This is a genomic window from Streptomyces sp. MA5143a (assembly GCF_900290235.1).
Classification (GTDB): Bacteria; Actinomycetota; Actinomycetes; order Streptomycetales; family Streptomycetaceae; genus Streptomyces.
The window spans coordinates 1-55890 of record NZ_OLMK01000007.1; the positions used below are offsets into that span (position 1 = coordinate 1).

General features: G+C 72.1%; 52 protein-coding genes and 3 pseudogenes (1 of these 55 only partly in view). 17 read left to right on the forward strand and 38 right to left on the reverse strand.

The window, feature by feature from the left end; all coding sequences use genetic code 11:
* The 3 genes and pseudogenes from SMA5143A_RS01705 to SMA5143A_RS01715 form a co-directional block, all read left to right on the forward strand.
* Nucleotides 1-295, forward strand: a pseudogene (locus SMA5143A_RS01705) (hypothetical protein); the annotation flags it as partial.
* Between the two features lie 9 nt (nucleotides 296-304).
* Nucleotides 305-1498: a glycosyltransferase gene (locus SMA5143A_RS01710; RefSeq protein WP_107461033.1), complete on the forward strand. Its 1194-nt coding sequence runs from the start codon at nucleotides 305-307 to the stop codon at nucleotides 1496-1498.
* A gap of 245 nt (nucleotides 1499-1743) precedes the next feature.
* Entirely contained in the window at nucleotides 1744-2700 is a 957-nt protein-coding gene (locus SMA5143A_RS01715; RefSeq protein WP_107461034.1) for a CDP-alcohol phosphatidyltransferase family protein, read from the forward strand.
* A 72-nt stretch (nucleotides 2701-2772) separates the two neighbouring features.
* Here SMA5143A_RS01715 and SMA5143A_RS01720 read toward each other — a convergent pair whose 3' ends face one another.
* A complete protein-coding gene (locus tag SMA5143A_RS01720; protein WP_107461035.1) occupies nucleotides 2773-5034 on the reverse strand; it encodes an MMPL family transporter in 2262 nt (753 codons plus the stop codon).
* 259 nt (nucleotides 5035-5293) lie between these two features.
* Between SMA5143A_RS01720 and SMA5143A_RS01725 the strand changes: the two genes are divergently transcribed.
* The 4 genes from SMA5143A_RS01725 (at nucleotide 5294) to SMA5143A_RS01740 (ending at nucleotide 8798) form a co-directional block, all read left to right on the forward strand.
* Complete coding sequence (locus SMA5143A_RS01725) at nucleotides 5294-5845, forward strand: DUF1697 domain-containing protein (protein WP_107461036.1); 552 nt, start codon at nucleotides 5294-5296, stop codon at nucleotides 5843-5845.
* 3 nt (nucleotides 5846-5848) lie between these two features.
* The gene (locus SMA5143A_RS01730) at nucleotides 5849-6880 is read left to right on the forward strand and encodes a ketopantoate reductase family protein (protein ID WP_107461037.1); all 1032 of its coding nucleotides are present in this window, start codon (nucleotides 5849-5851) and stop codon (nucleotides 6878-6880) included.
* Nucleotides 6881-7040: 160 nt separating this feature from the next.
* Nucleotides 7041-7706 (forward strand): TIGR03086 family metal-binding protein, encoded by a 666-nt coding sequence (locus tag SMA5143A_RS01735; protein WP_107461038.1) that lies wholly within the window; start codon nucleotides 7041-7043, stop codon nucleotides 7704-7706.
* Between the two features lie 129 nt (nucleotides 7707-7835).
* Nucleotides 7836-8798: a GNAT family N-acetyltransferase gene (locus tag SMA5143A_RS01740; RefSeq protein ID WP_107461039.1), complete on the forward strand. Its 963-nt coding sequence runs from the start codon at nucleotides 7836-7838 to the stop codon at nucleotides 8796-8798.
* Nucleotides 8799-8832: 34 nt separating this feature from the next.
* Here SMA5143A_RS01740 and SMA5143A_RS01745 read toward each other — a convergent pair whose 3' ends face one another.
* From SMA5143A_RS01745 to SMA5143A_RS01855, 23 genes are all read right to left on the reverse strand, one after another.
* A complete protein-coding gene (locus tag SMA5143A_RS01745) occupies nucleotides 8833-9054 on the reverse strand; it encodes a helix-turn-helix domain-containing protein (protein ID WP_055521670.1) in 222 nt (73 codons plus the stop codon).
* Entirely contained in the window at nucleotides 9054-9545 is a 492-nt protein-coding gene (locus SMA5143A_RS01750; protein ID WP_107461040.1) for a DUF2975 domain-containing protein, read from the reverse strand. The genes SMA5143A_RS01745 and SMA5143A_RS01750 overlap by 1 nt, the downstream gene beginning before the upstream one ends.
* A 72-nt stretch (nucleotides 9546-9617) precedes the next feature.
* A complete protein-coding gene (locus SMA5143A_RS01755) occupies nucleotides 9618-10358 on the reverse strand; it encodes a sirohydrochlorin chelatase (RefSeq protein ID WP_107461041.1) in 741 nt (246 codons plus the stop codon).
* Nucleotides 10359-10439: 81 nt separating this feature from the next.
* Nucleotides 10440-11354 (reverse strand): ABC transporter permease, encoded by a 915-nt coding sequence (locus SMA5143A_RS01760; RefSeq protein WP_107461042.1) that lies wholly within the window; start codon nucleotides 11352-11354, stop codon nucleotides 10440-10442.
* Complete coding sequence (locus tag SMA5143A_RS01765; RefSeq protein WP_107461043.1) at nucleotides 11341-12129, reverse strand: ABC transporter ATP-binding protein; 789 nt, start codon at nucleotides 12127-12129, stop codon at nucleotides 11341-11343. Before SMA5143A_RS01765 ends, SMA5143A_RS01760 begins: the two co-directional genes overlap by 14 nt.
* A gap of 34 nt (nucleotides 12130-12163) precedes the next feature.
* On the reverse strand, nucleotides 12164-13273 hold the full coding sequence (locus SMA5143A_RS01770; protein ID WP_107461044.1) for an aliphatic sulfonate ABC transporter substrate-binding protein: 1110 nt from the start codon (nucleotides 13271-13273) through the stop codon (nucleotides 12164-12166).
* Nucleotides 13274-13508: 235 nt separating this feature from the next.
* Entirely contained in the window at nucleotides 13509-14837 is a 1329-nt protein-coding gene (locus SMA5143A_RS01780) for a sulfate adenylyltransferase subunit 1 (RefSeq protein ID WP_107461046.1), read from the reverse strand.
* 2 nt (nucleotides 14838-14839) lie between these two features.
* Nucleotides 14840-15778 (reverse strand): sulfate adenylyltransferase subunit CysD, encoded by a 939-nt coding sequence (gene cysD, locus SMA5143A_RS01785; RefSeq protein ID WP_107461047.1) that lies wholly within the window; start codon nucleotides 15776-15778, stop codon nucleotides 14840-14842.
* Nucleotides 15775-16311 (reverse strand): adenylyl-sulfate kinase, encoded by a 537-nt coding sequence (gene cysC / locus SMA5143A_RS01790; protein WP_107461132.1) that lies wholly within the window; start codon nucleotides 16309-16311, stop codon nucleotides 15775-15777. Before cysC ends, cysD begins: the two co-directional genes overlap by 4 nt.
* A gap of 35 nt (nucleotides 16312-16346) precedes the next feature.
* On the reverse strand, nucleotides 16347-17147 hold the full coding sequence (locus SMA5143A_RS01795; RefSeq protein ID WP_107461048.1) for a phosphoadenylyl-sulfate reductase: 801 nt from the start codon (nucleotides 17145-17147) through the stop codon (nucleotides 16347-16349).
* The gene (locus SMA5143A_RS01800) at nucleotides 17144-17323 is read right to left on the reverse strand and encodes a hypothetical protein (protein WP_107461049.1); all 180 of its coding nucleotides are present in this window, start codon (nucleotides 17321-17323) and stop codon (nucleotides 17144-17146) included. The genes SMA5143A_RS01795 and SMA5143A_RS01800 overlap by 4 nt, the downstream gene beginning before the upstream one ends.
* Nucleotides 17320-19011, reverse strand: coding sequence for a nitrite/sulfite reductase (locus SMA5143A_RS01805; protein ID WP_099967895.1), 1692 nt, complete (start codon nucleotides 19009-19011; stop codon nucleotides 17320-17322). The genes SMA5143A_RS01800 and SMA5143A_RS01805 overlap by 4 nt, the downstream gene beginning before the upstream one ends.
* Before the next feature lie 171 nt (nucleotides 19012-19182).
* Nucleotides 19183-19266 carry a putative leader peptide gene (locus tag SMA5143A_RS44665; protein ID WP_309474722.1) on the reverse strand — a complete coding sequence of 28 codons (84 nt, stop codon included), beginning with the start codon at nucleotides 19264-19266 and terminating at the stop codon, nucleotides 19183-19185.
* Nucleotides 19267-19358: 92 nt separating this feature from the next.
* Nucleotides 19359-19943 carry a GNAT family N-acetyltransferase gene (locus tag SMA5143A_RS01810; protein WP_107461050.1) on the reverse strand — a complete coding sequence of 195 codons (585 nt, stop codon included), beginning with the start codon at nucleotides 19941-19943 and terminating at the stop codon, nucleotides 19359-19361.
* Between the two features lie 191 nt (nucleotides 19944-20134).
* Complete coding sequence (locus SMA5143A_RS01815; protein WP_107461051.1) at nucleotides 20135-21475, reverse strand: hypothetical protein; 1341 nt, start codon at nucleotides 21473-21475, stop codon at nucleotides 20135-20137.
* Between the two features lie 207 nt (nucleotides 21476-21682).
* On the reverse strand, nucleotides 21683-22618 hold the full coding sequence (locus SMA5143A_RS01820) for a wHTH domain-containing protein (RefSeq protein ID WP_107461052.1): 936 nt from the start codon (nucleotides 22616-22618) through the stop codon (nucleotides 21683-21685).
* Between the two features lie 69 nt (nucleotides 22619-22687).
* On the reverse strand, nucleotides 22688-23977 hold the full coding sequence (locus SMA5143A_RS01825) for a helix-turn-helix domain-containing protein (protein WP_107461053.1): 1290 nt from the start codon (nucleotides 23975-23977) through the stop codon (nucleotides 22688-22690).
* A 324-nt stretch (nucleotides 23978-24301) separates the two neighbouring features.
* Complete coding sequence (locus SMA5143A_RS01830; RefSeq protein WP_181361677.1) at nucleotides 24302-25948, reverse strand: acyl-CoA dehydrogenase family protein; 1647 nt, start codon at nucleotides 25946-25948, stop codon at nucleotides 24302-24304.
* A gap of 133 nt (nucleotides 25949-26081) precedes the next feature.
* Complete coding sequence (sbnA, locus tag SMA5143A_RS01835; RefSeq protein WP_107461055.1) at nucleotides 26082-27077, reverse strand: 2,3-diaminopropionate biosynthesis protein SbnA; 996 nt, start codon at nucleotides 27075-27077, stop codon at nucleotides 26082-26084.
* Nucleotides 27078-27120: 43 nt separating this feature from the next.
* Complete coding sequence (gene sbnB, locus SMA5143A_RS01840; protein WP_107461056.1) at nucleotides 27121-28161, reverse strand: 2,3-diaminopropionate biosynthesis protein SbnB; 1041 nt, start codon at nucleotides 28159-28161, stop codon at nucleotides 27121-27123.
* A complete protein-coding gene (locus tag SMA5143A_RS01845) occupies nucleotides 28158-29216 on the reverse strand; it encodes a TauD/TfdA family dioxygenase (protein WP_107461133.1) in 1059 nt (352 codons plus the stop codon). The genes sbnB and SMA5143A_RS01845 overlap by 4 nt, the downstream gene beginning before the upstream one ends.
* Complete coding sequence (locus SMA5143A_RS01850) at nucleotides 29213-31705, reverse strand: non-ribosomal peptide synthetase (protein ID WP_107461057.1); 2493 nt, start codon at nucleotides 31703-31705, stop codon at nucleotides 29213-29215. The genes SMA5143A_RS01845 and SMA5143A_RS01850 overlap by 4 nt, the downstream gene beginning before the upstream one ends.
* A gap of 19 nt (nucleotides 31706-31724) precedes the next feature.
* Entirely contained in the window at nucleotides 31725-34283 is a 2559-nt protein-coding gene (locus tag SMA5143A_RS01855; RefSeq protein ID WP_181361678.1) for a Pls/PosA family non-ribosomal peptide synthetase, read from the reverse strand.
* Nucleotides 34284-34836: 553 nt separating this feature from the next.
* Here SMA5143A_RS01855 and SMA5143A_RS01860 point away from each other — a divergent pair.
* Nucleotides 34837-35961 carry a YihY/virulence factor BrkB family protein gene (locus SMA5143A_RS01860; protein WP_181361679.1) on the forward strand — a complete coding sequence of 375 codons (1125 nt, stop codon included), beginning with the start codon at nucleotides 34837-34839 and terminating at the stop codon, nucleotides 35959-35961.
* A 68-nt stretch (nucleotides 35962-36029) separates the two neighbouring features.
* Here SMA5143A_RS01860 and SMA5143A_RS01865 read toward each other — a convergent pair whose 3' ends face one another.
* Nucleotides 36030-36326 carry a hypothetical protein gene (locus tag SMA5143A_RS01865; protein ID WP_107461059.1) on the reverse strand — a complete coding sequence of 99 codons (297 nt, stop codon included), beginning with the start codon at nucleotides 36324-36326 and terminating at the stop codon, nucleotides 36030-36032.
* 251 nt (nucleotides 36327-36577) lie between these two features.
* Between SMA5143A_RS01865 and SMA5143A_RS01870 the strand changes: the two genes are divergently transcribed.
* On the forward strand, nucleotides 36578-37273 hold the full coding sequence (locus SMA5143A_RS01870) for a DUF6597 domain-containing transcriptional factor (protein ID WP_107461060.1): 696 nt from the start codon (nucleotides 36578-36580) through the stop codon (nucleotides 37271-37273).
* Between the two features lie 273 nt (nucleotides 37274-37546).
* Here the strand turns inward: SMA5143A_RS01870 and SMA5143A_RS01880 are convergent.
* Nucleotides 37547-37944 (reverse strand): annotated as a pseudogene (locus tag SMA5143A_RS01880) (VOC family protein).
* 169 nt (nucleotides 37945-38113) lie between these two features.
* Between SMA5143A_RS01880 and SMA5143A_RS01885 the strand changes: the two are divergent.
* On the forward strand, nucleotides 38114-38788 hold the full coding sequence (locus SMA5143A_RS01885; protein ID WP_107461062.1) for a hypothetical protein: 675 nt from the start codon (nucleotides 38114-38116) through the stop codon (nucleotides 38786-38788).
* Between the two features lie 144 nt (nucleotides 38789-38932).
* On the opposite strand, the gene SMA5143A_RS01890 is transcribed toward SMA5143A_RS01885, so the two are convergent.
* The 5 genes from SMA5143A_RS01890 to SMA5143A_RS01910 form a co-directional block, all read right to left on the reverse strand.
* Nucleotides 38933-41068 carry a sulfatase gene (locus SMA5143A_RS01890; RefSeq protein ID WP_107461063.1) on the reverse strand — a complete coding sequence of 712 codons (2136 nt, stop codon included), beginning with the start codon at nucleotides 41066-41068 and terminating at the stop codon, nucleotides 38933-38935.
* 189 nt (nucleotides 41069-41257) lie between these two features.
* Nucleotides 41258-42298: a LacI family DNA-binding transcriptional regulator gene (locus SMA5143A_RS01895; protein ID WP_107461064.1), complete on the reverse strand. Its 1041-nt coding sequence runs from the start codon at nucleotides 42296-42298 to the stop codon at nucleotides 41258-41260.
* Between the two features lie 266 nt (nucleotides 42299-42564).
* Nucleotides 42565-44610, reverse strand: a complete 2046-nt coding sequence (locus SMA5143A_RS01900) for an NAD(+) synthase (protein WP_107461065.1) — start codon at nucleotides 44608-44610, stop codon at nucleotides 42565-42567.
* Nucleotides 44607-44849, reverse strand: coding sequence for an Arc family DNA-binding protein (locus tag SMA5143A_RS44670; RefSeq protein WP_107461066.1), 243 nt, complete (start codon nucleotides 44847-44849; stop codon nucleotides 44607-44609). The genes SMA5143A_RS01900 and SMA5143A_RS44670 overlap by 4 nt, the downstream gene beginning before the upstream one ends.
* Nucleotides 44850-44923: 74 nt before the next feature.
* The gene (locus SMA5143A_RS01910; RefSeq protein ID WP_107461067.1) at nucleotides 44924-45523 is read right to left on the reverse strand and encodes a hypothetical protein; all 600 of its coding nucleotides are present in this window, start codon (nucleotides 45521-45523) and stop codon (nucleotides 44924-44926) included.
* Between the two features lie 167 nt (nucleotides 45524-45690).
* Here SMA5143A_RS01910 and SMA5143A_RS01915 point away from each other — a divergent pair, with 167 nt between their 5' ends.
* Nucleotides 45691-46215 carry a hypothetical protein gene (locus SMA5143A_RS01915; protein ID WP_258193219.1) on the forward strand — a complete coding sequence of 175 codons (525 nt, stop codon included), beginning with the start codon at nucleotides 45691-45693 and terminating at the stop codon, nucleotides 46213-46215.
* A gap of 72 nt (nucleotides 46216-46287) precedes the next feature.
* Here SMA5143A_RS01915 and SMA5143A_RS01920 read toward each other — a convergent pair.
* Nucleotides 46288-46607, reverse strand: a pseudogene (locus SMA5143A_RS01920) (NAD(P)-dependent oxidoreductase); the annotation flags it as partial.
* Nucleotides 46608-46741: 134 nt separating this feature from the next.
* On the opposite strand from SMA5143A_RS01920, the gene SMA5143A_RS01930 reads away from it, so the two are divergent.
* Both SMA5143A_RS01930 and SMA5143A_RS01935 read left to right on the forward strand, forming a co-directional pair.
* Entirely contained in the window at nucleotides 46742-48325 is a 1584-nt protein-coding gene (locus SMA5143A_RS01930; protein ID WP_107461069.1) for a carboxylesterase/lipase family protein, read from the forward strand.
* Nucleotides 48326-48560: 235 nt separating this feature from the next.
* The gene (locus SMA5143A_RS01935) at nucleotides 48561-49403 is read left to right on the forward strand and encodes a class I SAM-dependent methyltransferase (protein ID WP_107461070.1); all 843 of its coding nucleotides are present in this window, start codon (nucleotides 48561-48563) and stop codon (nucleotides 49401-49403) included.
* Nucleotides 49404-49439: 36 nt separating this feature from the next.
* Here the strand turns inward: SMA5143A_RS01935 and SMA5143A_RS01940 are convergent, their stop codons facing one another.
* The 4 genes from SMA5143A_RS01940 to SMA5143A_RS01950 are packed head-to-tail and all read right to left on the reverse strand — an operon-like array spanning nucleotide 49440 to nucleotide 51952.
* Nucleotides 49440-50243 (reverse strand): anti-sigma factor, encoded by an 804-nt coding sequence (locus SMA5143A_RS01940; protein WP_107461071.1) that lies wholly within the window; start codon nucleotides 50241-50243, stop codon nucleotides 49440-49442.
* Nucleotides 50213-50407 (reverse strand): hypothetical protein, encoded by a 195-nt coding sequence (locus SMA5143A_RS42510; RefSeq protein ID WP_146193873.1) that lies wholly within the window; start codon nucleotides 50405-50407, stop codon nucleotides 50213-50215. The genes SMA5143A_RS01940 and SMA5143A_RS42510 overlap by 31 nt, the downstream gene beginning before the upstream one ends.
* A gap of 41 nt (nucleotides 50408-50448) precedes the next feature.
* Nucleotides 50449-51093 carry a class F sortase gene (locus SMA5143A_RS01945; RefSeq protein WP_258193220.1) on the reverse strand — a complete coding sequence of 215 codons (645 nt, stop codon included), beginning with the start codon at nucleotides 51091-51093 and terminating at the stop codon, nucleotides 50449-50451.
* A 43-nt stretch (nucleotides 51094-51136) separates the two neighbouring features.
* The gene (locus SMA5143A_RS01950) at nucleotides 51137-51952 is read right to left on the reverse strand and encodes a DUF4397 domain-containing protein (RefSeq protein WP_107461073.1); all 816 of its coding nucleotides are present in this window, start codon (nucleotides 51950-51952) and stop codon (nucleotides 51137-51139) included.
* A 243-nt stretch (nucleotides 51953-52195) separates the two neighbouring features.
* On the opposite strand from SMA5143A_RS01950, the gene SMA5143A_RS01955 reads away from it, so the two are divergent.
* The 3 genes from SMA5143A_RS01955 to SMA5143A_RS01965 all read left to right on the forward strand — a co-directional run bounded on the left by SMA5143A_RS01955 (nucleotide 52196) and on the right by SMA5143A_RS01965 (nucleotide 54563).
* Entirely contained in the window at nucleotides 52196-52846 is a 651-nt protein-coding gene (locus tag SMA5143A_RS01955; protein WP_258193221.1) for an RNA polymerase sigma factor, read from the forward strand.
* 161 nt (nucleotides 52847-53007) lie between these two features.
* Nucleotides 53008-54171 carry a MerR family transcriptional regulator gene (locus SMA5143A_RS01960; RefSeq protein ID WP_107461074.1) on the forward strand — a complete coding sequence of 388 codons (1164 nt, stop codon included), beginning with the start codon at nucleotides 53008-53010 and terminating at the stop codon, nucleotides 54169-54171.
* A gap of 182 nt (nucleotides 54172-54353) precedes the next feature.
* A complete protein-coding gene (locus SMA5143A_RS01965) occupies nucleotides 54354-54563 on the forward strand; it encodes a DUF6480 family protein (RefSeq protein WP_107461137.1) in 210 nt (69 codons plus the stop codon).
* 166 nt (nucleotides 54564-54729) lie between these two features.
* Here the strand turns inward: SMA5143A_RS01965 and SMA5143A_RS01970 are convergent, their stop codons facing one another.
* A complete protein-coding gene (locus SMA5143A_RS01970) occupies nucleotides 54730-55071 on the reverse strand; it encodes a hypothetical protein (RefSeq protein ID WP_258193222.1) in 342 nt (113 codons plus the stop codon).
* 32 nt (nucleotides 55072-55103) lie between these two features.
* Nucleotides 55104-55670: a DUF4383 domain-containing protein gene (locus SMA5143A_RS01975; protein ID WP_107461075.1), complete on the reverse strand. Its 567-nt coding sequence runs from the start codon at nucleotides 55668-55670 to the stop codon at nucleotides 55104-55106.
* A gap of 156 nt (nucleotides 55671-55826) precedes the next feature.
* Between SMA5143A_RS01975 and SMA5143A_RS01980 the strand changes: the two genes are divergently transcribed.
* Nucleotides 55827-55890: the start of a cryptochrome/photolyase family protein gene (locus tag SMA5143A_RS01980; RefSeq protein ID WP_107461076.1), read on the forward strand. The gene runs 1436 nt beyond the window's last position; 64 of the gene's 1500 nt are visible here — the first part of the coding sequence; its start codon is at nucleotides 55827-55829; its stop codon lies off the right edge, out of view.

Consider the following 55890-nt stretch of genomic DNA (forward strand, 5'->3'; position numbering starts at 1 on the left):
GGCAGACGACGCTACTTTCGCAACGCGCCCTAGTGCCGTGGCGGCCGGCACGGCCCTCGCCGCGCATCTGCGTTCCGCCCCGGCCCCGTCGGTGCGCGGGTACCCGGAGTGGAAGGACAAGGTGGCCACGCCCGCCTTCCAGGAGTACTACAGCGGTGCCATCGACCTGGACGAACCGCGCTCCCGCCTGGAGGAGGACGGAAACCTGGTCCTGGCCCGCTACCAGCGCCGAGAGCCGAGCGCCGAGAGCCGAGCGCCGATAATAAAGTTGCACGAGACGTATCGTCTCGCTTAGGTTCCTCGTATGACCTCCCACATCGCCATGTTCTCCATCGCCGCCCACGGCCACGTGAACCCGAGCCTCGACGTGATCCGCGAGCTGGTCGCGCGCGGCCACCGCGTCACCTACGCGATCCCGCCGGCGTTCGCCGACAAGGTGGCCGCCACCGGTGCCGAGCCCCGGCTGTGGCACTCGACGCTGCCGGGCCCCGACGACGACCCCTCGGCCTGGGGGAGCGAACTGCTCGACCACGTGGAGCCCTTTCTCGACGACGCGATCCAGGCCCTGCCGCAGCTCGCCGCGGCGTACGAGGGCGACGAACCCGACCTCGTCCTGCACGACATCACCGCCTACCCGGCACCCGTCCTCGCCCACCGCTGGGGCGTCGAGGCGATCTCGCTCTCCCCGAACCTGGTCGCCTGGGACGGCTACGAGGAGGAGGTCGCCGAACCGATGTGGGCCGAGCCGAAGAAGACCGAGCGCGGCCAGGCGTACTACGCCCGCTTCCGTGCCTGGCTGGAGGAGAACGGGGTCACCGCACACCCGGACGACTTCGTCGGCCGCCCCGCCCGCTCCCTCGTCCTCATCCCGAAGGCGCTCCAGCCGCACGCGGATCGGGTCGACGAGAGCCGCTACACCTTCGTCGGCGCCTGTCAGGGCGACCGCTCCGGGCAGGGCGACTGGCAGCGACCCGCCGGTGCCGAGAAGGTGCTCCTCGTGTCGCTCGGGTCGGCCTTCACCAAGCAGCCCGACTTCTACCGCGCGTGCGTCCGGGCCTTCGGCGACCTGCCGGGCTGGCACCTGGTGCTCCAGGTCGGGCGCCAGGTCGACCCGGCCGAACTGGGAGAGATCCCGGCCAATGTCGAGGTCCGGGACTGGGTGCCGCAACTGGCGGTCCTGGAGCAGGCCGACGCCTTCATCACCCACGCGGGCGCGGGCGGCAGCCAGGAGGGGCTCGCCACCGCCACGCCCATGGTCGCCGTACCGCAGGCCGTCGACCAGTTCGGCAACGCCGACATGCTCCAGTCCCTCGGTGTCGCCCGCCACCTCCCCATGGAGGAGGCGACGGCCGAGACCCTGCGCGAGGCGGTGCTCGCCCTCGTCGACGACCCCGACGTGGCGCGCCGGCTCAAGGAGATACGGGAGGAGATGGCGCGGGAGGGCGGCACCCGGCGGGCCGCCGACCTCGTCGAGGCCGCGCTCAGGGCCCGGCCATAGTGAGACGATGCAGGAAAAAGCAGGACGGTTGCGTCCCTACCATGACGTCTCGGAGCAATTCAGGTAACGATCCGATTGCTTCATAACGCTCGGGTAACGCCCGTCCTGTGAGGTGAGCGCACTGATCCTGTTGCCGAGTACGACCGTTACCCCGTCCGAAAGGTTGCACTCGGCACTTCTTGTACCTCGGATGACCAGCTCCCAAGCTGAAGGTGAACTCACTTCGAACGCCAGGAAGTTGACCCATGAGCCGAGACATACCCGACCTCGCAGAGGTGCGCCGCGTCACGCAGAAGAAGCGTGACGCCTGGTGGACCGTGCTCCTCGTCGACCCGGTCGCCACACCGCTCGTGCGGCTCACCGCGAAGTACACGAGGATCACGCCCAACCAGCTGACCTGGGGCGCCTTCCTGCTCGGTCTGGTGTCCGCGGCCTTCTTCGCGCTGGGCGACTGGCGCTGGCTGATCGCCGGCGCCGTCCTCTACCACCTGAGCTTCATCCTCGACTGCATGGACGGCAAGGTCGCCCGGCTCACCGGCCAGGGCTCCGTGTTCGGCGCCTGGCTCGACTTCGTCTTCGACCGCATCCGGGTGGCGGCGTGCGCGGTCGCCCTGATGGCGGGGCAGTACCACCGCACCGGTGACACCCTCTACATCTGGCTCGCCGCCGCCGTCATCGGCTGCGACGCGCTGCGCTACATCAACTCCCTGGAGACCTTCAAGGTCCGCCACACGATGCGCAAGCAGATCAAGGTGCGGCTCCGCGAGGCCCGCCGCGCCGAGAACGAGCGCGAGCTCGCCTTCATGGAGGACCTGCTCCGCGAGAACCCCGAGGCCGACATCGAGCAGGACCTGCGCACGGTGACCGCCGAGGCCGTCCAGACCGCCCCGCAGGCCCAGGTCGTCGACCTCCACCAGGAGTTCCGCCGCCGCTTCCCCGCCTATCTGCGCGTCCGTTCCTTCCTGCTGCGCCACCGGGTCCGTCCCCATCTGATCAGCGGCATCGAGTTCCAGATGGGTGTCTTCATGATCGGCCCCCTGGTCGACTCGGTGCTGCCGGCGACCATCGTCTCGGGTGTGCTGCTCCTCGTCTTCGAACTGGCCATCATCTACAAACTGCTGCTGTCGACCAGGGACTTCACCCGCACCCTCGACTCCTTCGACCGCGAGACGGTCACCGAGACGATCACCCGGGCGGCCTGACCGTCCACACGGCACGGCACGGGGGCCGGGGTGCGCGACGCACCCCGGCCCCCGTTTCCACGGGACAGCCCGTCAGACCCGTACCGCGTCGTCCTTCCGGGACTCCGGGACCGGTCCCGGCTCCGGCGACTCGTCGTGGGTGAGGTCGGGCAGCCGGTGAAGCCACTTCGGCAGGTACCAGTTGCGCTCGCCGAGCAGGGCCATCACCGCCGGGAGGAGCACACCCCGGATGACGGTCGCGTCGATGAGCACGGCGGCCGCGAGGCCCACGCCCATCTGCTTCATGGACTGCATGGACAGCGTCCCGAAGATCGCGAAGACGGCGACCATGATGACGGCGGCACTGGTGACGACGCCCGCCGTGGTCACCACACCGTGCTGGATCGCGTCCTTCGTCGTACGGCCCCGCAACCGCGCCTCACGGATCCGCGAGACCACGAACACGTGGTAGTCCATCGACAGACCGAACAGGATCACGAAGAGGAACAGCGGCAGCCAGGTGATGATGGCGCCCACGCCCTCCGCGCCCACCAGCGAGGCACCCCAGCCGTGCTGGAAGACCGCGACGAGGATGCCGTACGCGGCGCCCACCGACAGCAGGTTCAGCACGATCGACGTCACCGCGACGGTCAGCGAGCGGAACGACAGCAGCATCAGACCGAACGCGAAGACCACCACGAACGCGAAGACCGGAACGACCGCTCCGCCCAGCTCGTCGTTGAAGTCCTTCGAACCGGCGACCTGCCCGGTGATCGGCGCCTCGACGCCGTCCACCTTCCCGAGCGTCGCCGGGCGCACCTCGTCCCGCAGCTTGTCCAGGCTCTCGCCCGCCCTGTCGAGGTCGGAGCCGCCCACCAGCGGGACGTAGACGAAGGCGAGGTTCTGCGCGTCGTGCACCTTGATCTCGACCGGGCCCCGCGAGGCACCGGAACTGATCGCCCGCTCACGGAAGTCGGCCAGTGCCGCCTTCACGTCGGCGGAGTTGATGTCCTTCGCCTTGACGACCACCTCGGCCGGCTCGGAGCCGCCCGGGAACGCCTCGTTGAGCCGGTTGTACGTCTGCACGATGGGCAGCGAGTCGCCGAACTCCTTGTCCAGGGTGAGCTGCTCGGTCTTCATGCCGAGCGCGGGAGCCGCGATGGCGAGCAGCGCGCCGCCGGCGACGGCGACCGAGACGACCGGCCGGGCGAGCACGCCCTTCAGTACGGCCGTCCAGAACCGGCTCTCACGGTTGGCGCCGCCCCGGTCGCGGCGGAGCTTGCTCTGCGGGTGCAGGAAGGGGATCTTGCCCTTCTCGACGCGCTCGCCCAGCAGCGACAGCAGCGCGGGCAGGACGGTCACCGACCCGACCATGGCGACCGCCACGACCATCAGCGAGGCCAGGCCCATCGCCTCGAACTCGGCGAGACCGGTGAACAGCATGCCCGCCATCGCCACGCACACCGTGACACCGGAGACGATGATCGCGCGGCCGCTGGTGGCGGCGGCGACCCTGAGGGCCGTCTGCGCGTCCCGGCCGGCCTCGCGCTCCTCGCGCTCGCGCCGCAGATAGAACAGGCAGTAGTCGACACCGACGGCCAGACCCACCAGCAGCATCACCGAGTTGGCGGTGTCGCTCATCGGCATGGCGTGGCTGACGATGGCCATCAGACCCATCGTCGCCATGATCGCGGTGATCGCCAGCGCGACCGGCAGCAGGGCCGCCACGACCGCGCCGAACGCGATCAGCAGGATGCCGAGGGCGACGGGCACGGCGGAATACTCGGCCTTCTGGAAGTCGTCCCCGAACGCGTCGTCGAACGTCTTCATCATGCTGGCGCCGCCGATCTCCGCGATCCGCACCTGCCCGTGCTCCTTCTGCACCCCCTCGACGGCCTTCAGCACCGGCTCGATGCGCTCACCGGCGGTCTCCGAGTCGCCCTTCACATCGAACTGCACGAGCGCGCTGCGCTCGTCCTTCGAGATCGTCCGGGTGTCGTACGGCGAGGTGACGCCGCTGGCCTCACCGGTGCCGTCGACGGCCTTGATCACCGCCTCCACGGCGGCCCGGAACTCCGCGTCCGTGGCCTTGAGTCCCTTGGCCTTCGCCTGGATCAGGACCGACTCGCTCGCCGGCTCCTCGATCCCCGCCTCCTCGATGATGTGGGCGGCCGTACTGGTCTCGCCCTTGAGCTGGTCGCTGTCCCGCACGTCGACCCGGCCCGCCGCCGAGCCGATCCCCATCGCCAGGACGACGAACAGCACCCAGATCCCCACGGCCGCCCATCGGTGCCGGGCGCTCCAGCCACCGGCCCGGGCGGCGATCCCCCGCACCCGTATGTCTCCGTTCCCCATGACGGGCAAGCCCCCTTGTGAGCGGTGGCGACCCCCTGCCGCCACCTTCCGTATCGAAGGTATGGGCCGGATAAAGCCATCTCGTCGTGCTGTCCGGTGAACCCGCGATCCGGCACCTCCACCCCTCGGACGCCGACGCCTCCCCACCAGGGAGGACAGCGGCCCCTTACACCTATCCCGGACTCTCGGGGCCCCGCCTCAGGGACGCGCCCGCCCCGACCGGGCGTACGACCGGCGCCGACGTGCCTATCGTGAGCCCATGACGACGTACGCCGCGCTGCTGCGCGGAATCAACGTGGGCGGCAGCAGGAAGGTCCCGATGGGCGACCTCCGTACGCTGCTGACGGGCCTCGGGTACGACGCGGTGGCCACCTACCTCCAGAGCGGCAACGCGGTCTTCGCCAGCGACCACGGCGACGAGGACTCCCTCGCCGCCGAGATCACCGCCGCCCTCCAGAAGCACTTCGGCTTCACCGTGGACGTCCTGGTGCGCGACCACGCCTACCTGGAGGCGGTACGGGCCGACTGCCCGTTCCCGGCCGCCGAACTGGAGGGCAAGCAGCTGCACGTCACCTACTTCTCGGAGCGGGTGGAGGAGGACCGCTTCGCCGGAATCGACCGAGCGGCCTTCCTGCCCGAGGAGTTCCGGCTCGGCGACCGGGCGCTCTACCTGTACGTCCCCGACGGCCTCGGCCGCTCCAGACTGGCGGACGCGCTGGCGAAGCCGCGCCTGGTGAAGAGCCTGATCGCCACCACCCGCAACTGGAACACCGTCGTGAAGATGGCCGAGCTGACCTCGACCGGAGGCTGACCCATGCGCTACCTGGTCATCGGAGCCGGCGCGGTCGGCGGAACCATGGGCGGGCGGCTGGCCGAAGCGGGCCACGAGGTCGTCCTCGTCGCCCGCGGCGCCCAGTACACCGCCCTGCGCGACCACGGCCTGCGCCTCAGGACCCCGGACGGCGACCGCACCCATCCCCTGTGCACCGTGGACGGCCCCGCCGCGCTCGGCGAGCTCCGCCCCGACGACGTCCTCCTCCTCTCCGTGAAGACCCAGGACACCGAGGCGGCCCTCGCGGCCTGGGGCCCCGCCCCGGTGGCCGGCGGCGGCACGGCCGCCGAGCGCCTCCCGCTGGTCTGCGCCCAGAACGGTGTGGAGAGCGCACGGCTCGCCCTCCGCCGCTTCCGGCGCGTGTACGGCGTCTGCGTATGGCTGCCCTCCACCTTCGTGGAACCCGGCGTCGTCTCGGCGGCCGGCACCCCGCTCACCGGCATGCTCCACCTCGGCCGCCACCCCCACGGCACCGACGAGACGGCCCACCGCATCGCCGCCGACCTGGAGAAGTCCCGGTTCGAGGCGCCCGTCGTACCGGACGTCCAGCGCTGGCAGTACGCCAAACTGCTGGGGAACCTCGGCAACGCCCTCGAAGCGCTGAGCGGCCCCGTCGACGGAGAGGAGGCCGAGGCGCTGTACGCCCGCGTGCGCGCCGAGGGCGAGCGGGTGCTCGACGCGGCGGGGATCGCGTACGCGAGCGCCGAGGAGCAGCGGAGGGTCAGGGGCGACAAGATCACCCTGGTACCGCTGGACGGTGCCCCGCGCGGCGGCGGCTCCTCCTGGCAGTCCCTCACCCGCGGCACCGGCACCATCGAGGCCGACCACCTCAACGGCGAGATCGTCCTGCTCGGCCGGCTGCACGGCGTACGGACCCCGCTGAACGAGCTGCTGCAACACCTCGCGAACACCTTCGCCCGCGAGCGCAGGCCCGCCGGTTCGATGCCGGTCGCGGAACTGGTACGGCGGGCGGACGAGGCGGAGCGGGCGGCGCGGGCGGACGCGGGGGAGTAGGCGGACGCGGGGGAGTAGGCGGACGCGGGGGAGTGGGCGGCGCGGGGGAGTGGGCGGCGCGGGCCGCCGCGAGGTCGAGGGTCGGCCGGGACAGGTCGTGGCGGCGACGGTGTCGCGTTTGTTCAAGAGCCGTGCGCGCGCCGTCCCTAGCGTGGAACGCATGAACAGCCACGACTCGTATCCGCACATGGTCGAATGCGCCGCCGAGGCGGCCCGCGTCGCACGGGGTGTCACGGAGGCGCAGCTCGCCCTCCCCACCCACTGCCCCGACTGGGACGTCCGCGCCCTGGTGAACCACTGGGTCCTCTACACCTCGCACGGCCTGGAACACCGCGCCCTGCGCACCCCGCTCCCCGAGGAGCTGACGAAACGCGACTTCGCCGCCGACCCGGACTGGGCCGACGCGTACGCCGCACAGCTGGACCGGGCGGTCGCGGCCTGGGCCGACCCGGCGCTGTGGGAGGGCGACATCGACCTCGGCATGGGCCCGCTGCCGGCCGCCGACCTCGCCGGCATGATCATCAAGGAGACGGCCGTCCACGGCTGGGACGTCGCCACGGCCACCGGCCAGGAGTTCCACGTCTCGGAGGGGGCCGCCCGCTTCGTCCTCGACGTCGTCGAGACCCACGGCGAGCTCTACCGGAAGTACGACGGCTTCGCGGCCCCGGTGCCCGTGCCGTCGGACGCCCCGGCCTTCGACCGGGCGCTGGCGTCGAGCGGCCGTGACCCGAGGGGCGGTTCACCGGTCGACACCGGCCAGGGAGCCGACGGAAAACCGATGGACGGGCCGGCCGGGGACGACGTACTGTCGGCCTCCACGCCCTGAGACCGACGGAAGGAGGCGAGTGCCGTGCGGTTCACACCCTTCCCGCGCTCCCTTCCCCGCTGTCCCGGCGTGTTCGACGAGGTCTGACCGGGAGCGCTGCCAGCAGCTCGTATCCCGGAGGAACCCCTCATGACCGATACGGTCATCCGCGCGCTCACCGCGAGCGACGCCTCTCTCTTCGACGCACACCCCGACCCGCTGGGTGCCCGTGAGGGCCACCGGCGCACCCGGTTCCGCCCCGACTGGAAGCGTGTCGCCCTGCGCGACGGCGAGGTCGTCGCGCGCGGCGCGTGGTGGGGCGGGCCCGACGACCCGGAGCCCGTCAACATCAACTGGTTCGACGTCGCCGAGGGCGAGGAGGAGGCCGGCGCCGAACTCCTGCGCTCCGCCCCCCGGCGGGTCGAACTGGAGCTCAACCTGCCGGGCGGCTGGCGGGACGACCCCGCCCTGCGCGCCGCGGCCGAGGCCCGCTTCGGCGCCGCCCGTGCCGCCGGGTACGAACTCCTCGTGGAACGCTTCCTGTACCGCTGGACCCCGGAGCGGGGTCTGCCCGAGCGGCCCGGACGTCTGCGGTTCAGCGCCGAGGCCGACGACGAGGTGTTCCGCGACGCTTTGCGCCGCATCCACTCCGTCACCCTGGACGCCCACGCGCTGAGGGCCATCGAGGAGGGCGGTGTCGACCGGGCCGCCCAGGAGGAGCTCGACTTCTTCCACTGGTGCCCCTCCCCGAGGGAGTGGTGGCAGGTCGCGCACACCCCCGACGGCGACCTCGCCGGCATCCACATCCCGGCGCACAACCCCTCCGGCCCGACCGTCGGCTTCATCGGGGTCGTCCCCGAACACCGCGGTCACGGCTACGCCTACGACCTCCTCGCCGAGTGCACCCACGTCCTCGTCGAGCAGGGCGCGCAGTTCGTCAGCGGAGCCACGGACCAGGGCAACTTCCCCATGGCCGCGAACTTCACGAAGGCCGGCTTCCCCGTCGTGAGCGAACGCATCAACTTCCATCCGGCGGACCCGGCGGACCCGGCGGACCCGGTGGACCCGACGGACGCGGTGGACCCGACGGACGCGGTGGACCCGACGGCCTGAGCGAGCGCCGGTCGGCCGGTCGGCCGGGGACGCGTCATTCTTCCGCCGTGTCCCCGGCCTCCCACCGCAGCAGATCGCCCGGCTGGCAGTCGAGCACCTCGCACAGCGCGGCGAGGGTGGCGAAGCGCACCGCCTTGGCGCGGCCGTTCTTGAGGACCGCCAGGTTGGCGGGGGTGATTCCCACACGGTCGGCGAGCTCGCCCACGGACATCTTCCGCCTGGCCAGCATCACGTCGATGTCGACGGCGATCGGCATCAGATCACCTCGTCCAGCTCGGCCCGCATCCGTGTCGCCTCACCGTCGCGGGCGACGGCCTGGGCGAGCAGCATGCGCAGGACGAGCACGATGAGCGCGACGCCCAGGATGCCCACGCCGATCCCGCCCATGATGACGGTGACGCCCGGGTCCTCCCGCTGCCCCGGCGCGTTGACGGCCGTGACCGCGAACCAGACGAGGGCGGCCGACACGATCGCGCCGATCACGCCGTCCACGTACCGGAAGGCGGCGTGGGAGAACACGGTCCCGCGGCGCACCATCGTCACCAGCTGCCACACGCAGAACAGGGCGACCTGGACCGACACCATGCCCAGCAGCGTGATCACGCGCAGCGCGGTCAGCGGGAGCGTCCCGTCCTCGGGGTCGGTGCCGCTCACCAGCACCCACAGCATCGACGCCTGCACGAACAAGGTGCCGGTGAACATCACCGCGAGCACAGCGCGCAGCGCACGCACGGTCAGCTTTCCCATGACCCGTCCTCCCATCGACTCGCGATGGGAATCTATCGAGTTTCGATAGCTTGGGCAAGGGGTGGACGCCGGTCAGGCCGCCGTGAGCTGCCCCGCGCCGAGCGCGGCGGTGTAGCGGCGCAGCAGCAGTTCCGCCAGCTCGGGGGAGGGGCCGAGCACCTCGGCGAGGACATCGGCGCCCGCCTCACGGGCACCGGCGGCGATCCGGTCCGGCAGCCGGCCGGGCGCGATGACGTACGGCGCCACGGCCACTCGACGGCAGCCGAGCGCCCGCAGCTCCCGCACGGCGTCCTCCGTGCGGGGCAGCGACGCGGAGGCGAACGCGGGTCGCACGGCGCACCAACCGGTGTGCCGCCACTCCCGCGCGATTGCTGCGATCACCGCGATCGCCTCCGGGTCCGTGGACCCCGCCGAGGCCAGTACGACCCCGGTCGAGGACTTGTCGGCGGGGCTCAGGCCTGCCTCGTACAGCCGGCGTTCGAGCCCGGCCGTCAGCAGCGGTGACGGGCCGAGCACCTCCGCCTGGCGGATCCGCAGCCGGGGCGGCGCGTCGCGCAGCACCGCCGGGATGTCCGCCTTTGCGTGGAACGCCCGGGTCAGGAGCAGCGGCAGCGCCACCACGTCCTCGACGCCCTCCGCCGCGAGGGACTCCAGGACCCCCTGCGCCGAGGGGAGGTTGAAGTCCAGGAAGCCCGTCTCCACACGCAGCCCGGGACGCATCGCCCGGACCCGCCGCACGAGAGCGTGCACGGTCGCGGCGTGCCGCGGATCACGGCTGCCGTGGGCGACGACGAGGAGGACGGGACTGCGCATGGCGTCGGGCTCCTTCCGGTCTCCGGCTCTGTTCCTGTTCCTGTTTAGGTCTCGGGGTGCGGTTCGGATGCGGCCCCGCTCTCAGCCCTTCACGAGCAGACCGCGGCCGCGCAGGACCCGGCGCTCCAGGGGGCTGAAGATCAGCAGGTCGATGGCGATACCGACCAGCAGGATCAGGAAGATCGCGAGGAAGACGGTGGCCATGTCGATGCTGGTGCGGCCGTTCTCCAGCAACTGGCCGAGTCCCACACCGAGGTCGGGGTGGTTGGCGATGATCTCCGCCGCCATCAGCGAGCGCCACGAGAACGCCCAGCCCTGCTTCAGCCCCGCGAGGTATCCGGGCAGCGCGGCCGGCATCACGATGTGCCAGGCGCCCTGGAGTCCCGTGGCGCCCATGGTGCGGCCCGCCCGCAGGTACAGCGGCGGCACCTGGTCGATACCGGAGACCAGCCCGTTGGCGATCGACGGGACCGCGCCGAGCAGGATCACCGCGTACATCATCTGGTCGCTCAGCCCCAGCCAGACCACGGCCGGCGGCACCCACGCCACCGACGGCAGCGACTGGAGACCGGAGAGGATCGGCCCGATCGCCGCCCGCACGAACCGCACCCGGGCGACCAGGATGCCCAGCGGAGTGCCGATCGCCAGCGCGATCAGGAAGCCGAACAGGCCGCGCGAGACGCTCGTCCAGATGTAGCCGAGCAGCTTGCCCTCAAGCCACGCCTGCTCCGCCGCGTCCCACACGGCGGACGGCGAGGGCAGGGTGCCCGGGTCGGTGACGACCCCGAACGAGATCAGGCCCTGCCACACCGCGAGGACCAGCACGACCGCGACGATCGGCGGCACGATCTTGGTGCGGAAGGTCTCGCCGAAGGAGGGCCGGCCCGTGCCGGTGGTCTCCAGGGCGTCGAGACCCGCCTCCACCGCGCCGAGCCGGTCCTTGTCGGCGGCCGGCGCCTCGATGGTGTCCGTCGTCCTCGTCTCACTGCTGGCCATGACGGCGGATCTCCTCACGCAGAACATCGGTGATCTCCAGGGACAGCTCCGCCACCGGCGCGTCCTCGATACGGCGCGGCTGCGGGATGTCCACCCGCCACTCCCGGGCCACCCGGCCCGGACGCGAGGACAGCAGCACCACCCGCTGGGCGAGGCGCACCGCCTCACGGACGTTGTGCGTGACGAAGAGGACGGAGAGCCGCGTCTCCTCCCAGATCCGGGTCAGCTCGTCGTGCAGCACGTCCCGCGTGATGGCGTCGAGCGCCGCGAACGGCTCGTCCATCAGCAGGAGCTTGCTCTCCTGCCCGAGCGCCCGCGCCAGCGCCACCCGCTGGCGCATACCGCCGGACAGCTCGTGCACCCGCTTGCCGTACGCGCCCTTGAGCCGGACGAGTTCGAGCAGGGCCTCGGCGCGCTCGCGCCGCTCGTTCTTCGGAACTCCCTGGAGCTTCAGGGCGAGTTCGATGTTCTTGCCCGCGGTCAGCCACGGGAACAGGGCGTGCTCCTGGAACATCAGGGCGGGACGCCCGTCGGTGCTGATGCTGCCCTGGCTGGGTTTGTCGAGCCCCGCGACCAGGTTGAGCAGCGTGGACTTGCCGCAGCCCGAGGCCCCCAGGAGGGTGACGAACTCGCCCGGAGCGACATCGAGAGTGATGTCGTCGAGGACGAGCTGCTGCCCGGCGGGTCCGGCGAAGGACTTGGACACGTGCTCGATACGGGCGGCGTGCTCGACGGTCCCGACGCCGTCGGCGGCCTTGGCGAGTGCGGTGGCCATGGTCGTCACCTCCTGGGAACTCAGCGGACTGGGGTTACTTGACGCCGAGACCGGCGTCGGAGACCTCGGACTCGCCCTCGGCCTTCAGGACCTTGTTGAGGATCGTCAGGTCGTAGATGCCGTCCAGCAGCGGGTCCTTCAGCAGACCGGCCTTGACCGCGTGCTCCGCCTCGGTGTTGAGGGTGGAGGCCAGCGGGTCGTTGGTGAACTGGATCGACGTCCAGGCCGGGTCGAGGACCTTGGCGTCCAGGGCCTTGCCCGAGTCCTCCTTCAGCCGGGCGTTGGCGGCGGCCTTCGCCTTCTCGGTGTCGGAGTTGATGAAGGCGTTCGTCTTGACCGCGCCGCGCAGCACCGCCTCGACGACCTTCGGGTGCTCCTTCAGGAAGTCCTGCCGCACGATGATGTTCGTGATCACGAACTTCTTGTCCGGCCACAGGTCGGCCTCGTCCAGCAGCACCTTCGCGCCCTCGGCGACCAGCTTCGACGCGGTCGGCTCCGGCACCCACGCGCCGTCGATGGAGCCCGACTTGTAGGCGTCCGGGGTGATCTTGTTGTCGGTGCGGACCACGGAGACGTCGCCCTTGCCGCTCTCCGCGTCGACCTTCCAGCCCTGCTCGGCGATCCAGTTGAGGAACGCCACGTCCTGGGTGTTGCCGAGCTGCGGCGTCGCGATCTTCTTGCCCTTGACGTCCTTCAGGGACTTGATCTTGTCCGGGTTGACGACGAGCTTCACGCCGCCGGAGGCCGAACCGCCGATGATGCGCAGGCCCTTGCCCGCGGACTTGGTGTAGCCGTTGATCGCCGGGGAGGGGCCGATCCAGCCGATGTCGATCGACTTCGAGTTGAGCGCCTCGATCTCGGACGGCCCGGCGTTGAAGGTCGCGTACTCGGCCTTGGTGGCGCCGAGCTCCTTCTGGAAGATGCCTTCCTGACGACCGACCAGCGCGGTGGCGTGCGTCAGGTTGCCGAAGTAGCCGATCTTGACGGTGTCGAGACCCTCGATCTTCTTGGCGCCGGCCGCGACCTTGGCGGTGTCGTCGTCCTTGGCCTGGGAGCCGTAGCCGCAGGCGGCGAGGGTGAGTAGGGGAAGCGTTGCGAGGACCGCGACGGAGCGCCGGAAGGCGGAAGAGCGGTAGGCAGGCACGGGAGGTGTTCCTCTCGGAGGCCCGGCGGTCACAGCCCCTTCGGGTGTGGCCGGGGAATCAGGAAAAAGGTCTTCGTCGCAACGGGGACGTCCGGTGGGGGGACGGGGCGCGCAAGCGGTGCGCGTACGTCAACGCACACATCGCGCGACTCCGCCCTGCCCGCTGCCGAGGGCGCCGGAGCCCACACGGCCGCCCTCCTTCGCGAACGTCGCGTAGTGGTCCACGAGGGTCATGTCAGAAGTCCCACCCGTCGTCCTCGGAGTCGTCCTTGACGGGCTCCGGGGAGGCGAACGACTCGCCGACCATCCCGGCGGTCAGGGTCGTGCCGTCGGACGGGTCGATCAGGATGAACGAACCGGTGCGGCGGGAGTCGGCGTAGGAGTCGACCGGCAGCGCCTGAGCCGTACGGACCTTCACCCGGCCGATGTCGTTGGCGACGAGCTGCCCCGGGTGAGGGTGCAGGGACAGGTCGTCGAGCGTGAGACGGGACGGGATGTCCTTGACGATCGCCTTCACCGTGCGGGTGCCGTGCTTCAGGAGCACCCGGTGGCCGACCGTCAGCGGCTGGTCGGCGACGTGGCACACGGTCGCCTCGATGTCCTGCGTCGTCGCGGGCGCGTCCTTGCTCGGCACGATCAGGTCGCCGCGCGAGATGTCGATGTCGTCCTCCAGCAGGAGCGTCACCGACTGCGGGGTGTAGGCCACGTCGACCGGCTTGCCCAGCACGTCGATCCCCGCGACCTTCGTCGCACGGCCGGACGGCAGCACCGTCACCGGGTCGCCGACCCGGAACGTACCGGCGGCGATCTGACCGGCGTACCCCCGGTAGTCGGGGTGCTCGGCGGTCTGCGGGCGGATCACGTACTGCACGGGCAGCCGGGCGTGGCAGTGCGCCAGGTCGTGGCTGACCGGCACGGTCTCCAGGTGCTCCAGCACCGTCGGGCCGCCGTACCAGTCCATGTGCGCGGACGGCTCCACCACGTTGTCACCGGCCAGCGCCGAGATCGGGATCGCGGTGACCTCGGGGACGCCCAGCTCGATCGCGTACGCCGTGAACTCCTCGGCGATCGCCGCGAAGACCTTCTCCTCGTACGCGACGAGGTCCATCTTGTTGACGGCGAGCACCACGTGCGGGACGCGCAGCAGCGCGGCGATCGCGGCGTGCCGGCGGGTCTGCTCGACGACACCGTTGCGGGCGTCGACCAGGATCACCGTCAGCTCGGCGGTGGAGGCACCCGTCACCATGTTGCGGGTGTACTGCACATGGCCGGGCGTGTCGGCGAGGATGAACCGGCGCTTGGCCGTGGCGAAGTAGCGGTACGCCACGTCGATGGTGATGCCCTGCTCCCGCTCGGCCCGCAGACCGTCGGTGAGCAGCGCGAGGTCCGGGCCCTCCTGGCCGCGGCTCGCCGAGGCGCGCTCCACGGCCTCCAGCTGGTCGGTGAGGACCGACTTGGAGTCGTGCAGCAGCCGGCCGACGAGGGTGGACTTGCCGTCGTCGACGGAGCCCGCGGTGGCGAACCTGAGGAGTGTGGTGGCGGAGAGTTCCGCGGTCGTCGTCATGCTTAGAAGTACCCCTCGCGCTTGCGGTCTTCCATCGCGGCCTCGGACAGCTTGTCGTCGGCGCGGGTGGCGCCCCGCTCGGTGAGCCGGGACGCGGCGATCTCGGTGATGACCTGCTCCAGCGTCACGGCGTCGGAGTCGACGGCACCGGTGCAGGACATGTCACCGACGGTCCGGTAGCGGATGAGCCGCCTCTCGACGGTCTCGCCCTCCTTCGGGCCGCCCCACTCGCCGGCGGTGAGCCACATGCCGGCCCGCTGGAACACGTCACGCTCGTGCGCGAAGTAGATCTCCGGCAGCTCGATGCCCTCGCGGGCGATGTACTGCCAGACGTCCAGCTCGGTCCAGTTGGAGAGCGGGAAGACCCGGACGTGCTCGCCGGGCGCGTGCCGGCCGTTGTAGAGCTGCCACAGCTCGGGGCGCTGACGGCGCGGGTCCCACTGGGAGAACTCGTCGCGCAGCGAGAACACCCGTTCCTTGGCGCGTGCCTTCTCCTCGTCGCGCCGGCCGCCGCCGAAGACCGCGTCGAACTTCTCCGACTGGATCTTCTCCGTCAGCGGCACCGTCTGGAGCGGGTTGCGGGTGCCGTCGGGGCGCTCTCTGAGGACCCCGCGGTCGATGTAGTCCTGCACGGAGGCCACATGCAGCCGCAGGTTGTGCTCGGCCACCGTACGGTCGCGGTACTCCAGCACCTCGGGGAAGTTGTGCCCGGTGTCCACGTGCAGCAGGGAGAAGGGGATCGCCGCCGGGGCGAACGCCTTCAGCGCCAGGTGCAGCATGACGATGGAGTCCTTGCCGCCGGAGAACAGGATCACCGGCCGCTCGAACTCGCCCGCCACCTCACGGAAGATGTGGACGGCCTCGGACTCCAGCGCGTCCAGATGGGAGAGGGTGTACGGCGTGCCGGTGCCCTCGGACACGGCCCTGACGGTCGTCGTCATGCCAGACCCCTCTCGGTGAGCAGCTTGTGGACCAGCGCCGCGGACTCCTGGACCGTCTGGTCCTGCGACTCGATGCGCAGGTCCGGGTCGACGGGCGCCTCGTACGGGTCGTCGACCCCGGTCAGCCCGGAGATCTCGCCCGCCGCCTGCTTGGCGTACAGCCCCTTCACATCGCGTACGGAGCACACCTCGACCGGAGTGGCCACATGCACCTCCACGTACGCGGCACCGCTCGCCGCGTGGTGCTCGCGCACCGCCTCGCGGCTGTCGGCGTACGGCGCGATGACCGGGACCAGCACCTTGACGCCGTTGCGGGCGAGCAGGTCGGCGACGAAGCCGATGCGCCGCACGTTCGTGTGCCGGTCGGCGCGGCTGAAGCCGAGTCCGGCGGTGAGGAACTCGCGGATCTCGTCGCCGTCGAGCACCTCGACGAGGTGGCCCTCCGCACGCAGCCGGTTCGCCAGCTCGTACGCGATGGTGGTCTTGCCGGCGCTCGGCAGACCCGTGAGCCAGACGGTGGCTCCGGTCGTCACTTGGTTCTCCTGGTTCGTCACGGGCACGGTCGCGGTCACAGGTGCAGCCCGCACTCGGTCTTGGCGCTGCCGGCCCAGCGTCCGGCGCGCGCGTCCTCGCCCGGGGCGACGCGGCGGGTGCAGGGGGCACAGCCCACGGAGGCGTAGCCGTCCATGAGCAGCGGGTTGGTGAGCACCCCGTGCTCGGCGACGTAGGCGTCCACGTCGTCCTGCGTCCAGCGGGCGATCGGGGCGATCTTGACCTTGCCCCGCTTCTCGTCCCAGGCGACGACCGGGGTGTTCGCCCGGGTCGGGGACTCGTCGCGGCGCAGGCCCGTCGCCCATGAGTCGAAGCGGGCGAGGCCCTCCTCAAGCGGCTTGACCTTGCGCAGGAAGCAGCACAGGTCCGGGTCGCGGTCGTGGAGCTTCGGACCGTGCTCGGCGTCCTGTTCGGCGACCGTCCGGCGCGGGGTGATCGTGATGACGTTGACGTCCATCACGGCCTCCACGGCGTCCCGGGTGCCGATGGTCTCCGGGAAGTGGTAGCCGGTGTCGAGGAACACCACGTCCACGCCGGGCCGGGCCCGGGAGGCGAGGTGCGCGACCACGGCGTCCTCCATGGAGGAGGTCACGCAGAACCGCTCGCCGAAGGTGTCCACGGCCCACTGGAGGATCTCCAGGGCCGAGGCGTCCTCCAGATCACGGCCGGCCTGCTCGGCGAGCGCCTTGAGTTCGGCGCGCCGGGCCTCGTCGGGGCCGGCCGCGGTGTCGTCTCCTGCCGCGGTGTCGGCTCCGTCCGCGGTGTCGTCGTCGCTCAGCGACGCGGATGTGTCGCCATCCGCCTGAACGGTCGTCATATGGGATCCCCTCCGCTGTCGGCTCGCTGAAGTCCCCGGGCCAGCAGCCCGAGGAACTTCAACTGGAAGGCTCGATTGCAGGCCCCGCATTCCCACGCGCCGTGGCCCTCTTCGTTCGGGCGCAGGTCCTCGTCGCCGCAGTAGGGGCAGTAGAACGGGGCGGCTCGCTCGCTCATGACAGGGACTCCTCGCCGGCGCGGGCCACCCAGGTGGCGAACCGCTCGCCGTCCTCGCGCTCCTCCTCGAAGCGCCTGAGGACCCGCTCGACGTAGTCGGGCAGTTCCTCGGAGGTGACCTTCAGACCGCGCACCTTGCGGCCGAACCCGGCCTCCAGGCCGAGTGCGCCGCCCAGGTGCACCTGGAAGCCCTCGACCTGCTCGCCCCGCTCGTCGAGGACGAGCTGTCCCTTGAGACCGATGTCCGCCACCTGGATACGCGCGCAGGCGTTGGGGCAGCCGTTGATGTTGATGGTGAGCGGCTCGTCGAAGTCGGGGAGGCGACGCTCCAGTTCGTCGATGAGGGAGGAGCCGCGGGCCTTGGTCTCGACGATCGCGAGCTTGCAGTACTCGATGCCGGTGCACGCCATCGTGCCGCGCCGGAACGGCGACGGGTTCACCGTGAGGTCCAGCGCCTCCAGCCCCGCGACGAGCGAGTCGACCTGGTCCTCGGTGACGTCGAGCACGATCATCTTCTGCTCGACGGTGGTGCTGACCCGGCCGGAGCCGTGGGCCTCGGCGAGGTCGGCGATCTTCGTCAGGGTGGTGCCGTCGACCCGGCCGACACGCGGGGCGAATCCGACGTAGTAGCGGCCGTCGTTCTGCGGGTGCACACCGACGTGGTCGCGCCAGCGCTCCACGGGCTGGTCGGGGGCGGGCCCGTCGATCAGCTTCCGCTTGAGGTACTCGTCCTCCAGGACCTGGCGGAACTTCTCGGTGCCCCAGTCCGCGAGGAGGAACTTCAGCCGGGCGCGGGTGCGCAGCCGCCGGTAGCCGTAGTCACGGAAGATCGAGATGACGCCCTCGTACACGTCCGCGACCTCGTCCAGCGGCACCCACGTACCGAGCCGCTGCCCGATCTTGGGGTTGGTGGACAGTCCGCCGCCGACCCACAGGTCGAAGCCGGGGCCGTGCTCCGGGTGGCGGACACCGACGAAGGCGATGTCGTTGATCTCGTGCGCCACGTCCAGCAGCGGCGAACCGGAGATCGCCGACTTGAACTTGCGGGGCAGGTTCGAGAAGGCCTTGTTGCCGATGATCCGCCGCTGGATCTCCTCCATGGCGGGCGTGCCGTCGATGATCTCGTCCGCGGCGATACCGGCGACGGGTGAGCCGATGATCACACGCGGGGTGTCACCGCACGCCTCGGTCGTGGACAGCCCCACGGCCTCCAGCCGCTCCCAGATCTCGGGCACGTCCTCGACCCGGATCCAGTGGTACTGCACGTTCTGCCGGTCGGTGATGTCGGCGGTGCCCCGCGCGAACTCCTGCGAGATCTCACCGATCACCCGCAGCTGCCGCGTGGTGAGACGGCCGCCGTCGATGCGCACCCGCAGCATGAAGTACTTGTCGTCCAGCTCCTCCGGCTCCAGGATCGCGGTCTTGCCGCCGTCGATCCCGGGCTTGCGCTGGGTGTAGAGACCCCACCAGCGCATCCGGCCGCGCAGGTCGTTCGGGTCGATCGAGTCGAAGCCGCGCTTCGAGTAGATCGTCTCAATGCGTGTCCGCACATTGAGACCGTCGTCGTCCTTCTTGAACTGCTCGTTGCCGTTGAGCGGGGTGAAATGTCCGGCGGCCCACTGTCCTTCGCCACGGTGACGGCTCACCTTACGGCGGGGCGTGGCGGAGTTCTCCGGGGTGGCGGCCATGGTTCTACGTCCTTCGGACAAGTCGGTAAGCGGCTCTGACCTGCGCGTACGCGCACATGCGGACACACCGGCAGGGGTGTGCGGCGCCTGCGCGTCATTGCGCTGGCCGAAACAGAGGAGGGGGTGCGGCGCTGGTGCCCGGGGTCGTGGCGACCCCTCGCGGTCGGGGCGTCAGCTCACCGGACAGATGGCGCTGGACATGCGGCCGAGGTCGACGTGCCGCCGACTCACCAAGGCAATTCCAGTTCCAGACATGACGGAAGCGTGTCACGGCTCTTTAGACCGAGTCCACCTTCATCCACATGTCGGACAGGGATGTCTCGCATAACGAGACGATGTGATGTGGGTCATGATGTCCGGGGCAGTGCCCCCGGCCAGGGCCCCGGCGCGACCACGTCGGCTTCCTCCGTCACCTCGGTGTCGAACAGCCTGAAACCGCGCCGCTGGTAGTTCGCCAGCGCGTGCTCGCTGTCCCTGCTGCATGTGTGCACCCACACCCGCTTCGTCGGCGGCAGCGCCGGCCACCGCTCGGCGAGGTCCCAGGCCCGGGCCGTGCCGTACGACAGGAGGTGCCCGCCGATGCGCCGGCCGCGGAAGGCCGGGATCAGCCCGAAGTACACGATCTCCACGACCCCGCCGTCCTGCGGCTCCAGCTCGACGTACCCCGCGGGCGTGCCCCGGTCGTACGCGACCCATGTCTCCACGCCGGGCCGCCGCAGGTGCTCCTGCCACTGGGCGTACGACCATGACAGCCGGTCGATCCACAGGATGTCGCCGCCGACGGACGCGTACAGGAAGCGGCTGAACTCGGGGGAGGGCACCTCGGCGCGGACGATACGGACGTCGTCGCCCTCGGGGGCGGCGGCGGGCAGGAGGTCGCCCGGGGACGTCTGCTCCAGGGACCAGGTGGTGAGGGTGCTGCGGCTGCTCATGCCGTCAGGGAATCACGGGGTCCGTCCCCTCTCCAAGACCGGTCCCGCCCACCGGTCGGGCGGGGGCGGCAGGCCGCGCGGGTCAGGACACCGCCGACGGTGGGACCGGGTCGGTCGGTGCGGCCCGGCCCCGCTTCGGGGCGCGGCTCCCTGATGGCCCCGCGGCCCAGGAGTGATCCGGACGGCAGTCCCTAGTCCAGGGCGCCGTCGACGTCCGACAGCTTCACCGCGTACAGCAGCCGCTCGGGGACGGGCGCGGTGAGCGTCCACAGCTCGCCGGTCTCGGGGGAGTAGGAGAGGGGCCCGCCGTGCAGGCCCCAGCAGGCGTACGACTGGTGCTCCGAGGTGCCGTTCGTGCAGCTGGCGGCGCGGGCCCGGTCCTCGTCCTGCCGCCACACCGTGCCGTGCCGCCCCTGCTTGGCGGCGGCCTGGCTCACGTACCAGTCGCCGTCGTGGGAGAGGACGCCCCGGACACCGGTGGCCTTCGTCTCGTACGCCTCGTCGGCCTCGACCTCGCCCTGCCGCCCGGTGGTGCCGAGCAGCCCGGCCCGGTCGGAGACGGTGTCGAGGTCGTACCGCCACACGCGGGCCGCCGTACCGCTGCCCGTCGCGAACGACTCGTTCGCGACGACGCTCGGCGGCGTCGACGTCCGGTCGAGCGAGACGGAGGTGAGACAGGGCACCCCGTCGTTGCCGCGCGCGTCGCAGGCGTCGCCCGAGGCCGGGCTGTAGGAGGCGACCGCGGGCAGCACATACCGGTAGTGGTGGGCGGAGAAGCCCCGGTCGACCTTGCCGATCGCGTCGCTGTCGGTCACGTCCGCGCGGAGGAAGCGGTCGAGGTCGAAGACGAAGAGGGAGTCGTCGCGGTACCCGCTGTTCTGCGGGTTGCGGGCGGTGACGATCAGCTTGTTCTCGTACCAGGCCATGCCGCCGAGCCGGGAACGCACGGCCTTCAGCCCCTTGCCGTCGGCCTGCGGCACGACGAGCAGCACCCAGCGGTACTTCAGGTCCGACGGGTCGCCGGCGTCGACGAAGGCGACCCGGGCGAGCCCCTCCTCGCCGGCGGTGGTGCCGGCGTGGGACCAGCCGGACACGATGACCTTGTTGTCGCGGGACGTGGTGACCGACTGGGGCCGCCACCGGTCGTCGACCGCGTCCGGGGCCTCCCAGCAGTACGCCCGGGCGGCCGTCGGCGCGACCGGCAGGACGCCCTTCTCGGTGACGAAACAGTCGCCCTCGTCCCGCATCGTGTGGTTGGCGCTGCGCAGCACCTCGTCGACGCCGACCCGGCCGCCCATCCCGGCGGTGAGGGTCTCCAGCGCGGTCCGGTCGGTGAGGTTCTCCGTGAGGCGGAGGTCGCGCAGCTCGGCCGCCGAACCGACGGACGACAGGCCGCCCGGCGTCTTCCCGCCCGCCGCCTGGGACGTGCTGATCAGAGTGGCCGCCGCCGTGAGCGCCAGCGCGGTCCCCGCGAGGGAAGCGCGCAGCGCACGCCCCCTTCTGCGCCGTCGATGCCTACCGCGATGCTTCATCACAACCTCCCGGTCGGCCAACTGCCTCCTGCGAGCGGAACCTTGACGGAGGGACAGGTGGGGTGGCCTGGAAGGGATGCTACGGCAGTGGGACACGTGTCACGCCGAGGACGCGGGAAATACAAGGGAGATCCCTCACCCGGGGGCCATGATCCGTTCATGGGGAGGCGGTTGTGGAAGGGGCGATACGGACGTGGCGTGGCCGGATCAGGGGTCGGCGCGGGGGATGAGGGGGAGGGCGGCGCGGACGGCTTCGACGGGGTCGACGACGTTGATGCCGAGTGCCTTCAGCCATGCGTACGTCTGCCGCATCGGGGCGCCCCTGTCCCGTGATCGCTCGAAAAGGCCCTGGAGGCCGACTCGGTCGTCGGCCGAGAGCTGCTCGAATTCATGGCCGATGTTCAGCAGATCCAGTGCGGCGGTGAAGGACAGGCCCTCCGGGAGCGTCGGACATGAGGTGCTGATGCCGTAGGTGGCGAGGCGGGCGACGATGTGCTCCGGATCGATGTGCAGATGCCGAGAGGCGGTGATGACATGGGCGAAGGGCATGGCCTGATCGGTTCGCACGCCGTACCAGGACAAATATCCCAGGGGGCCGAGGAGTTCCTCGTCCAGATCGGTCCAGGTCTCGGGCACCTTCAGGGGCACCGTGATCCCGTACTCGCCCAGCCGTTCCAGATTCGCCCGTACCCCCGAGGCGCTCTCGAAGAGGTGGTCGTAGTCGAACGGAACCCCGGCACGCAGCGGAAGATCCAGCTGGTGGTCATGGAGGAGGTCCGGATCGTCGGCCGCCACAGTGGGAGGGACCGAAGCCGGGGGTGCGAATCCCCGTCGGGCGAGCATTCGGCAGATCTCGCGTGGCGGGAGCCCGAGTTCCAGCGAAGCCTTCGCGACATGCCGGGGAGGAACCTGTTCCGTCCGGGACAGCCACGGTGCCCGGCCGTCGAGCCCCGCGCTCAGGAGGAGCACGGTCTCCCGAGGGAGATCGGGGACCAACTCCTCGCCGGTCCACTCCACTTCCGGGGCGGTGCCCTCGGCGAGCCTGCTCATGATCTCCTCGATCACGGTCCTCGCCCGAGCCGGGCGGACAGGCGTGTCGGGGAAGGCGTCCACCACGTTGCCCGCACCGGGCCCCTGCTCCATACCGCGCTGCTCCCGTTCTCCGCCTGGCCGGACACCGGCCCAGGAGTGTTCCCCGTGTCCCGGCCGCCCCTACCCCCAGGCGTGTCCGCCCGACCCCGTCGTCCGCGCCCGCACCACCCCCGGCGCCACCGAATGCGGCAGCAGGTCCAGCGGGCTGTCCGGCAGGAGGACCTCGACGTCGGCTCGTTCCGTGAAGCGGTACGGACGGTGGTCGAGGTAGGCGCCCAGGTAGCGGCGTACGCGGGACATCTCGGCGCGGACGGTGACCGTGCGGGCGGGGTCGCCGAACATGTCGTCGGCGAGGGCGGAGGCGCTGCGGCCGCCGCGGTGGAGGGCGAGGAGGTACAGCAACTCCGCGTGCCGGGGGCTCAGTTCATGGGTCCAGGAGCCGGCGGAGCCGCAGACGGTGACGGTCCAGCGGCGCGGGTGGGAGACGTCGAGGCTGATACGGGTGGCCGTCGGGGCGGGCGCGGGGTCCGCCGTGGGCCGTATCAGCCAGCCGGCGGAGAGCGGCTCGACCGTGCACAGCCCCAGCCCGGGCAGCCGGCAGCGGCCCGGCGAGAGGGACTTGGGCAGGGCGAGGCGGCCGGTGTACGGCATGCCCGTCACCGCCGCCGTCCAGCCGTCCCGGTCCACGACGACCGCCGGGCCGCCGATCCGGGCCAGCACCGGCGCCGCCACCGCCCGCAGTTGTTCCAGCGAGGCGAGGTGCAGGTCGCGCAGCCGGGACTGGGCCAGCTTGGCGACCGCGTCGACCAGCGCCAGCGTCGCGGGGTGCAAGGTCTCCAAGGGGCCGCTGATGTCGACCGATCCGAGGAGCCGGCCGTCACGCGGGTCGGTGATGGGCGCCCCGGTGCAGGTCCAGGAGTGCAGGGCCCGCACGAAGTGCTCGGAGGCGAACACCTGGACGGGGCGGCGGACCACCAGGGGGGTGCCCACCCCGTTCGTGCCGACCGTCTCCTCCCGCAGGTCCGCGCCGACCCCGAGGCCCTGCCCGTCGGCCTTGCGGAGCACCGCCGTACTGCCCTCCCGCCACAGCACCCGGGCGTCCGCGTCCGCGACCATCATGATGTGCTGCGCGGTGTCCGCCAGGGACAGCAGCCCCTCGCGCAGCACCGGCAGCACCTGCCGCAGGGGGGACGTCCGGCGGCGGCGCTCCACCTCGTCATGGCTCAGCAGGTCGGCCCGGAAGTCGTGGTCGGGATCCATCCCGCTGCGCAGCACGCGGCTCCAGGACTCCCTGATCACCGGGCGGGGGGAGGCTTTCGGATGCCGTCCGGCGAGGGCGGAGGCACGGACCTCGCCGAGCACCCGTGCCGCCCGGGCGGCGTCCTTGGCGGTGAGCCGCGTGACTTCCATCGGCGAGTGCGGCACTCGTTCCTCCCGGCAGGGCCGCCTCCTCGCCCGGGAGGGCCGAGGGAGTCCGGGCCTGCGTGACCGGCGTTGACTACGGGGTCCCCAGTCTGCCGTTCCTCGCCCACGGAGGGACTCACTCCGCCACAGTACGCCGACGAGTTGCAACCCCCTGCAACCCTGGCGGACGGCCGGGCCCTGCTTGAAACTTGTGCAACGCCGCCCGGTGCGGCGCGTGTGCTCCGCTCGCAGGGGCCCGAACGCGGGGGTGGTGCCGTGTCGGCGCAGCACCACCCCCGCGCCACTCGAACGGGGCCCACCCGGCGGGGCTCAGCCCACCGGCCGGGCCCGTTCCACCACCGAGGCCAGGTGCAGCGTGTGCGGCAGGGTGCCGAAGGCCGCACCCCAGTCGCCGCCCAGCCGGGTCGCGCAGAACGCGTCCGCGACCGCCGGCGGCGCGTACCGGACCAGGAGTGCACCCTGGAGGACCAGGGCGAGGCGCTCCACGAGCCGACGGGCGCGCGCCTCCACGCCGTCGAGGTCGGCGAGTTCGGTCAGCAGGTTCTTGATCGCCCCGTCGAGGCGGTGGTCGGCGCCGCGGGACCGGCCCACCTCCTGCAAGTACGCGTCGAGCGCCCCGGGTTCGCGCTGAAGGGCACGCAGCACATCCAGCGCCTGGACGTTCCCGGCGCCCTCCCAGATCGAGTTGAGCGGCGACTCCCGCAACAGCCGGGGCATGCCCGACTCCTCGACGTAGCCGTTGCCGCCGAGGCACTCCGCGGCCTCCGTCACCGTCGCCGTACAGCGCTTGGTCACCCAGTACTTGGCGGCCGGCACCGCCAGCCGCAGCAGCGCGCGCTCGCCCTCGTCGCCGTCCGGTCCCTCCGCCGCGTCGTACGCCGCCGCCAGCCGCAGCGCCAGCGTCGTCGCCGCCTCCGACTCCAGCGCCAGATCGGCGAGGACGTTCCGCATCAGCGGCTTGTCGATCAGTTTCCCGCCGAACGCCTCCCGGTACGCGCAGTGGTGCGCGGCCTGCGCCACCGCCTGCCGCATCAGCGAGGCCGCGCCCAGCGCGCAGTCCAGCCGGGTGACGGACACCATCTCGATGATCGTGCGCACGCCCCGGCCCTCGTCGCCGACCCGGCGCGCCCACGTACCGTCGAACTCGACCTCGCTGGAGGCGTTCGACCGGTTGCCCAGCTTGTCCTTCAGCCGCTGGATGCGGAACACGTTGCGGGTGCCGTCCGCCAGCACCCGCGGCACCAGGAAGCAGGTCAGCCCGCCCGGCGCCTGCGCCAGCACCAGGAACCCGTCGGACATCGGCGCCGAGCAGAACCACTTGTGGCCCCGCAGCTCGTACGTCCCGTCCTCGGCCAGGGGCCGGGCACCGGTCGTGTTGGCGCGGACGTCGCTGCCGCCCTGCTTCTCCGTCATGCCCATCCCGAAGAGCACGCCGGCCTTCCGGTCGGCGGGCCGCAGGTCCCAGTCGTAGATCGTGGACGTCAGCCGGGGCTCCCACTCGGCGGCCAGCTCCGGGTCCGTGCGCAGGGCCGGCACCGCCGCGTGCGTCATCGACAGGGGGCAGCCGTTGCCGGCCTCGACCTGCGTCCAGACGACGAAGCCGGCGGCGCGCCGCACGTGCCCCGAGGGCCGTGTCCAGGCGGCCGTCAGTCCCGCCGAGACGCCCTTGCCGAGCAGCCGGTGCCAGGACGGGTGGAACTCGACCTCGTCGATCCGGTTGCCGTAGCGGTCGTGGGTGCGCAGCTTCGGCGGGTTCTCGTTGGCGAGCCTGCCCCACTCCTGGACCTGCTCCGACCCGGCCGTACGACCGAGCCCCGACAGTTCACCGCGGGCCTCGTCGAGGACGCCTGGGGCCACATGCCGCTCGACGGCCTCCGTCAGGGCCCGGTCGGCGGCGAAGACGTCATAGCCCACCAGGGGCGGAACCTGATTGGTCACTTCGTGCGTGGCTGCCATGACAGGAACCTACCCCCCGGTACGGCGACGGTCACCCGCATCCGGGGGAGGCTCCCGAGACCGCCCCGCTCGGCCCACCCGCTTGCGGCGGCACCCGCCCCGCTCGGACCAGCGGCCCGAGGTCGCCCCCGGCTCAGACCACCGGTGCCGCCAGTTCCCCCGTGCCCAGTTCGTCGGTGCCCAGGGAGGACTCTCCGTACTGTTCCAGGGGCCAGCCCGGGCGGTAGATCGTGTCGAGGTAGCGTTCGCCGAGGTCGGGGGCGATGGCGACCGCGGTGAGGTCGGGGGAGCCGTCCCGGTTCAGCCAGTCGACGGCGCCGCTGACCACCGTGCCGGTGGAGCCCCCGAAGAGGAAGCCGCGCCGCGCCAGGCGGTGGCAGGCCCGTACGGTGTCGGCCTCCTCCACCCGGACGACGTCGTCCACGCAGGACGGGTCGAGCAGCGGCGGCGGCACGCTCGTGCCGAGGCCGGGGATCAGCCGGCGCCCCGGTGTCCCGCCGAAGGCGACCGAGCCCACGCTGTCCACGGCCACGATCCGCACCCGGCGCCGCCGCTCCCAGAACCACTGGGCGCAGCCCATCAGCGTTCCCGAGGTGCCGACCCCCACGAACAGCACGTCGAGCCGGGGGAACTGCCGGGCGATGGCGGGCGCGGTGGTGCGGTAGTGCGCCCGCCAGTTCGCCTGGTTGGTGTACTGGTCGAGCCACACGTACCGCTCGTCGGCGGCGCACAGCGCGCGGACGTAGGCGATCCGCGCGCCGAGGAAGCCGCCGATCGGGTCCGGCTCGGTGATGACGTCGACCCGGCTGCCGAGCGCCTGCATCAGCCCCTTGGTCGCCGGGTTGCAGCGGGCGTCGGTCACGCACAGGAACCGGTAGCCCCGGCTCGCGGCGATCATGCTGAGCGCGACGCCCAGGTTCCCGGACGAGGACTCGACGAGGGTCGAGCCCGGCCCGAGCCGTCCGTCCCGTTCGGCGGCCCGCACCATCTCGGTCGCGGCCTTGAGCTTGATCGAGCCGGCGAAGTTGAAGCCCTCGCACTTGAGGAAGAGCCTGTGGCCGACGACCGTGCGCAGGTCGACGTACAGCTCCTCCTCGTTGAAGTCCGTGGGAACGGATATGACTGGCACTGCGGCCCCCCTGGTGGTGCTTGTCGTACCGCTGCGTCGGCCGTCAGCCGTGCCGGCGCAGCTCGTGGAAGAAGTCGTCCACGATCCGCAGGCCGCCCGTCCGGGCCACCTCGGCGTGGACACGACCGCCGACCGCGAGGTCGAGGACCCCGAGGCCGAAGGGCGAGAAGATCACCGGACGGTCCGCCGGCACGGACGCGCGGCCGGTGAGCACGTCGTGGAGCGTTCCGTCGAGGAAGTCCCGGCCTCCGGTGAGCTGTTCGGCGAGATGCGGTGAGGTGTTCGCCTTCAGACAGTGCTCGACGTCGTCCACGAAGTTCGCCGAGGCGAGCAGCACCTCGGGCGCCAGGTCCCGCAGCGACACATGCAGCACCAGCGGGTGGTGGGCGAACCACTTGGGCTCGTGCACGTACGGCTCGCCCGCGATCGTCGCGAACACGATCAGATCACTGGCCCGGATCAGGTCCTCGGCGCCGCCGTACGTGACAACCCGCCCGCTCGCCCCGGACCGTTCCAAGTACCCCCGGAACCCGGCCGCACTGGTCGCGGACAGGTCGTGCACCCCGACCTCCTCGAAGGACCAGCCGGTCGCGGCGAGGAAGGTGTGGATGTAGCGGGCGATCAGACCGGTGCCGACGAAGCCGACCCGGACCGGGCGGGGCGCCTCGCGGGCCGCGCTCAGCCGGTCGGCCGCGAGCGCCGCCGACGCGGCCGTCCGGGTCGCGCTGATGACCGACGCCTCCAGACAGGCGAACGGGTAGCCGGTGGTGTGGTCGTTGAGGATGAGCACCGCGGAGGCGCGGGGCAGCCCGGCCGCCGTGTTCTCCGGGAAACTGGAGATCCACTTCAACCCGTCCACCTGGAACGTTCCCCCCAGTGAGGCGGGCAGCGCGATGATCCGTGAGGACGGGCGGTCCGGGAAGCGCAGGAAGTACGACGGCGGGTTGACCGTGTCGCCCGTGTCCCCGGCGCCGTGCAGCCGGTACACGGTCTCGACCAGGTCGACGATCTCCCGCTCCCGCCCCTGGAGCGCCTCCCGTACCTGGGCGCCGGAGATCACGGCGAAGCCCGGAGTCCCGGTCATACGTAGCTCACCTCGTCCTTCGTGTCGTGGTCGGAAAGCCGTACGGGGTCCGTGAACCCCACGAGCACCTCGCGCGGCCCCTCGTAGGGCTCGCGGCTGTGGGCGCAGCGGATGTTGTCGACGACCAGCAGGTCACCGGGGAGCCAGGGGGTGCGGACGGTGTGGTCCTCGTAGACCGCGTTGAGCGTCTCGACGACGTCCGCGCCGATCGGTTCGCCGTCGCCGTGGCGGGTGTCGAAGGGCAGCCCGTCGGGGCCGTAGAGGTCGACCAGGTACGCGCGCACCTCGGGGTCCATGGTCCATGCGTTGAGGAACGCGATCTGGTTGAACCAGCAGCGCCGGCCGGTGACCGGATGCCGTACCACGGCGGGGCGCCGCTGCCGGGTGCGCAGGGAGCCGTCGGGCTGCCAGGAGACGTCGACGCCGCCCGCGCGGCAGTAGCGCTCGACGGCATCCCGGTCGGCGGTGCCGAAGGCCTCCTCGACGGACGCGCCGATCTCGTCGTGGTACGAGCGGGTCAGCAGCCAGCCGTCCCGCTCGAACCGTTCGGCGAGTCCGGCCGGCAGCGCGGCGAGCACGGCCTCCGCGTCGGCGAGGCCCGTCGCCCCGCCCCGGTCGGCGGGCCGGAGGCAGGCGAGGAGCAGCAGCCCCGGGAACTCGCGTGTGTAGCTCGACTCGTGGTGCATGCACATGGGCTGGTTCGGCGGCCAGGGGGTCGAGGAGTACACCCCGGCCGCGTGCGTCCGCCGGGGTGCGAAGGTCTCCCGCTCGCTCAGCAGGGTGCCGCCGCCCAGCTGCCGGAACACGGCCTCCACCTCGGTCGCGTCCCGCAGCCCGAGGCCCCGCACCAGGACCGCGCCGTGCTGGGCGACGACGGCCCGCAGGGCGTCCCGGTGCCCGGCCGCCCAGCGGGGCGCGGGCACGGCGGGGGAGACCGGCAGCAGCGCGGGCCTGCCGGGGGAGAGGTCCACCTCCGGGAGCGGCCGCGCGACCGGCGGTGGTTCCGGGGCGGTGCGGCGGCGGCCCAGGGAGCCGCGGCGACTCAGGAAGCTCATGACGACGCCCTCCCGTCGGGGTCGGCGGCGGCCCGTGCGGCCGTCCACGCGGCGGTCCGTGTGTCGATCAGGGCGGCGAGGTCCGCGAGGACGGGGTGGCGGACCACGTCCTTGAGGGACACCGCCCGGTCCAGGGCGACGGCGAGCTTCACCGCCGCCAGGGAGGTGCCGCCCCGGTCGAAGAAGTCGTCGTCGCGGCCGATCCGGGCCCTCGGTACGCCCAGTACGTCGGCCCACGCGAGGGCCAGCCGCTCCTCGGTCGCCGTGACCGTCGACACCGTGGGCCGGCCGTCCGTGGTGTCGGCGCGCTCGGCCAGTTCGGTGAGCGCCCGCCGGTCGGTCTTGCCGTTGGCGGTCAGCGGCAGGCTCGCCCGCCAGTGGAACACCGACGGCACCATGTACGCCGGCAGCGAGGCCGCCAGCCGCTCCCGCAGCACCTCACCCGGCAGCGGCCGGCCGGAGTGGAAGGCGACCAGCCGGGCGCCCCCGGCGACCACGACCGCGCCGTCGCGGACCCCGTCGACCCGTAGCAGCGCGTTCTCCACCTCGCCGATCTCGACGCGGAAGCCCCGCACCTTGACCTGGGTGTCCCGGCGGCCGAGGAACTCCAGCTTGCCGTCGGGCCGCCACCGCCCGTGGTCGCCGCTGCGGTAGAGCCGCTCACCCGGCCGGTACGGGTCGGTGGTGAAGGCCCGCCGGGTGCGCTCGGGATCGTTGACGTACCCCCGCCCGACGCAGATCCCGGAGAAGACGATCTCCCCCGGGGCGCCCAGCGGCACGAGGGAGAGGTGTTCGTCCACGACGTACACGCGGACGTTGCCGACCGGGCGGCCGAGCGGCACCCGGTCGCCCTCCGGTGCCCGGTGCATCACCTCGTGGTTGGTGTCGTCGGAGGTCTCGGTGAGCCCGTAGGCGTTGACCAGCGGAACTCCGGGCCCGGTGGCGAACCAGCGTTCGGCCAGCTCCTTCTTCAGCGCCTCCCCGGTGACGGACACCCGGCGCAGGTCGGGCAGCGGGCGCGGGCGCTGCTCCAGCTGGGCGAGGACGGCTTCGAGGTACGACGGGACGACCTGGAGCACGTTCACCCGGCCGGCCGCGATCCGGTCGACGAACCGTTCGACGTCGAGGATCTCCTCCTGCTCCACCAGCAGGGTCCGCCCGCCGGCCAGGGGCGCGGCCAGCAGCTGCCACAGGGAGATGTCGAAGCACTGGGGCGCGGTCTGCGCGACGACGTCGCCCTCGCCGATCCCCAGGTCGTCGAGCTTGGCGTGGAGGTGGTTCACCAGCCCGGCGTGCTCGCACATCGCGCCCTTGGGTTCGCCCGTGGAACCGGAGGTGAAGTAGATGTACGCGAGCCGGTCCGGGGTGATCTCCATGCCGAGGTCGGAGTCGGGGTGCGCCTCGTCGTACGCGTCCTCCACGAACAGTTTCTGTGTGTCGGGCAGCGCGGCCAGGGCCGCGTCGAGGGTCGTGGTGCTGCCCCGCTCGGTGAGCACCAGCTCGCAGCGGGCCCGGGTGAGCGTCCGGGCGATGCGCTCGGCGGGGAAGTGCGGCTCGACGGGGAGGTAGACGCCCCCGGCCTTGAGGACGGCGAGGACGGCGGCCATCCAGTCGAGGTTCCGCTCGGTGACCACCGCGACCACCCCCTCACGGCCGAGCCCGCGCACGAGCAGGGCCCGACTGAGCTGGTTCGCGCGGGAGTTGAGCTCCCGGTATGTCCAGCGGCGGTCGCCGTGGACGGCCGCGACGGCGTCGGGGTGCGCCACGACCCGCTGCTCGAACAGCTCGTGCGCCCGGCGGTCGGGCAGTTCGCGGTGCGGTCCGGCGAGGCCGTCGAGCTGGAGGCGGACCTCGTCGTCCGACAGCAGGCTCTGCCGCGCGTGTTCGGCGCCCGGTTCCACCGCGAGCCCGGCGAGCGCGGTGACGTGGTAGCCGGCGATCCGGGCGGCTGCGCCCTCGTCCAGGACGTCGGTGCGGTACCGCAGCCGCAGCGCCGGCCCGTCCGCGCCCCGCACCGGCGCCACCCGCAGGACCACGTCCCCGTCGAGGTCGCCGTCCGCCCCGGTGGTGTCGAACACGGTCTCGAACGGTGGTTCCTCCAGACCGAGTTCGGCGCGCAGGGCGTCCACGGGGAAGCCGACGTGGGCCGACAGCTCCGTGAGGACGCGCCGGGTGTGCCCCAGCAGGGACCGCCAGGTGTCACCGGGCGCGGTGCCGATCCGGCAGGGCAGCACCCGGCCGTCCACCGCCCAGCCGGTGGTGACCTCCCGCTCGCCGCACAGCGCGGCGAGCACCTTCGCGTGGGCGGCGAGGAGCGCCGCCGTCCCGTCCGGGCCCGCCAGCATGCCCTCGGGCAACGGCACTTCGTACGCGGCGGTGCCCTTCACGGGATCACCGCTCCACCTCGGGATCGCGGTCCGCCCCCCGGCGGTCAGCATCCCCTGCCAGAACGTCCGGGCGCTGTCGCCCGCCGTCTTCGACCGGTCCATGTGTCTCCCCCGATTCACTTCACTGTTCGCGCGGGGCGTCCGTCCGGGAGCGCCCCGTGGTGTCCGGTGCCGCGTACCGCACCGTCTCCGTCGCCGGATTCCCGCCCCACCGCGCGTACGGCGGCACCTCCTCGCCCTTCATCAGGAAGGAGTCGGGGGCGAGCACGGCCCCCTCGCCCAGCACCACGCCGTAGTGCACGAACGCCCCGACCTCGAGCGTGCAGCGCGCGCCGATCGTGACGTGGTCCGACTTGAACGTGCCGTCCTCCTGCGAGTGGGCCTGGATCTTGGTGCTCGCGGCCAGCGTGCAGTCGTCCCCGACGGTGGTCAGGGTCCGCTCCGTGATGTACGCCCCGTCGTCGAAGACCCGCCGGCCGATCCGTACCCCCATCAGCCGCCAGACGACGCTCTTGTACGGGGTGCCGTTGAGGAGCTGGAGGTGCTTGTCCGGGAGCTTCCACAGCCGCTCCTGCCGCCAGAACACCGGGTCGTAGATGGAGCACAGCCGTGGCCGCAGCGGCCGGAACCCGGTCAGGCACCGCTCCACCAGCACGTAGTAGGCGATCGTGAACACCAGGCCGGCGAGCGGGACGGCGGCGAGCGCGAGCAGCCCGGCGGTGCCGTGGTGCCCGTACAGGTCGTAGGCGGCGAAGCCGAGGACGGTGAGCGCGCACAGGTGCAGCCAGCGCAGGACCAGGAACAGCGCCATCGAGCGCAGGTTGCAGCGGTTCTTCGCGGCGAGCCTGCGGCGCAGCTCGTCGCCCTCCCGCAGATGGTCGAAGCGACTGTCGCGTTCCACGGAGCGGGGGATCTCGAAGGGGGGCGACCCGAGCAGCCCGACCCCTTCGCGGATCTCGCCGTCGAGCGGGACCAGCACCTTGGTCGCCAGCAGACAGTTCTCGCCGGTCCGGCCGCCGACCGGGTAGGCGATGGCGTTGCCGAGGAAGTTGTGCCCGCCGATCGACGTCCGGGACACCCGGAACGACGTGGCGGAGTACTCGGCGTTCATCACCGACAGCCCGTCCGCGACCATGGTGCCGCTGCCGACCCGGGTGAGGAACGGCGTCTCGTGCCGGATCTCGGTGCCGAAGTTCGACCCGGTCTGCTCGACCCGCGACAGGTCGTACCCGAGCGCCTTGAGGTAGGGGACGATGTACGAGCTGTCGCCGCACAGCCATGCGAAGAACCTGATGTTGGTGAGGCCGGCGATCGCGCGGTGCACCGAGTAGTGGAAGCCGTACAGCGGGTACGTCCGGTCCGGCCGGACCAGCGGGCGCAGCAGCCGCGGCACCACGAGCACCGCGAGGGCGCCGGTGACGACACCGCCGAGGAACAGCGCGAGGGACAGCGCCACCGCCTCGGCGTAGAAGCGGGGCGAGGTGAGGTGCGGCGCCGCCGGGTCGAGCAGGACCTCCAGCGAGGGCACGGCGGCGAGCAGCAGATGGGCGCCGCCGACGGTCAGCGGCACGTACAGCAGGAACACCTGGAGCAGCGTGGCGAGCCCGTATCCGGCGCGTCGCGCGGTGCCGCAGGGAGCGGGATCGACCCGGATGTGGTCGACGTCCGTCGGGCGGGCGGGGGAGCCGTGGAAACTCCGCCCCGCGGGGACGGTCTCGCCGGCGCGCAGCGCGGAGGAGTGGCCGAGCTGGGAGCCGTCGCCCATGGCGGTGTCGATGTCGAGCACGGTGTGCTCCCCGACGAACACGTCCCGGCCGAGGGTCACCGGGCCGGTGCGGATCCGCCCGGCGCGGGCCCGGTAGCCCGGGAAATGGCACTCCTTGCGGATCACGGTGCCCGCGCCGACGGTGAGCAGATCGGTGCAGACCGGGACGGTACGGCTGAGGATCGTGACACCGGGGCCGATCCGGGCGCCCAGGGCCCGCAGGTACAGCACGTACAGCGGGTTGCCCACGAGCAGGGCCATCGGGCTGGTGTGCAGCAGCGCCTTGACGATCCAGAACCGCAGGTAGGCCAGGCCCCACACGGGGAAGTCCACCGGTTTCCACCGCCCGACCAGCAGCCACTTCGCGACCACCGGCAGCAGACACAGGGCGACGAGGCCGAGCCCGCCGAACACCGCCGACCGCAGATAGACCTCGACCGGTCCGGAGCCGTCCGCCACCCACGCGTACCCGTGTACGGAGCCGAGGGCGGCCACCAGGCAGTACCCGGCGAAGACGAGCAGCTGGAGCGCCCCGCACAGCACGTACCGGGGTGTGCTGCCCGGCGCGGTCGTCTCGGGCGGCGGCGTGGGAGCGGCGGCGGGCGGCCCGGGGGCCTCGGCGAGCGCTGCCGCGAGGGAGCGGATGCTGGGGTGGCCGTAGACGTCCCGTATGGACACCGTGGGCAGACGCGGGTGTTTCCTGACCCGGGCGCAGAAATGAGCCATCGTCAGTGAGTTGGCGCCGAGATCCTCGAAGAAGTGAGCGTCGGCGGGCACATGTTCGATATGGGTGACGTCGGCCAGAACTTCGGCCAGGAGTCGCTCGACGGCGGTGCGACTTTCCGCCGCGTCCGGTTCGGCCGCCTCGACCGCATCCGGTTCTTCCACCACGTGTCGTGGTACTGGCAATGTCATTGAATTCTCCGCGACAGGTATTGCGAGGAAGGGCGCCCGGGGGTGAACGGACGGCGCGCGGAATGACGGTGAGAAAGGGGACGGAATGCGGTGACAGGAGTGGCGGAATGGAACAGGCTGGTCGAAGCCTGGAGAATCCCCCGGACTGTGCTGCGCCGCGGCCTGATCCTGGCCGGCCCAGCAGAATGCAATCCGGATTCTTTCGGCACATTACCGAGCAGGTCAAGGGGGGCCGGGCAATTGACGCTTTCCCGCCCCTTTTCCGATCTCTTCCGACCTGTCGGACCTCGACCGGCCGCGGGCTTCAGCGGGGAACTTTCCAAAAAGCGGGTACAAATACGCTCCGGCGTTCCACTTCCGTCGCCTCAAGAATTCGGCCAGCACGTCCATGACAGAAAACGAGATACGGAATCACCTTTGGTTTCCGCTGTGTTTCCCTTCGGCATCTGCCCCGTGACGGGGCCGGAGGGAAGCGAGCGGCCCACGCGGAACCGGCCGCGGCCCGCGGCACCGGGAGGTGAGGTCGGCGCGCCCAGACGGATACCTTTAGGGCGTGCAGCCAGCAAGTCAGTCACCCTCCCGACCCGAGAGCCCGCACGGGCGTCTCCACCGCGCGCGTGCCCTCTACCGGAACGTCTCCAAGCGCAGGACCGCCTGGCTGCTCCTGAAGGACACCGTCAACTCCTGCATCGAGTACCGCATCCTCGGGCTCGCCGCGGAGGCGGCGTTCTTCACCCTGCTCTCCGTGCCGCCGCTGCTGCTCAGCATGATCGGCCTCCTCGGCTACGTCGACGACTGGACCGGCGCCGACACCATCGCCAGCCTGGAGCTCAACCTGCTGGAGGCCTCCCGCACCGTCCTGTCGGACAAGGGCGTCCGGGAGATCGCCCAGCCCATCCTGGACGACGTGATGAAGGGCGGCCGCCCCGACGTCATCTCCATCGGCTTCCTGATCGCCCTGTGGTCCGGCTCCCGCGCGGTGAACGTCTTCATCGACACCATCACCGTCATGTACGGCCTCGACGGGGTCCGCGGCATCGTCAAGACCCGGCTGATGGCGTTCCTGCTGTTCATCGTGGCCCTGCTCATCGGCTCCGTCGCGCTGCCGCTGATGGTCGCGGGCCCCGACGCGGTGGTCCGGATCGTGCCGTGGTCGACCACGGTCGTCCAGGTCCTCTACTGGCCGGTCGTGATCGTCCTGTCGATCGTCTTCCTCACGACGCTCTACCACGTGTCGGTGCCCGTGCGATCCCCATGGGTGGAGGACGTGCCCGGCTCCCTGGTCGCCCTCGGCATGTGGGTGCTCGGCAGCTTCCTGCTGCGCATCTACCTCTCCGCCACGGTCGAGGGAGCCACGATCTACGGTTCCCTCGCGGCCGCCGTGGCCGTCCTGCTGTGGATCGGTGTGAGCGCCTTCGCGGTCCTGGTCGGCGCGGCCGTCAACGCCGCCATCGACCGGGTCTGGCCGGCCGCCGCCACGGCCGCGGCCCGCGCCGCCAACGAGCGCCTGCGCGAGGAGCAGGCCGCCGAGTACGTCGCCCGCGCCGCCGCCGCCCGCTCCTACGACCCCGAGGACCCCGACATGCCCTCCGAGTTCCCGGAGCGCTGGTCGCGCTTCCTGCCCCCGGAGGACGTCACCTCGCGCCTGCGGTCACCCGCGAAGAAGGGTGACGAGTAGGGGTGGACGAGCAGGGGGGATGAGCAGGAGGTTCCGGCCCTCGCTCCAGGCACCCTGGGCCTGCCCGGTCACCCGCCCCAGGCACCCCCGGCCGCGGCCTCCCGCACGAACTCGGTGAACCCCCTCGGCTCCCGGCCCGGCTCCTCGCGCACTCCGTCGGTCGTGCTCGCGTCGCGTCCGTACGACAGCGCCTCGAACGTCTCCACCCGGGCGCTGACCTCCCCGGCTGCCACCCCGAACCCCAGCAGGGCGTCCCCGTGGCCCCGCGCGGACACCGGCACGTCCGTGCACTCCCGGCCCGTGGCCTCCGCGATCTCCGCCACCGCCGCCCGGAAGCCCGGCGGCCGCGCCCCGGTGACCTCCACGGTCCGCCCGGCGAACGCCGACCCCGTCGGCGACGAGCACCGCGACGAGCACGTCCGCGATGTCCCGCACGTCCACGAACGGCTCCGCCATCGCACCGCCGGGAAACACCGGCTCCCTCTGACGCAGCCCTTCCACCAGCGGCCCCTCGCCGAAGTTCTGAGCGTGTTCAAACGGGTCCACGGGGTGCGTCCGCAGGAGCACCGGGGGGCGCGGGCGGGACCGCCACCGGTCACCGACGTAGGCTTTTCCCGTGTACGCGGAACGGGCGTCCCGGCTGGGCGGGGCCGTCGTGTGGACGAGCAGTCCCGGCGGCCCGGACGATCCCGGCCCGGGGCGGGTCCTCCCCGACGGCTGCATGGATCTCCTCTGGAACGACGGACGGCTGCTCGTCGCCGGACCCGACACCCGCGCGCACACCGTCGAGGGCGCCACCGGTGGCTGGGCCGGCGTCCGGTTCCGGCCGGGTGCCGCGCCCGCCTTCCTGGGCGTGCCCGCGCATCAACTGCGTGACTGCCGTGTGGCGTTGGAGGACCTGTGGCCGGCCCCGCTGGTCCGTGGGCTCACCGCACGGGTGAACGCGGCCCGCGATCCCGCGAACGGCCTCGAAGAGGTGGTCCTGGAACGGGCCGCCGAGAGCGAGCGTCCCGATCCGCTCCTGCGACGGGTGGTCGCCGCCCTGGAGGCTGGACGGCCGGTGTCGGCCACCGCCGACGAACTCGGAGTCGGCGCACGGCAGTTGCATCGCCGCTCCCTCGCCGCGTTCGGATATGGACCCAAGACGCTGGCCCGCGTACTGCGATTGCAGCGGGCGCTCGCGCTGGCCCGCGCCGGAGTGCCGTACGCCGAGACCGCGGCCCGCACCGGGTACGCCGACCAGGCCCATCTGGCTCGGGACGTGAGGGAGTTGGCGGGGTTGCCGCTCGGCGAGCTGCTCGGCGGACGGTGACGGACCCGCGTGGGTGAGCGCCCCGCCGACCGCCGACCGCCGACCGCCGACCGCCGACCGCCGACCGCCGACCGCCGACCGCCGACCGCCGACCGCCGACCGCCGACCGCCGACCGCCGACCGCCGACCGCCGACCGCCGACCGCCGACCGCCGACCGCCGACCGCCGACCGCCGACCGCCGACCGCCGGCCACCGACCGCCGGCCACCGACCGCCGGCCACCGGTCATCGGCTGTCGGCCATCGGCCGGGAACACCGCCGCCGTGCCCGCTCCTACCCGGCCGACGGCAGCGGTGCGAAGAGGTCGACGCCGTTGCCGTCGGGGTCCAGGACGACGGCGTACCGCTGGCCCCACACCGCGTCCCACGGTTTGAGCTCGCCCTGGTGACCGGCGGCGACCAACTCCTCGTACACCGCGTCGACCTCGGCGGGACTGTCGCACAGCAGGGCCAGGCCGGCGCCGCCGCCCCTGCCCGGCCGCCACTCGGGGTGGAAGGACCGCACGGTCTCCTCGGTGTCCAGCATCAGCCGGAGCCCACCGGGCAGCGCGGCTCGGCGTGCGGCTGCTCCTCGGAGCCCTCGGGGAAGTCGAAGCCGAGACGGCGGTAGAAGGTGACGGAGGCGGCCATGTCCGAAGCCACCATCCCGATCGCGTCGAGTCGTGGATTCATACGGCCACCGTAGGCGTGCCGCGCACGGCCGGTCTTGAAGGAAACGGACACGGGGTGAAGGCCCGCCGGGAGGCTGTGACGACTGCTCGCGGACGCAGCGGGGCAAGCGCTTTCGGACAACGGACTCTTTGCCCTTCCTGTGGAACAACTGTGCGGCAGGATGGGGGACATGTTCCGTACCGCGCGCACTCTGCTGCCCCTGGCGTTGCTGCCGCTGCTGCTCACGGGCTGTGGGGGCGAGAAGGTCGTCGCGGTGCCCCGCGAACCCCTCGCGCCGACCCCCGACCGGGCTCAACTCCACGCCCGCGCCGAGGCACTCGGTCTCGCTCCGGGGCTCGTCTACGTCACCGAGTCCCCGGGGTTCGAACTGGCCCGGCAGTCGGTCGGCGTGTACGGCGACGACGGTTTCTCCGCCGCCTACTGGTCCCGGCGGAACAGCGCCCAGCTCCTGCTCCTCGTCGACCGGGGCGCGATGACCGCCGAGAACTGCCCCGAGCAGCCCCTCGGGCAGGGCACCGGCACGACGGTCGACTGCGTGCGCGACGACGACACCTGGTACCGCACGTCGGCGGGACAGCACGAGTACGCCCTCCAGCACGGGGACCACGTCGTCCGGATCAGCGCGGCCACGGCCGCCGTCGACCGTGACGTCCTGCGGGCCGCCGCCCGCGCCGCCCACCGCCCGACCGACGCCGAACTGGCCTGCCTCCTCCCGCCCCCGCATCACCCGGCGCCCCATGCCGGGGGAACGCAGCCCCCGCGCGACGGGACGCCCGTCGAACGCGGTGACCTGCCCCCGGTCGGCGACGGAGCACCCGACAACGAGGTCGGCGCGTCGGGCTGACCGACCGGAGGGCGGAGCGGCAGGCGGCCACCGACCCGCACCGCCCTCGGCCACGCCGGGGAGACGGACGAGGACCCGGCCTTCCCGGCGTGCCTCGGAGGAGACATCGCCGGGACGACCGGGTCCACGCATCGAACGCCTGCGCTACTGGGGCGTATCGCCCGACTGCGGGCCGAACGCCGTCATGAACTGGTCGCGGAACTTGTCCATGCGCCAGACCGGGGTGTCGGAGGCCGGTTTGAGACCGTCCGCCCAGCCCCAGTCGTCGATCTTCTCCAGCACCTTCGGGTCCTGCGCGACGACCGACACCGGCACGTCGTGGCTCGGATTGTCGCCGGTGACCGTCTTGTTGGGCTGGTGGTCGCCGAGGAAGATCAGGACCGTGTCCTTCGAGCCGTACTCGGCGACGAAGTCGACGATGCTGCTCACCGAGTACTGGATGGTCTTGCGGTACTCGTCACGGACGTCGAGGGGGTTCTTCCAGACGTCCTTGGGGTCCTTGCCCTCGGCCTTCTGCAGGCCGTGGTAGACCGACCCGTCGCCGATCTCCTCCTCCGGGATGGTCCGCGGGATGGGCGCCCAGGGGTTGTGGCTGGAGGTCAGGATGATCTCCGCCATCATCGGCTTGCGGCCCTCCTTGCCGTACTCCAGCTCCCGGAACGCCTTCAGGGTGTACTGGTCCGGCATGGTCGACCAGCTGAACTTCGGCCCCTGGTAACCCAGCTGGTCCGAGTCGTAGATGTGGTCGAGACCGAAGAACTTGCCCTCCGGCCACGCCTTCTGGGTGCCCGGCACGATCCCGACGGTGCGCCAGGCGCCGGTGCGGCGGAACGCCTCGGTGAGGGTGAGCCGGTCGCCCGCGACGAGGTGGTTGTAGCGCGACTGGTTCTTGATCCACAGCCCGGACAGGAACGTGGAGTGGCCGAGCCAGCTGCCGGCGCCCGTGATGGGGGAGCGCAGCCAGCCGCTGCGCGACGCGTACCCGGCGTCCTTCAGCTCCTGCGTCTTCTGCGCGAGCGTCTCACTCAGCGGCTCACCCATCTGCGGGTTGTCGATCGCGGAGCGGCCGTAGCTCTCGATGAACGTGATCAGCACGTCCTTGCCGCGCAGCCCCGTCAGCAACTGGTCCGGCGGCACGTCGGCGAAGGCGTCGACGGAGGCCTGCTTCTCGAACGCCTCGCCGTCCTTCAGCCCGTCGCGCACCGACTCGATGCGGTTCTCCACGAGCGTGGCCGCGCTGTGCGAGGCCAGCGGTACGTCCGCGACCTCCAGAGTCAGTGTGGAGCAGGTGATCCAGACGGTGCCGAGGACGAGGAGCGTACGGCTCGCGGTGTGCCGGTCGCGTTCCATCAGCCGGCTGATCCGCCGGACGGCGAACGTCGTCAGGAACGGCAGGGCGAGCACCAGCGCGATCACACCGATCGTCGCGGCCTGCGCCGCCGTGTTGCCGAGCGAGTCCTTCATGAACGACCGGGCGTTGTCCAGCAGGGGCCAGTCCAGCACCAGGTCGAACGGCCGGTCCAGGGTCCAGTACGACCCCATGTCCAGCACCTTGACGATCATCAGCAGGCCGAGCACCGCGCCGATGACCACCACGGCCGTACGCCGCGCCTTCGGCGGCAGCACCAGCAGCAGCGCCGCGCCGAGGATGCCCTCCGCGGGGATCCGCAGCAGCCGGCCCACCTCGAACTTCGTCATGTCGTTCGGCACGAGCAACGCGAACATGACGAACGCGATGGCCAGCGCGGTCCCGACCCAGTCGAGCACACGAGCCCGCCGGGGGTGCCGCACCCGCCAGCCCTGGCGGACGGAAGCCCCCTCGCCCCCGGCCGCGACCGCGACCTTGGGCTCCGCTTCGGTCTGCGACTCCGCTTCGGGCTTCGCGTCAGGTCCGGGTTCTGCGTCCGGTTCGGGCTTCGCGTCAGGTCCGGGCTCTGTGTCCGCTTTGGGCTTCACGTCCGGTCCGGGCTTCGGCTCGGCCATGGGCTCGGTTGCCGTCTCGCCTTCCGGCTCGCCCCCGGCCTCCGCCTTCGCATCGGCCCCAGCCTCCGGCTCCGCCTCCCCCTTCGGCTCGGACTTCGGTTCCGGCTCGGCTACGGGCTCGGTCGTCGACCCGGCCTCCGCCTCGGCGCCCGGTACGGAATCCGTGTCCGGCGCGGGGGCGGCCGCCTCCTCGGGCTTCGGTTTCGGCTCTGCGGCCTCGGCGGTGTTCTCGGGGGCGGTGTCGACGTCCGGTGCGGGTGCCGGGCCCGGAAGCTGCGAAGAGCGTGTGTGCGACAACCCGAAGGTCCTTCCCTGTGGAACATGCTGGAGCTCTGTGCTGGTGGACGGAGTGAGCCGAGGAGCGGGACCGCCTTCGCACCCGTACGCCCGTCACTATGCGTACGGTGCGCCGACGCCCACCGTTCACCCGTGCTCAGGCCGTCCGCAGCCCCTCCACGTGAACTCCGACACCATCCCACCCCGGGGTCAGGCCGAGCGCGGCGCCCCCGTGCTCGCCCGTTCCACCAGCCGCGTCGACAACTCCGTGCGTGTGCCCTCGGGTCGGTCGCCGTCCATCATCCCGGCGAGCAGCCGCAGTGCCGTCGAGGCCATCTCGGACAGCGGCTGGCGCACGGTGGTCAGGGCCGGGGTCGCCCAGCGGGCCTCCGGCAGATCGTCGAAACCCACCACACTGATGTCGTCCGGGATCCGCAACCCCCGCTCGGTAAGCGCCTGGTAGGCCCCGAGCGCCATCCTGTCCGAACACACGAACACAGCGGTCGGAGGTTCGGGCAGGTCCAGCAACTGGAGCATCCGGTGGTGCGCGGTGGTCTCCATGAAGTTGCCGTAGCGGACGTACTCCGGCCGGTACGGGACGCCCGCGGCCATGAGCGCCGAGCGGTAGCCCGCCACGCGCGCGCTGCTGCACATCTTGCGCCGGTACCCGGCGATCACGGCGACCCGCTCGTGCCCCAGGGCCAGCAGATGCTCGGTGGCGGTCATCCCGCCCTGCCAGTTGGCGGCGCCCACCGACACCACGCCCGGCGGGGGTTCGAGCACCGGGTCGATCAGGACGAACGGGATGCGGTGCTGGCCGAGCCAGGAGTACTGGGCCGGGGACAGCTCGGCCAGGTTGAACAACACTCCCGCCGAGCCCCGGGCGATCAGCTTGTCGAACCAGCCGCGCTCCGGGCGCGCGCCCCGGGTCCGGCTGAGCCCCGCCGAGACCACCACCTCCAGGCCCGCGTCGTGCGCCGCCTGCTCCACGCCGTGCAGCACCGCCCCCGACCAGGAACTCTCCAGCGAGTGCACCACCAGGTCGACCATGCGCGGGGGCTTCGACGCCTCGAACCTGGGTCTGCGGACATAGCCGAGCCGGTCCAGTGCCTCGGTGACCCGGCGCCTGGTCTCGGGGGCCACGTCCTCCCGGCCGTTGACCACTTTCGAGGCCGTCGGCACGGACACCCCCGCCTCGCGCGCCACCACCGCCAGCGTCGGCCCGGCCGTCGCGCTCCCGCCACGCACCATCGCGACTCCACCTCTCAGGCCCCGTCCCGAGGGCCGGTGACATATTCGAGTAGCAAGCGCTCTCTACCGTAAGGCCAACTCAACACGGCGGGAAGGAGAGGGGATCAGAGGGCCGACAGCGCGAAGGCCGCCGCGGGATCACGGCCCGCGACGGCCTGGTGAGGTGACAGCGCTGAACGAACGGGACTCGTCCGCCACCCGTACGGGCCGCGACACCGGTCACTCGCGAGGGCCGATACGGCGTACTCGCGGGTGCCGGCGGTCGCCTACTTCTCGGCCTCCGGCAGGTCCCAGCGGGCCAGGTCCCGCAGCCATGCGGCGGCCGAACTGTCCGACGGGGCCCGCCAGTCGCCGCGCGGCGACAGGGAGCCGCCGGCCAGGACCTTCGGCCCGTTCGGCATGGCCGAGCGCTTGAACTGGGCGAACGCGAAGAAGCGCCGGCAGAAGTACTCCAGCCAGTGCCAGATCTCCGGCAGGTCGTACGCCACCCGCTCGCCCTCGGGGAACCCGGGGGGCCAGGCGCCCGCCTCCGCGTCACGCCAGGCGTGCCAGGCCAGGAACCCGATCTTCGACGGCCGGTAGCCGTAGCGCAGCACATGGAACAGCGTGAAGTCGTGCAGCGCGTACGGGCCGATCTTGGACTCCGTGGACTGGAGTTCCTCGCCGGGCACCAGCTCCGGGCTGATCTCCGTGTCCAGGATCGCCGCCAGCGTCTCGTTGGTGTCCTCGTCGAACTGGCCGCTGCTGATGACCCAGCGGATCAGATGCTGGATCAGCGTCTTCGGCACACCGGAGTTGACGTTGTAGTGGCTCATCTGGTCGCCGACGCCGTACGTGCACCAGCCGAGCGCCAGCTCCGACAGGTCGCCGGTGCCGAGGACGATGCCGCCGCGCTGGTTGGCCAGCCGGAACAGATAGTCGGTGCGCAGCCCGGCCTGCACGTTCTCGAAGGTGATGTCGTACACCGGCTCGCCCGACGAGAACGGGTGGCCCATCTCCTTCAGCATCAGCCGGGCCGTGGGCGTGATGTCCAGCTCCGCCGCGGTGACCCCGAGGGAACGCATCAGCTTGTGCGCGTTGCCCTTGGTGTGCTCGCCGGTCGCGAAACCGGGCAGCGTGAACGCCAGGATGTCGCTGCGCGGACGGCCCGCGCGGTCCATCGCCCGCGCGGCGACGATCAGCGCGTGCGTGGAGTCCAGGCCGCCCGACACCCCGATCACGATCTTGGGGCCGCCGATCGAGGCCATGCGCTGCTGGAGGCCCGCGACCTGGATGTTGTAGGCCTCGTAGCAGTCCTGGGCGAGCCGGGCGGGATCCGACGGCACGAACGGGAACCGCTCGACCCGGCGTCGCAGCCCGAGGTCGGTGGTCGGCGGGTCGAGCCGGAACACCACCTCGCGGAACGCGCCGGTGCGCCCGGACAGCGCCCGGCGGTTGTCGTCGAACGTGCCCATCCGGTGCCGTGACTGCCGCAGCTGGTCGAGGTCGACGTCGGCCACCGCGTACTGGTCGCCCGCGGGGAACCGGTCGGTCTCGGCCAGCAGGGTGCCGCTCTCGTAGATCATGGTCTGGCCGTCCCAGGACAGGTCGGTGGTCGACTCGCCCTGGCCGGCCGCCGCGTACACATAGGCGGCGAGGCAGCGGGCCGACGCCGAACGGCACAGCAGTCGCCGGTCCTCGGCCCGGCCGACCGTGATGGGGCTGCCCGACAGGTTGACCAGGACGGTCGCGCCGGCCAGCGCGGCCTCCGCGCTCGGCGGCACCGGCACCCACATGTCCTCGCACACCTCGGCGTGCACGACCAGGCCGGGGACGTCCTCGGCCGCGAACAGCAGGTCGGGGCCGAACGGCACCTCCGCGCCGGCGACCCGGATCGTTCCGCCGCGCTCGTCGTCGCCCGCGGCGATCTGGCGCTTCTCGTAGAACTCGCGGTAGTTCGGCAGATACGACTTGGGCGCGATACCGAGGATCCGCCCGCGGTGCACGACCACCGCGCAGTTGTAGATCCGGTGCCGGTGCCGCAGCGGGGCGCCGAGGACGAGCACCGGCAGCAGGTCCGCCGATCCGGCGACCACCGTCCGCAGCGCCGCCTCGACGTCGTCGAGCAGCGCGTCCTGGAGCAGCAGGTCCTCGATGGAGTAGCCCGAGAGGCACAGTTCGGGGAAGACGGCGACGGCGACGCCGTCCTCCGCGCAGCGGCGGGCCTGCCGCAGGACCGCCTCCGCGTTGGCGGGCGGGTCGGCGATCGCCGCGTGACCGGTGCAGGCGGCGACCCGCGCGAAGCCGTGGCTGTAGAGCGACCAGAAGTTCACCGGTTTCCTCCGTGGACACCCCGGTGTTCGGCCGGGGAGGACGTGCGCTCCTGCGGAGCAGGGTGGGGAGCCGGAACGCCGTCGAGGCGATCGGGCGTCTTCGCCGCCGCGCCGATGGCGACCTCCAGCAGATGGATGATCTCCGAGTTGAGGGACCGCCGATCGGTCCGGGCTCGATCCACAAGACGTTCGTGGAGGTCAGCGGGCAGGCGGAGAGAGATCCGCTTCTCAGGATCCATGCGGGAATGATGCCACGGTGGCATCGGAACGGCGCTTTGGGGATGTCAGCCCCTTGGAGGGAGGGCGCCGACGCTCACCTCTCGGAGTCGGACCAGGCCGTCACAAGTGCTCGACGGTCCGGGAAACGGGGGCCGGGGAGCGTGTCCCGGGTGGGTTCGCCGTTGAGCCAGCAGACTTGCTCGGGGGCTCCGTCGCCGGTGTCGAACAGACAGCACACCCCTCCGGCGTCGGTGGTGAGGTCAGTGAACAGCTTCCTGACGTTGGCCGACCGCGCGAACAGGCGGCTCATGTCCGACGTCGCCGCCCAGCACTCCACCGACGCGTAGCCAGGGTGCAGCCGTGACGCGAACCGGATCATCGCGTAGATGTACCCGATCTGGATGCGCCCGTCCGCCTCGGGCCGAGGGCTGCTCGTCCGCGCGTACTCACGTAGTGCGTCGTCGACATCGAAGAGGAGGGACATGTCGAGTTCGAGCGTGCCGCTCGTGGAGCAGTCGACCGGATCGCTCTCGAATCGGGACGTGAACGGGAGGACGAGCCGGTCACCGCCGGGCAGGGTGACCTCAAGCGGCCGTCCCGCACGGGCCGTTGGGGCCCGTTCGGCCAACGCGGTCAACAACGTGGCGACATTCCGAGGGCGCAGATAGATGTCATAGCTGTAGATGAGCCCCACGTCTTCCCCTGCCCCTGGACCGAACGCACCCTCTCACGAGCCGCCTCTCGGGCGCTTGTCGGTTGATGAGCGTCGGCACGTGGCCGGACGTCGAGGGCGGGCGGCAGACTTGGCGGACCGGCCATGTGCAGCGGGCACGCGGTCGAAAAGTTTCACGGGGTGCGTCAGTGGATCTCAGCTCAGTGATCATCGCTGTGGCAGGCGTCGCGGGAACGCTGGGAGGGGCGCTCCTCACCCAGCGCGGCACCGAACGGGCCAAGCGACTGGAGATGGAGCTGGTTCGGGAGCACGAGGAGGCCCGCGAGAACCGCTCGCTGCGGCGCACCTGCTACGCGGAACTCAACCGCGACGCCCGCCAGTTCACCACCGTCCTCAATCGTCACCTGCACGTCATGAGGGAGCGTGGCGTGGAGCAGGCGGAGATCGACGCTCTCGAAGGGGCGAAGGCCGCGCACCGCGATCGATACTCCGAGGCGCAGATGATCGCCCCCGAAGAAGTGCTCAAGCGGGCGAATGCCGTCAACCAGGCCCTGAACAAGGTCTACGGCCAGGTCAAGCGCCTTGAACGCGGTGCGCCCGAACCGGGCGAGACGATGGAGACCGCGGCCCAGGCCCAGCACGAGGCCTGGGAGACGCTCCGTGCCCTGAGAACCGCGATGCGCCGTGACCTCGGTGTGTCGCACGAGGAGTGAGAGCCGGCACCTGCGTGAGGGAAGGCGAAGGCCACGGTCGGACGGCGGACGCGCGCCGACGTGACGCCGCGCTCAGGCGACCCGGGCCAGATCCGTCCGCCGTACCTCGTGGGCCGGTGGCGGCCCGCGGCCAGGTGCTCCAGTTCCTCGACGACGGTGCGGCCGGGGGGTTCCGGTTCGTTGCCGAGGGAGCCCCCGACATGTGGGGTGAGGGAGCAGTTCGTCGGTGAGGGTGTCCGAGTCGACCAAAGCTCCGCGCGAGGTGTTGATCAGCCGGCCGCCGTCCCGGATCAGGGCGAGTTCGGCACGGTCGAGCATGCGGTACGTCTCGGGGCGTCGGGGGCGTGCGTCAGGTCCTCCAGCCCCAGCGGCTCGGCGCCCAGTGCCGTGGCGGCCACCTCTCGCGCCCTCCCGTACGCCAAATAGCCGTCAAGGATCCCGCAGGACCGGAATACCGCGAGGGGATGTGGTGCTCTGATGTGAACGGCGGTTCACGAGCGAGCGGGTGTGAGGAGCTGGTGGGCGTATGACGGCAGACCGGCCGGATCCCGTGGTCCGCACACCGTACGGAGACGTCCGCGGCAGGTACGCCTACGGGGAGGGGTACGAGGACGGGATCGCGGTCTTCCGCGGCATCCCGTACGCCGCCCCGCCCTTCGGCGCCCGCCGGTTCCGCCCGCCCGTGCCGCCCGAGCCCTGGGACGGTGTCCGCGACGCGGGCGCCTTCGGGCCGACCCCGCCGAAACCGGCCTACTCGGAGGCCTTCGCCCGCTATCTGTCCGACCCCGTCGTCGCGGGCGACGCCTGCCTCAACCTCAACGTGTGGACACCGGAGCCGGGCCCCGGGGCCCGGCTCCCCGTCATGGTCTGGATCCACGGCGGCGCCCTGACCAGAGGCTCGTCGATGATCTCGGTGTACGACGGCAGCGCCTTCGCCCGCGACGGCGTGGTCCTCGTCTCCCTCAACTACCGCCTCGGCGTCGAGGGATACGGCCTCTTCCCGGACGCCCCGCCCAACGCCGGACTGCGCGACCAGCTCGCCGCCCTGGAGTGGGTCCGGGACTCGATCACGGAGTTCGGCGGCGACCCCGACCGGGTGACCGTCTTCGGTCAGTCGGCCGGCGCCATCAGCATCGGCGCCCTGCTCGTGGCCCCCCGCGCACGGGGCCTGTTCCGCCGCGCCGTGCTCCAGAGCGGGCCGCCCGAGGCCTTGGACCGGGACAAGGTGCGCCGCATGGTGCGCCGGATGGCCGCCCGACTGAAGGTGCCTGCCACGGCCGCGGCCTTCGCCGACGTGGACCGTTCCCTGCTCGCCGAGGCCCAGGCGGAGGTCGGCCGTCTCAGCAGCCCGGTCCTGGGCGGCCCCGCCTTCGGCATCGTCGTCGACGGCGAGCTGGTGCCGCGCGACCCGTTGAAGGCCCTCGTCGAGGACGGCGCCGCCCGAGACATCGGCCTCCTCCTGGGGTGGACCCGCGACGAGCACCGCCTCTGGCTGGTCCCCGGCGGCCTCCACGAGCGCCTCGACCGCCTCGGCACGGTCGCCCTGGCCGGTGCCCGCGCCCGCTGCCACTGCGGCCCCGAGGTCCCCCGCCGCTACCGCGAGCTCCACCCCGGCCTGAGCCCCGCCGACCTGGCCGGCCGGCTCGTCACGGACCACCTCCTGCGCGTCCCCCTGCACCGCGTGGCGGATGCCCGCCCCGCCCATGCGCCGACCCACGTCTACGAGTTCGCCTGGCCGTCGAACCTCCCCGGCCTCGGCGCCTGCCACGCCCTGGAGCTGGGCTTCGTCTTCGACACCGGCGACACCCCGGCTTCGGCGAAACTCGCCGGCGAGCACACCCCGCGCGCCCTGGCCGCCACCCTGCACGACGCGTGGGTCCGCTTCGCGACGCACGGCGACCCCGGCTGGACGCCCTGGGACGCCACCCACCCCGTGCGGGTCTTCGACGACCCGGACGACCGACGCATCGCCCTCGGCCCCTACGACCGCGAGCTGGCCCTCTGGGCGGAGGACGCGCGACGCCCCCGCAGAACCCAGGGCACGGGAACGTTCACGGCCTCCGGCGGAGCCCCGCTACCGGCCCTCCGCCGCTTCCGCCGGGCGCCCTGAACCCGGCTGGGGGGTGAGCCGCCGGGGAGCGACCCCGCCGGGTCGGCCGGTAGCCCAGCCGCGCTGACGACGGTCGGCAAGGGCCGGCAGGAACCGGCGAGGGCCGACAAGGATGGCAAGGACCGACGCGGGCCGGCGAAAGTCGACGCGGGCCGGTGAGGCCGACGAAGGGCCGGTGAGGCCGACGAGGGCCGGCGTGCCCCCGGGCCCGCGCCGGCGGGACGAGGGGCATCGGATGTCCGATGGATGGCAGTGGGACAGCAGCCTCTTCCGGGGCAGCGCGGCCCACTACGAGCGGGGACGGCTTCCCTACGCGCCCGGCTTCGCCGACGCCCTGGCCGAGGCTCTCGGTCTGGACGGCACCGGCCGGCTCCTCGACGTCGGCTGCGGCCCCGGCGTCGTGCTGCTCCCGATGGCCCGGTACGTCGCCGAGGCGGTCGGCGTCGACCCGGACGCGGACATGCTGGCCGAGGCGGAGCGGCAGGCCGGGCGCCGGGGCGTGACCAACGCCCGCTGGGTGACCGCCCGCGCCGAGGACCTGCCCGCCGGGCTGGGGGAGTTCCGGGTGGTGGTGTTCGCCCAGTCGTTCCACTGGACGGAGCGCGACCGTGTCGCCGCCACCGTGCGGGAGATGCTGGCGCCGGGCGGCGTGTTCGTCCACCTGAGCGAGCTGAAGAACCCGCCCGCGGCACCGCCGCCGCCCCCGTCGGTCCCGCCTCCGTACGACCGGATCGCCGACCTCGTGCGCCGCCGCCTCGGCCCGGTGCGCCGCGCGGGACAGGGGCTCCTCGTCAACGGCACCCAGGGACGCGAGGACCTCGTCCTGGAGCGGGCCGGCTTCGCCCACGTCCGGCGTCTCGTCGTACCCGCCGGGCAGGTGGTCGACCGTACCGCCGACGACCTCGTCGCCTGGGCGTTCTCCCGCTCCGACTCCGCGCCCCACCTCTTCGGCGACGAGCTGCCCGACTTCGAACGGGACCTGCGCGCCCTGCTGCACGAGGCGTCCCCCGACGGCCGTTTCGCGGAGCGCCTGCCCGCCACCGAGATCATGGTCTGGGCCCCGCCCCGCCGCGACTGAGGGTGGCGGGTCCGTGTCCGCTTCGGGCGGGGCCGGTCAGCCGGGGAGGGCGCCGCGTACGACGCTCGTGCCGGAATGGGCCGGGTCTCCGTTGTCCTCCTGCGCCGAGATGTCGAGCAGGGAGTAGCGGCCGAGGTCGATCCGTGCGGGGAGCGGCAGGGTGGCGGTGCCGTCCGGACCGAGAACGCCCAGGGCGACGAGCCGTGTGTGGGTCCGGTCCATGAGCCACACCTCGTAGTAGCCGTCCGGACGGGGCAGGCCGGTGACGGTCACCGTGACCTCGCGTCCGGCCTCGGGCCCGCGGACCAGGCGTACCGTCCCGGCCGCGCGGGGGACGGCCAGCGGGGCGAGGCGGTTCGCCGAGCCCGCCTCGGCCGTCGGCGGGCCGTCGTCGAGCCGCCACGCGGTGACGGCACCGCCCAGCAGCGCCCCCACGGCGAGGCTCGCGGCGGCGACCAGCAGGGCGGGCCGGCGCCACCACGCACGCCCGCGGCCGGGACCGTCAGTGGCACCACCGCCGGGTACCTCGGGAACGTCGGATACGTCAGGTGCGCCGGGGCCGCCCGGGGCCGTCGGGGTGTCGTCACTCCCCGTCGGCCGCTGCGGGGCCGTCGCCGGGTCGAGTTGCGCCGCGATCGAGTGCCACACCGTGTCGGGCGGGGCGGTCAGGAAGTCGTCGGTCGACACGTCTCGGGCGGCGAGGACCACGCGCCGCAGCTGGTCGAGTTCCTCGCGGCACCGCGGGCACCGGGCCAGATGGTCCCGCTGGCGCGGGGTGGGGCGGGCGCCGCCCCCGAGGGCGAGGTCGGTCAGCTCGTCCGCGTCCAGGTGCTGCGCCACGCTCCACCTCCCCTCGTACGGGCGGCCGGAGCGGCGAGAGCGGCCGGACGCGGGAGCCGGGCCCGCGGGCCGATCGGCTCGTCGCCGACGGTTCCCTCACGGACGACGGTCTTCGCTACGGCGGCCGGCCGCCGCCCGGTCCGGGTCTCCTCCGCGTCGGACATGGACAGCAGCGTAGGCGCGAGAGGCAGGCTCAGGGCCGTACTCATCCGGTGGGGGACACCGGGATCGCCGTCACCACCAAGTTCCGCTGGTAGCCGCCTCGTTCCGTGTCGAACGGAGGCGCGCAGGTGATCATCGTGAGGACCGGCCGACTCGTCCTGGCGAACGCCGAGGCGGGCAGCCGCTCCTTGTCCACGCGGGCGCGGGCGACGACCCGATAGGCGACCGGCGGCGCGGCAGCCCGCCGGACGGTCACCTCGTCGCCCGCGCGGACGTCGAAGAGGGCGGCGAAGGCACCCAGGTCGCCCGTGCGGGAGTCCACGTGTCCCACCATGACGGCGGAACCGGAGGGTTCCCCCGGCGCGGGGCCGAAGCGGTACCAGCCGACCTTCTCCGGATCCTCCGGGATGTCGGCACTGCCGTCCGGGGCGACCCCACGGGGTTCGATCGCGGCGCGGAGACCGACGCGCTCGATGTCGAGCCGCGTGGGGACGGCGGCGGGGGAGACGGGGCTCGCCGACGGCGTCGTCGGCGGTGTCGGCGAGCCGGTGTCCTCCGCCCGGGCGGGCGGGGCCGCGGGGGGCGAAGCGGCCGTCCGGGCGTCGAAGTCCGCGGTCGGCGGCAGGCTCTCGCGGGACGGCGCCAGCGCCAGCACCGTGGCTCCGGAGACCGCCAGCAGCACGGTCACCGCTGTCCGCAGTCGCTGCCGGAGCCATCGGGCAGGCCCGCTGTCAGGCACGGCCGCGGGACACCACACGGCGGGCGGTGAGCGCGCCGGCGAGGCCGAGGAGGCCGAACCCGGCGGCGTACGCCGGCCAGGTGTCGGCGTCGTTGGTCGCACCGGCGTTCACGCCCGAGGGAGCGGAGTGCATGCCGGTCAGGGTCTGCACCTTCAGCGCGAGGTTCTTGTCCTGGGCGCTGCCCCAGGCGTAGACGATGTTGGCGGTGCCCTCCTTGAGGTCGAGGTCGGCGGGACCGATGGCGACGTCGTCGGTGCCGGCGAGCACGACGTCCGCCGAGACGGTGCCGGCGTCCACGGTCGCCGTGTCCTCCTTCGGGTTGACGAGGTCCTTGAAGATCGGTGTACCGCCCGCCCGGACGTCGACGGCCGGAGCCGCCGCGACATGACGGACCGTCAACCGGGCCTTTCCGGCGGCCACAGCGGAGGTGTCGTTCACGTAGGCGTCCAACTGCGGCGCGCCGTCGGCGTTCAGGTGGGCCACGACCGTCGCGTTGGCCCCGGCGGCAACCTCGACCGTCTTCTGGATCGCGGGCTTGCCCTTCGGGTCCGCGCCGGCCTTGAACACCTTCAGGTCGTAAGAGCCGGCGGGCAGGGGCTGCGGGTCGGTGAGCGTGCCCGGTTCGAAGTCGGGAATCAGTTCGTCGCCGTTGGCGTACACGTCGACGTCCAGGCCGGGTACGGCGTGGAAGACGGAGACCATGGCCTGGTCGTCGTCATCGGCGGCGGTCGCGGTCGCGGCGCCGCCCATGGCGAGCGCGCACAGGCCGAGAGAAGCCGCCGCGGCGACAGGGGTGCGGGAGATCATGACTGGCTGTCCCTTCGAACGGCCCACTCCCAGTGAGTGAGTGCACGAGGTCTTCGGCGCACGTCCCGGCGGAGGATGCAGATTCTTTCGCGGTTCAACGAATCCCCCGTCTCTGAATCTCCCCGTTTCCGAATCTCCCCGTTTCCGAATCCCACCCGTTTCGATGCGCTAACGCTGCACGTTGCGGGGGCGCATCGTTTCGACGGACGGTCGTCGTGTCGTAGTCCTTCGACCTCGGAGCTCATGATGGCCACTGCCCGGCCCGACACGTACCTGAGCGCCGACGTGGAGCGCACGCGTCCGCGCGACCCCGACCGGGTGCCCGGCCCGCTCCCGCCGTACGAGGAGACCGGCGACGACACCGAGATCGCCCGGCGGTTCCACGCCGGGGACGAGGAGGCGGTCGCCCTCGCGTACCGGCGGTGGGGCTCCCTCGTGTACACCCTGGCGCGGCGCTCCCTGAACGATCCGCGGGACGCCGAGGACGTCACCCAGCAGGTCTTCCTCGCCGCCTGGCGGGGACGCGCACGGTACCGGCCGGAGCGTGGAGCCCTGGGCGGTTGGCTCGTCGGCATCACACGCCACGCGATCGCGGACGCGCACGCGGCACGGGCCCGCCGGGCCGACATCGAGGGCATGTCCGCCGCGCAGCAGGAGGAGGCCGTACGGCACTGGGGCGTCGACGAGAGCCAGGCCGCCGTGGACCGGGTCCTCGTCCTTCAGAAACTTCAGCACCTGACGCCGGTGCAACGGCGGCTGCTGGGCATGGCCGTCTACGGCGACATGACCCAGACCCAGATCGCCGAGCAGACGGGACTGCCGCTGGGCACGGTGAAGAGTCACATCCGCCGGGCCCTGCACTCGCTGCGGCGCGTGATGGAACCGTCCGCCTGATCCCGGCCGGACGGCTCGGCGGCACGAGCGGCCGACCGGGGGAGTACCGCTGCTGCCGCCCGGGGGTGTCGTCTCGGCGCGCATCCGAACCACCCGTGGGACGGGGAATATCTCTCATGCCCCGAGATCCGGGACATCGGCTACGCCGCTGGAGGCACAGGATGGACGCGCACGAGGAACCCGGCGTGGCCGGGGCCGGCGTGACGACCGGGGTGCTCGCGCGCAGGCTCGGCATCTCGCCCACCACCCTGCGCTCATGGGACCGCCGCTACGGGCTGGGACCGGCTACCAGGGTCGAGGGCCGGCATCGGCGCTGGACGGCCGAGGACGTCGCGATGGTGCGGGAGATGTGCCGCCTGACCGCCGAGGGCCTTCCCCCGGCGGAGGCGGCCCGTACCGCCAAGGCCCAGGCGGCCCGTACCGCCAAGGCCCGGGCGACCCGGACCGGCGCCCCGGCGGCCCCCGTCCCCGTCCCCGCCCCCGCCGCTCCGCCCGCAGGCCCGCCTCCCCGCCCCCTCGCACCGGTCGGGGAGCCGTGGACCCCGAGGGACGCGACGCCCGTGGACGCGGCCCCCGTGCACCCGGCGGTCCCCGTGGGCGCGGCCGCCCCGGTGGACACGCCGTCCGTGGAGGACTCCCGCCGACGGGGCCGGGGGCTGGCCCGGGCGGCGGTCCGCATGGACGCCGAGGCCGTGCAGGAGCACATCACGGCGACCGTGGAGTCGTACGGCCTCCTGGCCGCGTGGGAGGAGGTCCTCATCCCGACGCTGCGGTACGTGGGGCGCAGATGGGAGTCCTCCGAGGACCGGTACGTGGAAGTGGAGCACCTCCTGTCCTGGCACATCTCCGTGGCCCTCCGCCACGCCTACGCGCGCGCCGCGGCCCGGAACAGAGCCGCCGACACCCGCCCCGTCCTGCTGGCGTGCCTGCCGGGCGAACAGCACACCCTCCCGCTGGAGGCGCTCACCGCCGTACTGGCGGAGCGCGGCCGACGCGTCCTGATGCTGGGCGGCTCGGTGCCGGTCGAGGCACTGGAGGCCACGGTGCGGCGGGTCGCCCCGGCTGCCGTGGCCCTGTGGTCGCAGTCCCGGAGCACCGCGGACCTCCCCCTCGCCCGGCACCTCGCCGCGATCCGTTGGGGCATCCACGGCGCCCGCACCCGCAGCCACGTCCTGCTGTGTGGTCCGGGATGGGGCCGACGCTCCGATCCCGACCTCCCGCGCCCCCTCGGACTGACCGACGCCGTCCGGATCATGACGTCGGTCGGCCGCCCCGGCGAGGACACGCCGACGGCGGGCCAGGGGCAGGCACAGGAGTCCGGGTGATCCGCGCCGAGGTCCGTGCCGGCATCGGTACGACTCGGTACACGCACTCGGTACACGGACTCGGCACACGCACTCGGAGCGTGCAAGCGGTGCGCGCATCCGGAGACGCTCCCGGCGCGGAAGAAAAGGTGCGATACATCCTCGAATGAGATCCTCCCTCCCCCCCCAGAGGAGTGCTCATCATGGCCAAGAAGTCGCAGGAGACGGGCGCCCGGAGCGAGCAGTTGCCTCCGCCCGAGGAGACCCCCGCAGCCGAGGGCTCGACGGCCGAGGCCCACCAGGAACGACCGGACGGCGGCATCTGGGAGCACCCGCACCTGTGGCTGTTCCTGATCGCGCTCGGCGCTGCGCTGTTCGCCGCGTTCTTCCTCGTCCGCGTGATCACCCTGTGAGCGGGGTGGGCGCGCGGGCCCGCGCGCCGACCCGGAGGGTGGCCTCAGCGAGGCCTCGCGGAGACTCCCCGCTCTGCCGCCCAGGCGCACAGCGCGGCCTCGGCTTCCTCGCGGGAGACGGGGCCGCGGTCGACGTGGAGTTGCTGGAGGTGGCGGATGGCCGCCCCTACCGTGCGGCCCTGGGGTATGCCGAGCAGGGCGACGGCCAGTCCTCCCGCGGACCGCTGAAGTCCGAGGTGTGCACCGGGCCCCATTCCCTGACGCCGGCCCGCCACAGGGCGGCGGTCTGATCCCCGTCGCCGCCCCAGAAGTCCGCTTCCACATGGGTTACCGGCCCGCCCCGCGACAGGTCACGCAGGAGGCGTGGCAGATCAGCGCGGAACCCGGTGGTGAGCGGCAGCAGCCCCAGACGTTGCGCGAGCGGGGCGACCACCGCCCCCGTCACCCCTTCGGCCCAGCGCCGCATGCGGTCGAAGTCGCTGATGGCAGCGTCGAGTCGGTAGGACATCGAAAGCACGGTAACGCGTGCCGGCGCGGGACTCAGTCCCGGGAGCGCAGGAGGGCGGGCGTGGGTGCGGGGTCCTGGCCGGGGGTGAGTGCCGCCTGGCTCGCGCGGCGGCGGGCGGCCAGGGCCTCGTGGGCCGCCTCGCGGGGGTGGCGGCGCCGCCAGTACGGGTTGTCGTGGGGCAGCTTGCTCGACACCCGGCCGTACATGCCGAAGCAGGCGATGAGCAGCCCCATCGCGAAGCTGAACATGACGTTGGACATGCCGAAGTCCAGCACGTTGGCGGGGCGGTCCAGGACGAAGAGGTGGAGGAAGCCGCTGAGCAGGAACAGCGTGCCGACGGTCATGTTGAGCGTGGACGCGAAGTTGCCGCCGACCACGGCACCGCCGATCAGGGCGAGGCCCACGACGACCGAGATCAGGCTGAGCACCCCGTTGGTGGACATCCCGGAGATCCGGGTCCCGTCCGTGTCGAAGGGAGTGAGTCGGTCCGCGAAGCCCAGACAGCCGAAGACCAGCAGGATGACACCGCACAGGCCGGCCCCGTACCGGTACACCCGGGCCAGCCGGTGGTCGACGGGGAGTTCGTCGCGAATCCTCATGGCGCGTTTCTCCTCTGTGGCCGGAAGGGGCCCCTCCCGCGGCGGGGCGGGCTCCTGATCGTCTTTCGTCACCATTTCCCTGGATACGGGGCATACGGTTGCAGCGTCTTCCGGACGGACCCGGGGGACCAAGAGGGCGGAAGAGGAGACGTTGGTATGGCCGTCCCCCACTGGCTGTTCGGCGACCAGCTCGGGCCGCACTTCCTGGCGGGGCGTTCCG

Bases quoted from the DNA above. Each gene is read 5' to 3' on its own strand.
- SMA5143A_RS01815 (WP_107461051.1), bottom strand. From the start codon at position 21,475: ATGAAGCATCGCGGTAGGCATCGACGGCGCAGAAGGGGGCGTGCGCTG.
- SMA5143A_RS01720 (WP_107461035.1), bottom strand. From the start codon at position 5,034: ATGGGGAACGGAGACATACGGGTGCGGGGGATCGCCGCCCGGGCCGGT.
- SMA5143A_RS01730 (WP_107461037.1), top strand. From the start codon at position 5,849: ATGCGCTACCTGGTCATCGGAGCCGGCGCGGTCGGCGGAACCATGGGC.
- SMA5143A_RS01780 (WP_107461046.1), bottom strand. From the start codon at position 14,837: ATGACGACGACCGCGGAACTCTCCGCCACCACACTCCTCAGGTTCGCC.
- SMA5143A_RS01955 (WP_258193221.1), top strand. From the start codon at position 52,196: ATGATGGCCACTGCCCGGCCCGACACGTACCTGAGCGCCGACGTGGAG.
- SMA5143A_RS01760 (WP_107461042.1), bottom strand. From the start codon at position 11,354: ATGGCCAGCAGTGAGACGAGGACGACGGACACCATCGAGGCGCCGGCC.
- SMA5143A_RS01830 (WP_181361677.1), bottom strand. From the start codon at position 25,948: ATGGCAGCCACGCACGAAGTGACCAATCAGGTTCCGCCCCTGGTGGGC.
- SMA5143A_RS01755 (WP_107461041.1), bottom strand. From the start codon at position 10,358: ATGCGCAGTCCCGTCCTCCTCGTCGTCGCCCACGGCAGCCGTGATCCG.
- SMA5143A_RS01800 (WP_107461049.1), bottom strand. From the start codon at position 17,323: ATGAGCGAGCGAGCCGCCCCGTTCTACTGCCCCTACTGCGGCGACGAG.
- SMA5143A_RS01735 (WP_107461038.1), top strand. From the start codon at position 7,041: ATGAACAGCCACGACTCGTATCCGCACATGGTCGAATGCGCCGCCGAG.
- SMA5143A_RS01810 (WP_107461050.1), bottom strand. From the start codon at position 19,943: ATGAGCAGCCGCAGCACCCTCACCACCTGGTCCCTGGAGCAGACGTCC.
- SMA5143A_RS01725 (WP_107461036.1), top strand. From the start codon at position 5,294: ATGACGACGTACGCCGCGCTGCTGCGCGGAATCAACGTGGGCGGCAGC.
- SMA5143A_RS01885 (WP_107461062.1), top strand. From the start codon at position 38,114: ATGTTCCGTACCGCGCGCACTCTGCTGCCCCTGGCGTTGCTGCCGCTG.
- SMA5143A_RS01970 (WP_258193222.1), bottom strand. From the start codon at position 55,071: ATGTCCTACCGACTCGACGCTGCCATCAGCGACTTCGACCGCATGCGG.
- SMA5143A_RS01930 (WP_107461069.1), top strand. From the start codon at position 46,742: ATGACGGCAGACCGGCCGGATCCCGTGGTCCGCACACCGTACGGAGAC.
- SMA5143A_RS44665 (WP_309474722.1), bottom strand. From the start codon at position 19,266: ATGTCTGGAACTGGAATTGCCTTGGTGAGTCGGCGGCACGTCGACCTC.
- SMA5143A_RS01825 (WP_107461053.1), bottom strand. From the start codon at position 23,977: ATGGAAGTCACGCGGCTCACCGCCAAGGACGCCGCCCGGGCGGCACGG.
- SMA5143A_RS01745 (WP_055521670.1), bottom strand. From the start codon at position 9,054: ATGCCGATCGCCGTCGACATCGACGTGATGCTGGCCAGGCGGAAGATG.
- SMA5143A_RS01850 (WP_107461057.1), bottom strand. From the start codon at position 31,705: ATGGACCGGTCGAAGACGGCGGGCGACAGCGCCCGGACGTTCTGGCAG.
- SMA5143A_RS01765 (WP_107461043.1), bottom strand. From the start codon at position 12,129: ATGGCCACCGCACTCGCCAAGGCCGCCGACGGCGTCGGGACCGTCGAG.
- SMA5143A_RS01855 (WP_181361678.1), bottom strand. From the start codon at position 34,283: ATGACATTGCCAGTACCACGACACGTGGTGGAAGAACCGGATGCGGTC.
- SMA5143A_RS01740 (WP_107461039.1), top strand. From the start codon at position 7,836: ATGACCGATACGGTCATCCGCGCGCTCACCGCGAGCGACGCCTCTCTC.
- SMA5143A_RS44670 (WP_107461066.1), bottom strand. From the start codon at position 44,849: ATGGATCCTGAGAAGCGGATCTCTCTCCGCCTGCCCGCTGACCTCCAC.
- cysD (WP_107461047.1), bottom strand. From the start codon at position 15,778: ATGACGACGACCGTCAGGGCCGTGTCCGAGGGCACCGGCACGCCGTAC.
- SMA5143A_RS01960 (WP_107461074.1), top strand. From the start codon at position 53,008: ATGGACGCGCACGAGGAACCCGGCGTGGCCGGGGCCGGCGTGACGACC.
- SMA5143A_RS01935 (WP_107461070.1), top strand. From the start codon at position 48,561: ATGTCCGATGGATGGCAGTGGGACAGCAGCCTCTTCCGGGGCAGCGCG.
- SMA5143A_RS01710 (WP_107461033.1), top strand. From the start codon at position 305: ATGACCTCCCACATCGCCATGTTCTCCATCGCCGCCCACGGCCACGTG.
- SMA5143A_RS01715 (WP_107461034.1), top strand. From the start codon at position 1,744: ATGAGCCGAGACATACCCGACCTCGCAGAGGTGCGCCGCGTCACGCAG.
- SMA5143A_RS01895 (WP_107461064.1), bottom strand. From the start codon at position 42,298: ATGGTGCGTGGCGGGAGCGCGACGGCCGGGCCGACGCTGGCGGTGGTG.
- SMA5143A_RS01805 (WP_099967895.1), bottom strand. From the start codon at position 19,011: ATGGCCGCCACCCCGGAGAACTCCGCCACGCCCCGCCGTAAGGTGAGC.
- SMA5143A_RS01750 (WP_107461040.1), bottom strand. From the start codon at position 9,545: ATGGGAAAGCTGACCGTGCGTGCGCTGCGCGCTGTGCTCGCGGTGATG.
- SMA5143A_RS42510 (WP_146193873.1), bottom strand. From the start codon at position 50,407: ATGTCCGACGCGGAGGAGACCCGGACCGGGCGGCGGCCGGCCGCCGTA.
- sbnB (WP_107461056.1), bottom strand. From the start codon at position 28,161: ATGACCGGGACTCCGGGCTTCGCCGTGATCTCCGGCGCCCAGGTACGG.
- SMA5143A_RS01965 (WP_107461137.1), top strand. From the start codon at position 54,354: ATGGCCAAGAAGTCGCAGGAGACGGGCGCCCGGAGCGAGCAGTTGCCT.
- SMA5143A_RS01950 (WP_107461073.1), bottom strand. From the start codon at position 51,952: ATGATCTCCCGCACCCCTGTCGCCGCGGCGGCTTCTCTCGGCCTGTGC.
- SMA5143A_RS01845 (WP_107461133.1), bottom strand. From the start codon at position 29,216: ATGAGCTTCCTGAGTCGCCGCGGCTCCCTGGGCCGCCGCCGCACCGCC.
- SMA5143A_RS01795 (WP_107461048.1), bottom strand. From the start codon at position 17,147: ATGACGACCGTTCAGGCGGATGGCGACACATCCGCGTCGCTGAGCGAC.
- SMA5143A_RS01975 (WP_107461075.1), bottom strand. From the start codon at position 55,670: ATGAGGATTCGCGACGAACTCCCCGTCGACCACCGGCTGGCCCGGGTG.
- SMA5143A_RS01820 (WP_107461052.1), bottom strand. From the start codon at position 22,618: ATGGAGCAGGGGCCCGGTGCGGGCAACGTGGTGGACGCCTTCCCCGAC.